Origin of the sequence: Cupriavidus sp. IDO, assembly GCF_000812465.1 — a bacterium.
Taxonomy (GTDB): Bacteria; Pseudomonadota; Gammaproteobacteria; order Burkholderiales; family Burkholderiaceae; genus Cupriavidus.
Map to the genome: position 1 here is coordinate 1 of NZ_JWMA01000002.1, position 55,683 is coordinate 55,683.

General features: G+C 64.1%; 55 protein-coding genes and 5 tRNA genes (1 of these 60 only partly in view). 44 read left to right on the plus strand and 16 right to left on the minus strand.

Annotation, left to right across the window (positions count from 1 at the left end):
* On the plus strand, positions 1-1,599 hold a 1,599-nt coding region (locus RM96_RS00540), incomplete at its 5' end, for a DUF4118 domain-containing protein (RefSeq protein ID WP_039006556.1).
* Between the two features lie 27 nt (positions 1,600-1,626).
* Complete coding sequence (gene kdpE, locus RM96_RS00545) at positions 1,627-2,322, plus strand: two-component system response regulator KdpE (protein WP_039006557.1); 696 nt, start codon at positions 1,627-1,629, stop codon at positions 2,320-2,322.
* A gap of 94 nt (positions 2,323-2,416) precedes the next feature.
* On the opposite strand, the gene RM96_RS00550 is transcribed toward kdpE, so the two are convergent.
* The 3 genes from RM96_RS00550 to fdxA all read right to left on the minus strand — a co-directional run bounded on the left by RM96_RS00550 (position 2,417) and on the right by fdxA (position 4,259).
* Positions 2,417-2,492, minus strand: a tRNA-Asn gene (locus RM96_RS00550).
* 250 nt (positions 2,493-2,742) lie between these two features.
* Entirely contained in the window at positions 2,743-3,852 is a 1,110-nt protein-coding gene (locus tag RM96_RS00555) for an NAD(P)/FAD-dependent oxidoreductase (RefSeq protein WP_039006559.1), read from the minus strand.
* An 83-nt stretch (positions 3,853-3,935) separates the two neighbouring features.
* Positions 3,936-4,259, minus strand: a complete 324-nt coding sequence (gene fdxA / locus RM96_RS00560; RefSeq protein ID WP_039006565.1) for a ferredoxin FdxA — start codon at positions 4,257-4,259, stop codon at positions 3,936-3,938.
* Positions 4,260-4,682: 423 nt separating this feature from the next.
* On the opposite strand from fdxA, the gene RM96_RS00565 reads away from it, so the two are divergent.
* The 6 genes from RM96_RS00565 to rmuC all read left to right on the plus strand — a co-directional run bounded on the left by RM96_RS00565 (position 4,683) and on the right by rmuC (position 11,246).
* On the plus strand, positions 4,683-5,093 hold the full coding sequence (locus RM96_RS00565; RefSeq protein ID WP_238587026.1) for a hypothetical protein: 411 nt from the start codon (positions 4,683-4,685) through the stop codon (positions 5,091-5,093).
* Positions 5,094-5,177: 84 nt separating this feature from the next.
* Positions 5,178-6,356 (plus strand): nicotinate phosphoribosyltransferase, encoded by a 1,179-nt coding sequence (gene pncB / locus RM96_RS00570; protein WP_039006568.1) that lies wholly within the window; start codon positions 5,178-5,180, stop codon positions 6,354-6,356.
* Positions 6,357-6,453: 97 nt separating this feature from the next.
* Positions 6,454-7,140 carry a LutC/YkgG family protein gene (locus RM96_RS00575; RefSeq protein ID WP_039006569.1) on the plus strand — a complete coding sequence of 229 codons (687 nt, stop codon included), beginning with the start codon at positions 6,454-6,456 and terminating at the stop codon, positions 7,138-7,140.
* A 178-nt stretch (positions 7,141-7,318) separates the two neighbouring features.
* Positions 7,319-8,743, plus strand: coding sequence for a sodium:proton antiporter (locus tag RM96_RS00580; protein ID WP_039006571.1), 1,425 nt, complete (start codon positions 7,319-7,321; stop codon positions 8,741-8,743).
* A 4-nt stretch (positions 8,744-8,747) separates the two neighbouring features.
* Complete coding sequence (locus RM96_RS00585; RefSeq protein ID WP_039006575.1) at positions 8,748-9,743, plus strand: 2-hydroxyacid dehydrogenase; 996 nt, start codon at positions 8,748-8,750, stop codon at positions 9,741-9,743.
* 36 nt (positions 9,744-9,779) lie between these two features.
* Entirely contained in the window at positions 9,780-11,246 is a 1,467-nt protein-coding gene (rmuC, locus tag RM96_RS00590) for a DNA recombination protein RmuC (protein ID WP_039006577.1), read from the plus strand.
* A 45-nt stretch (positions 11,247-11,291) separates the two neighbouring features.
* Here rmuC and RM96_RS00595 read toward each other — a convergent pair whose 3' ends face one another.
* From RM96_RS00595 to RM96_RS00615, 5 genes are all read right to left on the minus strand, one after another.
* Positions 11,292-11,573, minus strand: coding sequence for a hypothetical protein (locus RM96_RS00595; RefSeq protein ID WP_039006579.1), 282 nt, complete (start codon positions 11,571-11,573; stop codon positions 11,292-11,294).
* A 156-nt stretch (positions 11,574-11,729) separates the two neighbouring features.
* Positions 11,730-13,019 carry a molybdopterin molybdotransferase MoeA gene (gene moeA / locus RM96_RS00600; RefSeq protein ID WP_039006581.1) on the minus strand — a complete coding sequence of 430 codons (1,290 nt, stop codon included), beginning with the start codon at positions 13,017-13,019 and terminating at the stop codon, positions 11,730-11,732.
* A gap of 71 nt (positions 13,020-13,090) precedes the next feature.
* Positions 13,091-13,690: a molybdenum cofactor guanylyltransferase MobA gene (gene mobA, locus RM96_RS00605; protein ID WP_039006583.1), complete on the minus strand. Its 600-nt coding sequence runs from the start codon at positions 13,688-13,690 to the stop codon at positions 13,091-13,093.
* Between the two features lie 30 nt (positions 13,691-13,720).
* Entirely contained in the window at positions 13,721-14,845 is a 1,125-nt protein-coding gene (moaA, locus tag RM96_RS00610; protein ID WP_039006585.1) for a GTP 3',8-cyclase MoaA, read from the minus strand.
* 165 nt (positions 14,846-15,010) lie between these two features.
* On the minus strand, positions 15,011-18,064 hold the full coding sequence (locus RM96_RS00615) for an Rne/Rng family ribonuclease (protein ID WP_039006587.1): 3,054 nt from the start codon (positions 18,062-18,064) through the stop codon (positions 15,011-15,013).
* Positions 18,065-18,839: 775 nt separating this feature from the next.
* Here RM96_RS00615 and RM96_RS00620 point away from each other — a divergent pair.
* Genes RM96_RS00620 through RM96_RS00635 form a run of 4 tightly spaced genes read left to right on the plus strand, consistent with a single transcriptional unit; the run spans position 18,840 to position 22,200 of the window.
* Positions 18,840-19,844: an RluA family pseudouridine synthase gene (locus RM96_RS00620; protein WP_039006589.1), complete on the plus strand. Its 1,005-nt coding sequence runs from the start codon at positions 18,840-18,842 to the stop codon at positions 19,842-19,844.
* A 43-nt stretch (positions 19,845-19,887) separates the two neighbouring features.
* Complete coding sequence (locus tag RM96_RS00625; protein WP_039006591.1) at positions 19,888-20,547, plus strand: HAD-IA family hydrolase; 660 nt, start codon at positions 19,888-19,890, stop codon at positions 20,545-20,547.
* Entirely contained in the window at positions 20,540-20,944 is a 405-nt protein-coding gene (locus RM96_RS00630; RefSeq protein ID WP_039006592.1) for a Rieske (2Fe-2S) protein, read from the plus strand. The genes RM96_RS00625 and RM96_RS00630 overlap by 8 nt, the downstream gene beginning before the upstream one ends.
* Before the next feature lie 59 nt (positions 20,945-21,003).
* Entirely contained in the window at positions 21,004-22,200 is a 1,197-nt protein-coding gene (locus tag RM96_RS00635; RefSeq protein WP_039006594.1) for a S49 family peptidase, read from the plus strand.
* Positions 22,201-22,274: 74 nt separating this feature from the next.
* Here the strand turns inward: RM96_RS00635 and RM96_RS00640 are convergent, their stop codons facing one another.
* Both RM96_RS00640 and RM96_RS00645 read right to left on the minus strand, forming a co-directional pair.
* Positions 22,275-23,006, minus strand: a complete 732-nt coding sequence (locus RM96_RS00640) for an SAM-dependent methyltransferase (protein ID WP_039006764.1) — start codon at positions 23,004-23,006, stop codon at positions 22,275-22,277.
* Positions 23,007-23,011: 5 nt separating this feature from the next.
* Positions 23,012-23,611, minus strand: a complete 600-nt coding sequence (locus RM96_RS00645) for a Maf-like protein (protein ID WP_039006596.1) — start codon at positions 23,609-23,611, stop codon at positions 23,012-23,014.
* 181 nt (positions 23,612-23,792) lie between these two features.
* Here RM96_RS00645 and RM96_RS00650 point away from each other — a divergent pair, with 181 nt between their 5' ends.
* The 22 genes from RM96_RS00650 to nagZ all read left to right on the plus strand — a co-directional run bounded on the left by RM96_RS00650 (position 23,793) and on the right by nagZ (position 43,895).
* Positions 23,793-24,383 carry a DUF177 domain-containing protein gene (locus tag RM96_RS00650; RefSeq protein ID WP_039006766.1) on the plus strand — a complete coding sequence of 197 codons (591 nt, stop codon included), beginning with the start codon at positions 23,793-23,795 and terminating at the stop codon, positions 24,381-24,383.
* A gap of 119 nt (positions 24,384-24,502) precedes the next feature.
* Positions 24,503-24,682: a 50S ribosomal protein L32 gene (gene rpmF, locus RM96_RS00655; protein WP_017229329.1), complete on the plus strand. Its 180-nt coding sequence runs from the start codon at positions 24,503-24,505 to the stop codon at positions 24,680-24,682.
* A 150-nt stretch (positions 24,683-24,832) separates the two neighbouring features.
* On the plus strand, positions 24,833-25,912 hold the full coding sequence (plsX, locus tag RM96_RS00660) for a phosphate acyltransferase PlsX (RefSeq protein ID WP_039006599.1): 1,080 nt from the start codon (positions 24,833-24,835) through the stop codon (positions 25,910-25,912).
* Positions 25,913-25,966: 54 nt separating this feature from the next.
* A complete protein-coding gene (locus RM96_RS00665) occupies positions 25,967-26,947 on the plus strand; it encodes a beta-ketoacyl-ACP synthase III (protein ID WP_039006601.1) in 981 nt (326 codons plus the stop codon).
* A gap of 68 nt (positions 26,948-27,015) precedes the next feature.
* Entirely contained in the window at positions 27,016-27,945 is a 930-nt protein-coding gene (gene fabD, locus RM96_RS00670) for an ACP S-malonyltransferase (protein WP_039006603.1), read from the plus strand.
* Between the two features lie 19 nt (positions 27,946-27,964).
* A complete protein-coding gene (gene fabG / locus RM96_RS00675; RefSeq protein ID WP_039006605.1) occupies positions 27,965-28,714 on the plus strand; it encodes a 3-oxoacyl-ACP reductase FabG in 750 nt (249 codons plus the stop codon).
* A gap of 170 nt (positions 28,715-28,884) precedes the next feature.
* A complete protein-coding gene (gene acpP / locus RM96_RS00680; protein ID WP_008644813.1) occupies positions 28,885-29,124 on the plus strand; it encodes an acyl carrier protein in 240 nt (79 codons plus the stop codon).
* 199 nt (positions 29,125-29,323) lie between these two features.
* Positions 29,324-30,556, plus strand: a complete 1,233-nt coding sequence (gene fabF / locus RM96_RS00685) for a beta-ketoacyl-ACP synthase II (RefSeq protein WP_039006619.1) — start codon at positions 29,324-29,326, stop codon at positions 30,554-30,556.
* A gap of 640 nt (positions 30,557-31,196) precedes the next feature.
* Positions 31,197-31,796 carry an RNA polymerase sigma factor RpoE gene (rpoE, locus tag RM96_RS00690; RefSeq protein ID WP_039006621.1) on the plus strand — a complete coding sequence of 200 codons (600 nt, stop codon included), beginning with the start codon at positions 31,197-31,199 and terminating at the stop codon, positions 31,794-31,796.
* A gap of 103 nt (positions 31,797-31,899) precedes the next feature.
* On the plus strand, positions 31,900-32,532 hold the full coding sequence (locus RM96_RS00695) for a sigma-E factor negative regulatory protein (protein WP_039006622.1): 633 nt from the start codon (positions 31,900-31,902) through the stop codon (positions 32,530-32,532).
* Between the two features lie 8 nt (positions 32,533-32,540).
* Positions 32,541-33,620, plus strand: a complete 1,080-nt coding sequence (locus RM96_RS00700; RefSeq protein WP_039006768.1) for a MucB/RseB C-terminal domain-containing protein — start codon at positions 32,541-32,543, stop codon at positions 33,618-33,620.
* 124 nt (positions 33,621-33,744) lie between these two features.
* The gene (locus tag RM96_RS00705; protein ID WP_039006624.1) at positions 33,745-35,235 is read left to right on the plus strand and encodes a DegQ family serine endoprotease; all 1,491 of its coding nucleotides are present in this window, start codon (positions 33,745-33,747) and stop codon (positions 35,233-35,235) included.
* A gap of 9 nt (positions 35,236-35,244) precedes the next feature.
* Complete coding sequence (locus RM96_RS00710) at positions 35,245-35,529, plus strand: glutaredoxin family protein (protein ID WP_039006626.1); 285 nt, start codon at positions 35,245-35,247, stop codon at positions 35,527-35,529.
* Positions 35,530-35,720: 191 nt separating this feature from the next.
* A complete protein-coding gene (gene lepA, locus RM96_RS00715; RefSeq protein ID WP_039006628.1) occupies positions 35,721-37,514 on the plus strand; it encodes a translation elongation factor 4 in 1,794 nt (597 codons plus the stop codon).
* Positions 37,515-37,630: 116 nt separating this feature from the next.
* Positions 37,631-38,530: a signal peptidase I gene (gene lepB, locus RM96_RS00720; protein WP_039006630.1), complete on the plus strand. Its 900-nt coding sequence runs from the start codon at positions 37,631-37,633 to the stop codon at positions 38,528-38,530.
* A gap of 47 nt (positions 38,531-38,577) precedes the next feature.
* Positions 38,578-39,003 carry a DUF4845 domain-containing protein gene (locus RM96_RS00725; protein WP_443112232.1) on the plus strand — a complete coding sequence of 142 codons (426 nt, stop codon included), beginning with the start codon at positions 38,578-38,580 and terminating at the stop codon, positions 39,001-39,003.
* Position 39,004: 1 nt separating this feature from the next.
* Positions 39,005-39,775: a ribonuclease III gene (gene rnc, locus RM96_RS00730; protein WP_039006633.1), complete on the plus strand. Its 771-nt coding sequence runs from the start codon at positions 39,005-39,007 to the stop codon at positions 39,773-39,775.
* Entirely contained in the window at positions 39,772-40,719 is a 948-nt protein-coding gene (era, locus tag RM96_RS00735) for a GTPase Era (protein ID WP_039006634.1), read from the plus strand. The genes rnc and era overlap by 4 nt, the downstream gene beginning before the upstream one ends.
* A 5-nt stretch (positions 40,720-40,724) precedes the next feature.
* A complete protein-coding gene (gene recO, locus RM96_RS00740; RefSeq protein ID WP_039006636.1) occupies positions 40,725-41,603 on the plus strand; it encodes a DNA repair protein RecO in 879 nt (292 codons plus the stop codon).
* Between the two features lie 29 nt (positions 41,604-41,632).
* The gene (gene pdxJ, locus RM96_RS00745) at positions 41,633-42,415 is read left to right on the plus strand and encodes a pyridoxine 5'-phosphate synthase (protein ID WP_039006639.1); all 783 of its coding nucleotides are present in this window, start codon (positions 41,633-41,635) and stop codon (positions 42,413-42,415) included.
* On the plus strand, positions 42,412-42,834 hold the full coding sequence (gene acpS, locus RM96_RS00750) for a holo-ACP synthase (protein WP_039006641.1): 423 nt from the start codon (positions 42,412-42,414) through the stop codon (positions 42,832-42,834). Before pdxJ ends, acpS begins: the two co-directional genes overlap by 4 nt.
* Before the next feature lie 11 nt (positions 42,835-42,845).
* A complete protein-coding gene (gene nagZ, locus RM96_RS00755; protein ID WP_039006643.1) occupies positions 42,846-43,895 on the plus strand; it encodes a beta-N-acetylhexosaminidase in 1,050 nt (349 codons plus the stop codon).
* 92 nt (positions 43,896-43,987) lie between these two features.
* On the opposite strand, the gene efp is transcribed toward nagZ, so the two are convergent.
* Both efp and earP read right to left on the minus strand, forming a co-directional pair.
* The gene (efp, locus tag RM96_RS00760) at positions 43,988-44,548 is read right to left on the minus strand and encodes an elongation factor P (RefSeq protein WP_039006644.1); all 561 of its coding nucleotides are present in this window, start codon (positions 44,546-44,548) and stop codon (positions 43,988-43,990) included.
* A 216-nt stretch (positions 44,549-44,764) separates the two neighbouring features.
* Positions 44,765-45,934: an elongation factor P maturation arginine rhamnosyltransferase EarP gene (gene earP, locus RM96_RS00765; RefSeq protein ID WP_039006646.1), complete on the minus strand. Its 1,170-nt coding sequence runs from the start codon at positions 45,932-45,934 to the stop codon at positions 44,765-44,767.
* A 113-nt stretch (positions 45,935-46,047) separates the two neighbouring features.
* On the opposite strand from earP, the gene uvrC reads away from it, so the two are divergent.
* From uvrC to RM96_RS00795, 6 genes are all read left to right on the plus strand, one after another.
* The gene (gene uvrC, locus RM96_RS00770) at positions 46,048-48,060 is read left to right on the plus strand and encodes an excinuclease ABC subunit UvrC (RefSeq protein WP_039006648.1); all 2,013 of its coding nucleotides are present in this window, start codon (positions 46,048-46,050) and stop codon (positions 48,058-48,060) included.
* 136 nt (positions 48,061-48,196) lie between these two features.
* Positions 48,197-48,796, plus strand: a complete 600-nt coding sequence (gene pgsA / locus RM96_RS00775) for a CDP-diacylglycerol--glycerol-3-phosphate 3-phosphatidyltransferase (protein WP_039006650.1) — start codon at positions 48,197-48,199, stop codon at positions 48,794-48,796.
* A gap of 172 nt (positions 48,797-48,968) precedes the next feature.
* A tRNA-Gly gene (locus tag RM96_RS00780) sits at positions 48,969-49,044 on the plus strand.
* A gap of 60 nt (positions 49,045-49,104) precedes the next feature.
* Positions 49,105-49,180, plus strand: a tRNA-Gly gene (locus RM96_RS00785).
* A gap of 102 nt (positions 49,181-49,282) precedes the next feature.
* Positions 49,283-49,356 (plus strand) — tRNA-Cys (locus RM96_RS00790).
* 364 nt (positions 49,357-49,720) lie between these two features.
* Entirely contained in the window at positions 49,721-50,959 is a 1,239-nt protein-coding gene (locus RM96_RS00795; protein ID WP_082016374.1) for a cation:proton antiporter domain-containing protein, read from the plus strand.
* Between the two features lie 14 nt (positions 50,960-50,973).
* Here RM96_RS00795 and RM96_RS00800 read toward each other — a convergent pair whose 3' ends face one another.
* Positions 50,974-51,876, minus strand: a complete 903-nt coding sequence (locus RM96_RS00800) for a LysR family transcriptional regulator (protein ID WP_039006653.1) — start codon at positions 51,874-51,876, stop codon at positions 50,974-50,976.
* A 94-nt stretch (positions 51,877-51,970) separates the two neighbouring features.
* On the opposite strand from RM96_RS00800, the gene RM96_RS00805 reads away from it, so the two are divergent.
* Positions 51,971-53,059: a YeiH family protein gene (locus tag RM96_RS00805; protein ID WP_039006655.1), complete on the plus strand. Its 1,089-nt coding sequence runs from the start codon at positions 51,971-51,973 to the stop codon at positions 53,057-53,059.
* A gap of 57 nt (positions 53,060-53,116) precedes the next feature.
* Here RM96_RS00805 and RM96_RS00810 read toward each other — a convergent pair.
* Positions 53,117-53,203: transfer RNA gene (locus RM96_RS00810), tRNA-Leu, on the minus strand.
* 198 nt (positions 53,204-53,401) lie between these two features.
* Between RM96_RS00810 and RM96_RS36645 the strand changes: the two genes are divergently transcribed.
* The 3 genes from RM96_RS36645 (at position 53,402) to RM96_RS00820 (ending at position 54,812) form a co-directional block, all read left to right on the plus strand.
* Positions 53,402-53,713 (plus strand): hypothetical protein, encoded by a 312-nt coding sequence (locus RM96_RS36645; protein WP_082016375.1) that lies wholly within the window; start codon positions 53,402-53,404, stop codon positions 53,711-53,713.
* 272 nt (positions 53,714-53,985) lie between these two features.
* A complete protein-coding gene (locus tag RM96_RS00815) occupies positions 53,986-54,243 on the plus strand; it encodes a hypothetical protein (RefSeq protein WP_039006657.1) in 258 nt (85 codons plus the stop codon).
* A 161-nt stretch (positions 54,244-54,404) separates the two neighbouring features.
* Complete coding sequence (locus RM96_RS00820) at positions 54,405-54,812, plus strand: heme-binding protein (RefSeq protein WP_039006659.1); 408 nt, start codon at positions 54,405-54,407, stop codon at positions 54,810-54,812.
* Positions 54,813-55,056: 244 nt separating this feature from the next.
* Here the strand turns inward: RM96_RS00820 and RM96_RS00825 are convergent, their stop codons facing one another.
* Both RM96_RS00825 and RM96_RS00830 read right to left on the minus strand, forming a co-directional pair.
* Positions 55,057-55,380 (minus strand): hemin uptake protein HemP, encoded by a 324-nt coding sequence (locus RM96_RS00825; protein ID WP_039006661.1) that lies wholly within the window; start codon positions 55,378-55,380, stop codon positions 55,057-55,059.
* Positions 55,381-55,605: 225 nt separating this feature from the next.
* On the minus strand, positions 55,606-55,683 hold the final stretch of the coding sequence (locus RM96_RS00830; protein WP_039006664.1) for an ExbD/TolR family protein. It continues 336 nt past the right edge of the window; only the last 78 of its 414 coding nucleotides appear in the window; its start codon lies off the right edge, out of view; its stop codon occupies positions 55,606-55,608.

Sequence of the window (55,683 nt, forward strand, 5' to 3'; positions counted from 1 at the left end):
CCGGCCGGGATCGATGCGGCGGGCAGCGCCGATCAGGAGCCTGCCGCGCGCATTCGCTACGAGCCGTACCTGTGGGCGGCCGTCTGGTGCGCCGGGGCAACGGCGCTTTCGGCGCTGGCACACCCGTGGTTCGACCTGGTCAATATCGCGATGCTGTTCCTCGTCGCGGTCGTCGGGGTGGCCCTGCGGCACGGACGCGCCGCGGCGGCGGTGGCATCCGTGATCGCGGTGGGAGCGTTCGATTTCTTCTTTGTGCCGCCGCGGCTGTCGTTTGCGGTCAGCGACATGCAGTACCTGCTGACGTTCTTCGTGCTGCTTTCCGTCGGGCTTGTCATCGGCCAGCTGACGGCGGGACTGCGCGAGCAGGCTCAGGTGTCGGTACGGCGCGAGACCGATGCGCGCACGCTGTACGAGCTCGCGCGCGAACTGTCATCGGCGCTGACGACTGACCAGATCGTGTCGATCGGCAGCCGGTTCCTGCGCGCGGCTTTCGGGGCGCGATCGGCGTTCTTCCTGGTTTCGCCAGAGGGTCGATTGCTGTCGCCGGCGTTCGATACCGAAGGCGGTGGCGACGTGCGCAGCGACGCGATCGACCACGTGCTGGCGCAATGGGTGTTCGACCACGGCCAGCCGGCAGGCACCGGTACGAACACGCTGCCTGCCGGCACGGTGCTTTACCTCCCGCTCAAGGCGCCGATGCAGACACGCGGCGTGCTGGCGGTGGAGCCGCAGGTATGGCGAGCCTTTGCCCAGCCCTCGTTGCGGCGGCAGGTCGACGTCTTTGCGACGCTGATCGCGATTGCCATCGAACGCCTGCACTATGTCGATGTCGCGCAGCAGGCGCTGCTGTCGATGGAATCGGAGCGGCTGCGCAGTTCCCTGCTGGCGGCGGTATCGCATGACTTGCGCACGCCGCTGACGGCATTGATCGGCATGGCAGAGACCATGCAGCGCAGCGATCCGCCGCTGCCGCCGCACATGGCCGATATCGCATCAGCGATGCGCGAGCAGGCGAAGCGCATGAGTACGATGGTGGTCAACCTGCTGGACATGGCGCGCCTGCAGGGCCGTGACGTGCGCATGCAGAAGGAGTGGCAGTCGTTCGAAGAGTTGGTGGGGGCCGCGCTGGCGTCGCTGCGAGATGCGCTGGCGCATCATCGCGTCGTGGTGGCGGATTTGTCATCAGTACCCCTGGTCGAGTGCGATGCGGTACTGATGGAGCGGGTGTTATGCAACCTGCTGGAGAACGCGGCCAAGTACACGCCACCGGGCACGGAGATCCGCGTGCGGGCGGCGTTGACGGATGAAGAGGTGCGGCTGGTGATCGAGGACGATGGACCAGGGGTACCAGCGGGCAGGGAGCGCCAGATCTTCGAGAAATTTACGCGTGGCGAGCGCGAATCCGTCACGCCGGGCGTGGGCCTCGGCCTGGCCGTATGCGAGGCAATCGTGCAGGCGCATGGCGGCCACATCTGGGTCGAGCCGGCGCAGCGCCCGGACAGGCCCGAGGGCAGCGCCGGTGCACGCTTCGTGGTGGCCTTGCCGCGCGGCAATCCGCCGGTGATCCTGCCGGAGTCCGCAGACATACCGGCGCAATAGCCGCCAACAAGACGGGAGTGCTGACAGATGCCATTCGAGTTTTCGCCCACGGTGCTGCTGATCGAGGACGAACCGCATATCCGCCGGTTCGTGCGCGAGGCGCTGCAGTCCGAGGGCTGCAGCGTGCACGAAGCGGATTCGCTCAGGCGCGGGCTGATCGAGGCCGGTACGCGCCAGCCCGACCTGGTGATCCTCGATCTCGGGCTGCCCGATGGCGATGGCGTGACGCTGATCCGCGAGGTGCGCACCTGGACCGAAGTGCCGGTGCTGGTGCTGTCCGCGCGTAGTGGCGAGGCGGACAAGATCGAGGCGCTAGATGCCGGTGCCGACGATTACCTGACCAAGCCGTTCGGCGTGGGGGAACTGATTGCACGGCTACGTGTGCTGCTGCGTCGCCATGCGAAGTCCAACCCTCATGGTGCCGTGCAGATTGCGTTTGGCGACGTGCAGGTCGACCTGGCCAACCGCCTGGTCACGCGCGCGGGGGAGGCGGTGCATCTGACGCCGATCGAGTACCGGCTGCTGGCGGTACTGATCGCCCATCGCGGCAAGGTGATGACGCATCGCGAGCTGTTGCGGGAGGTCTGGGGGCCTTCGCACGCGGAAAGCAGCCAGTACCTGCGCGTCTATATGGGCCACCTCCGCCACAAGCTGGAAGCCGATCCGGCGCAGCCGGCGCATCTGCTGACAGAGGTCGGGTTGGGCTATCGCTTTGCGGGGTAGGGACGGGCGGCCGAGATCGGGCGGTCTGTCGGCAACGAGCGGCCAAAAGAAAAAAGGCCGATGCGATTGCATCGGCCTTTCCTCTTCTATCGGTTGGCTCCCCGACCTGGGCTCGAACCAGGGACCTACGGATTAACAGTCCGGCGCTCTACCGACTGAGCTATCGGGGAACAGCTGAGAAAAAAATTATAACCAGTTTCTCGTTGGTCCGTCAATACCTTCCAACATTTCATTCTTGTTGTCAGGCATGCCGAAGCTTCTGGTTGTGTTGTGCCGCCGCTTGCGAAGGGCATTTCTGCCGGCTTCGGGGCGCCGCGCGTCCAACAGCGAGGCCGCATTATAGCCGCGCTTTTCCGTTTGCGCCAGAAAAAACCGCCTTGCGGCGGCTTCTCCCTGCGAGCACGATTGTTGCGCTTGCAATCAGTCGAACACCGGCGAATCCACGCCGAGGATCTTGTGCAGCTTCGGCGAGGTGGTGGTGTACTGCATGTGGATCTTCTTCTCGGGGAAGATGTAGGGCGCAGCACCGAACGCGGCCAGCGCGGCCTCGTGGAAGCCTGACAGGATCAGCTTCTTCTTGCCGGGGTAGGTGTTGATGTCACCCACCGCGAAGATGCCCGGGATGTTGGTCTCGAACTTCTCGGTGTCCACCTTGATCTGCTTGCGCTCCAGGTCCAGGCCCCATTCGGCGATCGGGCCGAGCTTGGGCGACAGGCCGAAGAACACCAGCAGGTCGTCCACCGGCAGGCGGCGGGTCACGCCGTCGGCGCCGGTGACCTTGATCTCGTTCAGCACGCCGTCCTTCTCTTCGTAGCCGCCGATCTGGCCGACCAGGAACTGCATTTCCATCTGTTCGCACAGTTCCTTCATCTTGGCGACCGATGCGGGCGCGGCGCGGAAGCCGTCGCGGCGGTGGATCATCACCACCGACTCGGCCTTGCCGACCAGGTCCAGCGTCCAGTCGAGCGCCGAATCGCCGCCGCCGACGATCACCAGGTTGCGGCCATGGAAGCGGCTCGGATCCTTGACGCGGTAGAACAGCTGCTTGCCGTCGAACTTGTCGATGCCTTCGACCTTCAGCGTGCGCGGCTGGAACGAACCGACGCCGGCCGCGATGAAGATGGTCTTGGTGATGAAGCGGGTTCCGAGCGAGGTCTCGACGAAGAAGCGGCCGTCTTCGCGGCGCTCCACGACGGCGACTTCCTGGCCCAGGTGGAAGGTCGGCTCGAACGGCTCGATCTGCTTGAGCAGGTTGTCGGTCAGTTCCTGGCCGGTGCAGATGGGCACGGCCGGGATGTCATAGATGGGCTTGTCCGGATACAGTTCCACGCACTGGCCGCCGACCACTTTCAGGGAATCGATGACATGCGCCTTGATCTCGAGCAGGCCCAGTTCAAAGACCTGGAACAGCCCGACCGGGCCGGCACCGACGATCAGCGCGTCGATTTCGAGCGGCTGGCCGCCAGCGGTGTTGCCGCCGGCAACCTGCCTGGTCGTGTCGGCAACGGGATTTGGAATGCTCAAGTCCATATTCGTCCTGATTCGTGGTCGGGCACCTTGTGCCCGGTATTGCGGAAAGCGAGTGGGGACGGCTTTCTTCTTTCTTGTTACTGTCAGCGCTGCAGGTATTGCAGCTTGTCGGTGGCGTCCTTCCATTCCTCGGCTTCGGCCAGCGGGGCCTTGGTCTTGGTGATGGAGGGCCACGAACGCGCCAGTTCGGCGTTCAGGTCAATGAATTGCTGCTGGTCGCCCGGAACGTCTTCCTCGGCGTAAATGGCGTTCACCGGGCATTCGGCCACGCACACTGCACAGTCGATACACTCATCCGGGTCGATGGCCAGGAAGTTCGGGCCTTCACGGAAACAATCGACCGGACATACGTCAACGCAGTCTGTGTATCGGCAACGGATGCAGGATTCGGTGACAACGTGAGTCATTTCGGTTCCAGAAAAACGGGTCGGCTTTTGATGGGATACTGGTTCTGGCCGCTTCTTGCCGGCGGGCTGCCTGCATCCGCATGGTTGCGTTCTGCGGGGCGAGCGCCGGCCGTGGCCTTTCAGAAGCCGGTATTGTATCCGAGCCTTCTGGCAAGAATAGCGACTCTATATAGCGGGATCAGATAGTTTTCTTATTTCTTTATGTATATTTGATCGGGCGCAGGTGGCTGCCTGCAGCGCCATGCGTGGCAGGATGAAGATGTCGATGGCACGCCGCTCTTCCAGGAGATCAGGATGCTGCGTTCGAAACGTGATTCCGGATACGCATTTCGACCGGGATGGATGGCCGGCCTACTGAGTCTGTTTGTGTTGATTGCCGCACACGGCCCGGTTGCGAACGGACAAGCGCTCTCGCAGCCGGCCATGGCAGACAGCGTGGTTTCCCGGCTGGTGGCCTGGCGCGGGCGTACCGACCAGCCGGTGCGGCTGGCAACGCTGACCGCCTTTGACTGGGACAGCTTCAGCGTCACCAAGGGGCCCGCGGGCGATGCGATGGCGAATTGCGGCCGTGCTGGCCTGTTGCCATGCGGCCCGGAACTGCAGCCGCCGGCGGGGCAGCCGGTCCAGGTCTTGCGGTTCCGCCGGGGCAGCACGCAAGTCTACGAAGAGCGCATCATGGCGGAGAACGGCGTGTTCGCCGAGCCGCTGCCGGCCGGCGTGCCCCGTGCCGCAGCGACACTCGTGTCCTGCGTGGACGGGCAGGGGCGGCAACTCTGGTGCCTGCAGGACCGCGCGCAGTTGCGCAAGCCGGCACAGTTTCTCGACGGCGGCTGACGCGGAGCTACCCGCGCGAGGCGGCGGCCTGCAGCCGCTTCGGTTAGCATGTCGGCCTGACCCGGCATTGCCGTCTGGCTCGCTATGATCATTCCCTCTCTGCTCGACACCGACCTGTACAAATTCACGATGATGCAGGTGGTGTTGCATCATTTCCCGCAAGCGCAGGTCGAGTACCGCTTCAAGTGCCGTAACTCCGGCATCGACCTGGTGCCGTACATCGACGAAATCCGCGCCGAGGTGACCCAGCTCTGCCAGCTGCGTTTCACCGAGGATGAACTGGCATACCTGCGCGGCATGCGCTTCATCAAGAGCGATTTCGTCGACTTTCTCGCGCTGTTCCACCTGAACGAGAAGTACGTGACCATCACGCCCGCGCCGGCGGGCAATGGCGAGATCGAGATCTCGATCGTCGGGCCGTGGCTGCACACGATCCTGTTCGAGGTGCCGCTGTTGGCCATCGTCAATGAAGTCTATTTCCGCCGTACGCAACCGCGGCCAGACATGGAGGAGGGACGCAGGCGGCTGCGTGAAAAGCTTGCTCTCCTGAAGGCGCCGCAGTATGCCGACTGCGTGATCGCGGACTACGGCACCCGCCGGCGCTTTGCGCGCGACTGGCAGGAAGAGGTCCTGCTGGAGATGCGCCAGCTGCTGGGCCCGCAACTGGCCGGCACCAGCAATGTCCACTTTGCCCGGCTGCACAATATCGTGCCGCTCGGCACCATGGCGCACGAATACCTGCAGGCATGCCAGGCGCTGGGTCCGCGGCTGCGCGATTCGCAGGTCTTCGCACTGGAGAACTGGGCGCGCGAGTACCGCGGCGACCTTGGGATCGCGCTGTCCGATACGGTCGGCTTCGATGCCTTCCTGCGCGATTTCGACCTGTACTTCTGCAAGCTGTTCGACGGCGTGCGCCATGATTCCGGCGATCCGATCGTCTGGGGCGAGAAGATGCTGGCGCACTACACGGCCAACCGTGTCGATCCGCGCGGCAAGACGCTGATCTTCAGCGACAGCCTCGATATCCCGCGCGTGATCGAGTTGTACGAGCGCTTCCGCGGCCGCTGCCGCCTGGCCTTTGGCGTGGGCACCAACCTGACCAACGACCTTGGCTACACGCCGCTGCAGATTGTCATCAAGATGGTGCGATGCAACGGCCAGCCGGTGGCCAAGCTCTCGGACACGCCGGAAAAGACGATGTGCGACGACGCCGGCTACCTGGCCTACCTGAGGCAGGTGTTTGCCGTTCAACCGGCTGCGTAGCAAAATTCATGGCCCTCCGGGCAGGCTCGGGGCGCTGACGCAGAACTATAATCAGCCAGTTCGCCCCCGACCCGCCGGTCACCCTTCACAAGGCCATATGGAAACCAACGACGCCCGCGACCGCATCTTTGCCCGAATCCGTGCTGCCCAGGGGCGCGCGCCCAAGGTCAGCAGCGGCGAGCGCGCGGCAGTGGCCGACTACCTGGCGCGTCACCCGCAAGGGCCGCGCCCTGCGTCCGCGGGCGACCTGATCGAGGCCTTCGTGCTGCAGGCGCAGAAGATGGCCTCGACAGTCGACCGCGTGGCAACGCTGGTGGACGTCCCGGCCGCCGCGGCGCGCTTTCTCGATAGCCTGAGCCTAGTGCGCCGCGCGGTGGCATGGGATGCCCTGGGCGCATTGCCGTGGCAGGAGAGCGGCCTGGCAGTGGAATGCCGTCCGCCCATCCGCGACGTGCAGGGCGACCACGACCACGGCGATCTGGTGGGCATCACCGGCTGTTTCTGCGCCATTGCAGAGACCGGCTCGCTGATGCTGCTGTCGGGGCCGCAGACCTTCGCCTCGGCTGCACTGTTGCCCGAGACGCATATTGCCGTGGTGCCGGTATCGCGCATCGTCGCAGGCCTCGAAGACGCTTTCGCGCTGGTGCGCAGCGAGCGGGGCGAGCTGCCGCGTGCGACCAATATCATCAGCGGCCCGTCCCGCACCGGCGACATCGAGCAGACCATCGTGCTGGGCGCACATGGCCCGTATCGCGTCCATGTCATCCTGGTGAACGACGCCTGACGCTTGCATTGGCCGGTGCAATCGGCCGGGCGCAATGGTGCTTGATTTACACTTGCAGGTTCGCTGCGGGCCGGCCTGACAGGCCATTTCCGCGCAGCACGTTCCGCTTGCGCCGATGGCTGGCGCAAGGATTCCTCACCTGCATTCATTGCATTTCGAGCCAAGGAGAATCCGCCTGATGCGACGCGCCTCCGTGCTGATGCCGCTGCTGGCCATGCTGGCCGTTCTTCCCTCATTCGCCTGCGCTGCCGATCTCGACGGCGCGACACTGTCGGCGCTGTGGGGGCTGCCGTTCGCAGGCCTGCTGTTGTCGATCGCGCTGTTCCCGCTGGTGGCGCCCAGGCTCTGGCATCACCACTACGGCAAGATCGCCGCGGCCTGGGGCCTGCTGTTCCTGCTGCCGTTCGCGATGTCCTTCGGCGTGCACGCGGCTATTGCCAACACCATGCACGCGCTGCTGGGCGAGTACATCCCGTTCATTGCGCTGATCGCGGCGTTGTATATCGTGGCGGGCGGCATCTGCGTGCGCGGCAACCTGCACGGCACGCCGCGGCTGAACACCGGCATTCTCGCGCTGGGTACCTTGCTGGCCAGTTTCATGGGCACGACGGGTGCGGCCATGCTGCTAATCCGGCCGTTGCTGCGCGCCAACGACAACCGGCGCCACGTGGCGCACGTAGTGGTGTTCTTCATCTTCCTGGTTGCCAATGCCGGCGGTTCGCTGACGCCGCTGGGCGATCCGCCGCTGTTCCTCGGCTTCCTGCAGGGCGTGGACTTCTTCTGGACCATGCGCCACATCTTTCCGGAGACGGTGTTCATCTGCGTGGCATTGCTGGTGATTTTCTATCTGGTCGACCGGCACTACTACCACAACAGGGAAGAGGACCTTCCGCCTGCTCTCGATCCGACCCCTGACTCGCGTGGCATCCGCATCGAGGGCAACTTCAATTTCGTGCTGCTGCTGGCCATCATCGGCCTGGTACTGATGAGCGGCCTGTGGAAGCCGGGCATCGTCTTTGACGTGATGGGCACCGAGGTGCCGCTGCCGGCCGCGGTGCGCGATTTGCTGCTGGTGGTGGTCGCGGTGGTGTCGCTGATGGTAACGCCGCACTCGGCGCGGGCCGGCAACGAATTCAACTGGGAGCCGATCCTGGAAGTCGGCAAGCTCTTTGCCGGCATCTTCCTGACCATCATTCCGGTCATCGCCATGCTCAAGGCCGGCACCGACGGCGCCTTCGCCGGCGTCGTGCGCACGGTGAGCGACGCCAACGGCCAGCCGATCGACAGCATGTACTTCTGGGCGACCGGGATCCTGTCGTCGTTCCTGGACAATGCGCCGACCTACCTGGTGTTCTTCAATACCGCCGGCGGCGATCCGGCCACGCTGATGACGCGCGATGCCTCGACCCTGGCGGCCATTTCCGCAGGCGCTGTGTTCATGGGCGCCAATACCTATATCGGCAACGCGCCCAACCTGATGGTGAAGGCGATTGCGGAAAACCGCGGTGTGCGGATGCCCAGCTTCTTCGGCTATATGCTGTGGTCGGGCGGGGTCTTGGTGCCGTTGTTCCTGGTGATGACTTTCCTCTTCTTCCACGTTTGATGCCATGAAGCCGTCCATTCTCGTTACCCGTGCCATCTTCCCCGAGGTGATCGAGCGCCTCGCGCAGTATTTCGATGTCGACGACAACCAGCAGGACGCTGTGCTGGACGCCGCCGCGCTCAAAGCCCGGCTGGCCGGCAAGGCCGGCGTGCTGGCCAATGCCGCGGACCGGATCGACGCCGACCTGGTATCGGTATTGCCCGGCTTGCGCGCGGTCTGCAATATGGCCGTGGGCTACAACAATCTCGACGTGCCCGCGCTGACGGCGGCCGGCATCGTCGCGACCAATACACCAGACGTGCTGACCGAAACCACCGCGGACTTCGGCTGGGCGCTGCTGATGGCCACGGCGCGGCGCGTGACGGAAGCCGAGCACTATCTGCGGGCCGGCAAGTGGCAGCGCTGGAGCTACGACATGCTGGTGGGCGTGGACCTGTACGGCAGCACGCTGGGTATCCTGGGCATGGGCCGCATCGGCCAGGCGCTGGCCCGCCGCGCAGCCGGGTTTGGCATGACGGTGCTGTACCACAACCGCAGCCAGCTGCCTGAGGCCACCGAGCGCTCGCTCAATGCGCGCTACGTCAGCAAGGCCGAATTGCTGGAGCAGTCCGACCATCTGCTGCTGGTGCTGCCGTACGGCCCGGAAAGCCATCACGCCATCGGCGCGACGGAGCTGAGCCAGATGAAATCGACGGCCACGCTGGTGAACCTTGCGCGCGGCGGTATCGTCGACGATGCAGCGCTGGCGAAGGCACTGCGCGAGAAGCGCATTTTCGCGGCGGGGCTGGACGTATTCGAGGGCGAGCCCAGGGTGCATCCCGATCTGCTGACGGTGCCCAACGTCGTGCTGACGCCGCATATCGCCAGCGCCTCGGAAAAGACCCGCAAGGCGATGGCGATGCTGGCCGCCGACAACCTGATTGCCGCGCTCGATGCTGGCCCGCAGGCAGGACAACCGCCCTCCGTCATCAATCTTGAGGTAATGTCGCGTCGCCGCTGAGGCCGGCGTGCGCCATTACGATTTCCCGTTTCCTTCATGACGTTGATTCCCTTCCTGACGCTTGGATTTGCACTGCTCGCTGTCGTACTGCTGATTGTCTTGCTGCTGCGCCAGCAGGCGACACCGGCCGCAAACGGCGATCTCTTGCGCGCGCTTGCCGATATGCGGGCCGAGGGCGCGCGCGGCATGGAGCGCATGGAGCGCGAGTTGCGCACAGAGGTCGGGGAGAGCGCGCGGGGCAACCGCGCGGAGTCGGCGCAGCAGATGATGCGCTTCCAGCAGACGCTGTCGTCGCAGCTCACCAGCATCGCCACCCTGCAGAACAACCAGATCGATGCCTTTGCGCAGCAACTGGCCAAGCTGACCGAATCCAACGCACAGCAACTGGAACATGTCCGCCAGAACCTGCTGCTGCAGGGGCAACAGGCGCGCGACGAGCAGGCGATCTCGCTGCGCCGCTTCGGCGATGGGCTGCAGCAACAGCTGGCGCAGATGTCCGAGGCGAACGAGCGCCGGCTGGCCGAGGTGCGGGCCACGCTCGAGCAGAAGCTGCGTGACATCGAGGCCAACAACTCGGCCAAGCTCGAGGAGATGCGCCGCACCGTCGATGAGAAGCTGCACGCCACGCTCGAGCAACGGCTGGGCGAATCGTTCAAGCTGGTTTCGGACCGGCTCGAGCAGGTCCATCGCGGACTGGGCGAAATGCAGATGCTGGCCCAGGGCGTCGGGGACCTGAAGAAGGTGCTGACCAATGTGAAGTCGCGCGGCACCTGGGGGGAAGTTCAGCTCGAGATGCTGCTCGAGCAGATGCTGACGCCGGAGCAGTACGGCAAGAATATCGAGACCGTGCGCAATTCCGGCGCGCGGGTGGAATTCGCGATCCGGCTGCCGGGCAAGGCAGCCGACAATGCGCCGGTATGGCTGCCGATCGACGCCAAGTTTCCCAAGGAGCAGTACGAGCGGCTGCTGGATGCGCAGGAGCGGGGCGACGTCGATGGCGTGGCCGCCTACGGCCGGGAACTGGAAGTGGCGTTGCGGCGCGAAGCGCAGACCATTTCGGAGAAGTACCTGTCGCCGCCCGCCACCACCGACTTCGCCATTCTCTTCCTGCCGACCGAAGGGCTGTACGCCGAAGTACTACGCCGTCCGGGGCTCACCGATGTGATGCAGCGCGACTATCGCGTGACGGTGGCCGGGCCGACCACGCTGACGGCCCTGCTCAACAGCCTGCAGATGGGCTTCCGCACGCTGGCGCTGGAAAAGCGGTCGAGCGAAGTATGGGAAGTGCTGGGCGCGGTGAAGACCGAGTTCGGAAAGTTCGGCGAGGTACTGGCCAAGACCCGGGATACGCTGGAGCGTGCGGCGCGCAATATCGAGCAGGCCGAAGTGCGAACGCGCCAGATGGCGCGCAAGCTGCGTACGGTGGAAGCCTTGCCGGGCGACGCGGCTCAGCAACTGCTTGGAACGGATGCGCCGGAAGTCCCGGAGGACAGTGCCGGCTGATGGCGGGCAGAAGGAGGGCGCAGCCGTCAGGCCGCGCCGAAGTGCTCAGTGGCTGTCTTCGGGAGCCAGTTCACGCACGTGAACCTCAATGCCGCCAAAGCGCGCGGCCACCCAGTTGTAGGCCTTGCACGCCAGCCAGAGCAGGCCGAAGCCGATCAGTGCGTTCAGGATCAGCGCCGTGAAAACGGTGATGCCAGGCAGGTCGCCGTAGCGGATGAACGCGACGAACAGGCCCAGCGAAACGATCGGCACCGAAAAGCAGAGATAGACCAGCACCAGGGCGCGAGCGGTCTTGACGGGGTGGAGGTAGGCGATCTCCTGATTCATGGCGGGGGATAACTCAAATAGATGGCAGAATCGTGCGGCAAGTGTATCGAACGGCTGAATCCGCGCATAGCCCGGCGTCCGCGGGGCTTGCATTTCCCGCGGCTGACGCTTGCCGTGACGCCAAATGTGCGGCACAAAAACGACACACCGCTGCCGTCAGACCAGCCCGTCGAACAGCATGACCTCGACGAGGTCGCCGGTCTTGACCGAGTCCTGATCGTGGCCGAGGACGATGAAGCAGTTCGCCTCGCTCATCGAGCGCAACACCCCCGATCCCTGCTGGCCGGTGACACGGACCTCCCAGTTGCCGTCGGCAACCTGCGCCAGCACGCCGCGCTGGTATTCGGTCCGGCCCGGCTTCTTGCGAATCGCCTGCGCGCTGCGCACGCGCATCAGCGGCAGCGGCGGCACGCTGGCCCCCATCTGGCGGTGCAGGGCGGCGCGCACGAAGTGGTAGAAGGTGACCATCACTGCCACAGGATTGCCCGGCAGCCCGAACAGCAGGGCGTCGTGCCCGTTTGAAGCGATGCGGCCGAACGCCATCGGGCGGCCCGGACGCATGGCGATCTTCCAGAACGTGACATCGCCCAGCCGGGCCATGATCTGCTTGGTGTAGTCGGCTTCGCCGACCGAGACGCCGCCCGAGGTGATCACGGCATCGGCGGTCTCGCAGGCGGTGCGGAAGGCTTCTTCCAGCGCGGCCGGGTCGTCGCGCACCACACCCATGTCGATCAGGTCGACGTTCAGGCGCCGCAGCATGCCGTGCAGGGTATAGCGGTTCGAGTCATAGACGCAGCCGGCATCGAGCGGCTCGCCGATCGAGCGCAGTTCGTCGCCAGTGGAGAAGAACGCCACGCGCAGGCGGCGCCGGACCCGGACCTCGGCGACGCCCAGCGAAGCCAGCAGGCCCAGGTCGGCGGGCTGAAGGATGCGCCCGGCCGACAGCGCGGCCTGCCCGCGCGCCAGGTCCTCGCCGCGCAGGCGGCGGTTGTCGCCCACTCGCACGGCATCGGACGCGAAGCGAATGCGGGCACCGTCGGCCAGCACTTCCACGAATTCCTGCGGCACCACCGTATCGCAGCCGGCCGGCATGACGGCGCCGGTCATGATGCGCACGGCCTGGCTGGCGCCCGGCCGGCTGTCGCTGGCGGCGCCCGCGTACGCGGTGCCGATGACTTCCAGTTCGATCTCGCCGGTCTGCGTGGCCTGCAGTGCCGCGCCGGAAAACGCATAGCCGTCCATCGCCGAGTTGTCATGCGCGGGCACGTCGATCGGCGACACGATGTCTTCGGCCAGCACCCGGTCCAGTGCGCTGCGAATGGCAAGCTGCTCGACGCCGCGCACCGGTTCCACGACCTCGCCGATGATGCGGTTGGCCTGCGCCACCGGCAGCGCGGTGGGATCGTAGTCGGACAGGCAGGAGATGACGGATTGCAGGGAAGGCATGGAGGTGGCTACGAGGCAGTCGTGTCGGTATGCGGGATCTCGCCGGGCCGGGGTGTGGCTATCAGTGGCCATCAGCGGGCTTCGTGCGTGCGCAGTTCGTCCAGGGTGTTGATATTGGCGAAGGCGGCGGCGTCATCGAACAGGACTTCCGCCAGCTGGTGACTGGCCGCCCAGGTTTCAATCTTGCGCCCGCCGCCGTTAATGTAGGCCAGCAGGCTGTCAAGGGCACTGACCGGCATCAGGCAGAAGACAGGCTGCGTCTGGCGCCGCCCGTCTTCATCGATGGTGACCGGGATCGCCATCTCGGCGCCTTCCGCCTCGATCGCCTCGGCCAGCCGCTGCACCAGGTCGGTGGGCAGGAACGGCGAGTCGCATGGCGCGGTCACCATCCAGCCGGTCTGGCACTGTTCCAGTCCGGCCAGCATGCCGGCCAGCGGTCCGGCAAAGTCGGGGATGGAATCCGTGACCACCGGCACGCCGAAGGACTCGTAGGCGGACAGGTTGCGGTTGGCGTTGATCAGCAGCGAGCCAGTCTGGGGCGATAGCCGCATCATGGTGTGCATCGCCATCGGCGTGCCGTGCAGCGGCTGCAGTCCCTTGTCGGTGCCGCCCATGCGGCTGCCCCTGCCGCCGGCCAGGATCAGGCCGGTAATGTCGTCGCGTGCAATCATGAAGGAGGAAGGTGGCGCGGTGGCCGGAGATCAGCCGCCGATATATGACATTTCGATCTTGCGCTCGGCGCGGGCCTGCCTGACCGCCGGGTTGCCGCGCTGTTCGGAGTAGTTGTCGGTGCGGCCTTGCCATACCTGGGCGATGGCGTTGGAGATTTCCAGGTCGCTGTAGCCGCCGCGCAGCAGCGCGCGCAGGTCGTAGCCTTCAGTGGCAAACAGGCAGAGGTAGAGCCGGCCTTCGGTCGAGAGGCGGATGCGGCTGCAGTCGCCGCAGAAGGCGTGGGTCACGCTCGAAATCACGCCAATCTCGCCTCCGCCATCGCGATAGCGCCAGCGCTCGGCGGTTTCGCCCGCGTAGTTGGCGTGGACCGGCTCCAGCGGGAAGGCCTCGTTGATGCGGCTGACCACTTCGGCCGACGGCAGTACCTCGTCCATCTGCCAGTGGTTGCTGGCGCCGACATCCATGAATTCGATAAAGCGCACGATGATCCCGCTGCCGCGGAAGTGGCGCGCCATCGGCACGATCTCGGCGTCGTTGGTGCCGCGCTTGACCACCATGTTGACCTTGATCGGGGCCAGGCCGACGGCCTGTGCCGTCTCGATTCCGTGCAGCACATCGGCGACCGCGAAGTCCACGTCGTTCATGCGCCGGAAGGTGGCGTCGTCCATCGCGTCGAGGCTGACGCTCACGCGCGTCAGGCCGGCATCCCGCAGCGGGCGTGCCTTGCGGGCCAGCAACGAGGCATTGGTGGTCAACGTCAGGTCCAGCGGCTTGCCCGAGACGGTCTCGATCCGCGCCAGCATTTCCACCAGGTGCTCGATATTCTTGCGCAGCAAGGGCTCGCCGCCCGTTAGCCGGATCTTCTCCACGCCGTGTGCCACGAACAGGCGCGCCGTGCGCTCGATCTCTTCGAAACTGAGCAGCTCGGAATGCGGCAGGAACGTGTAGTCCTTGTCGAAGACTTCCTTCGGCATGCAGTACACACAGCGGAAATTGCAGCGGTCCGTCACCGAGATGCGCAGGTCATGCAGCGGCCGTCCCCGGGTATCGGCTGCCAGGCCGGACGGCTCGGCGAGCTTGCCGGGAATGCTGGGCGTCATCGAGCGGTAGCGATGATCGCGCAGATCGAAGATCGGAATGACGGATTCGGTCATGGCCTGTGGGTGGGCGTCGCATCCGGCAGCGCCCTTGGGGACGCGGGGGAGCCGGATGCCGTTGTACTGTCATTCTATCCGAGGCGGGACACACATATCCCGAATCCCCGTGCATGAAAAAGGGACGGCATGGCCGTCCCTTTTTTTACCTGCGTGGCGTGCTGCTTACTGCTGCTGCGCCATTTCCTTCTGCTGGCCGCCGGTCTCGACCAGGACCATCGGGCCTTCGGGCAGCGGCGGCAGCGGCTTGCGCTCGCGCGGGACGCGCGGTGCGGCCACGACGCTGGCGGCGGCAGCCTGGGCTGCACGGAGCTTCTCGCTGTCGGTATGGACCCATTCCAGGCCAACGCTGGAAAGCATCGGCTCGAGGCTTTCGATTGCCACTGGCGCGGTGGCCACTACCGGCGCGGGAGCGCTGACCACAGCGGCGGGTGCCGGTGCCGGCACTTCGACAGGCGCTGCAACCGGCTCCACGGCAACCGGTGCCGGGGCCGGTTCGGCCGCCGGCGTCTGGGTCACGACGGGCTCGACCACCGGTGCGGCGGGTTGCACGGCGGCGGCTTCAGCGACGATGGCTTCCGTCACGGCTTCGGCCACGACAGCCGGCTCCGAGGTCGCGGCTACCACCGGCTGAACCGGCTCGGCAACGGCCGGAACGGCCTGCGCGGCTTCAACCGGCTCAGCGGCAGGCGCAACGGGTTGCGCGACAGCAGCTTCGACGACGTTCACGACCTGGACGGCTTGCACGGCCTCGGCGGTTGCCGGGGCGGCTTCAGCGGCTTGTTCGGACTCGCCTTCGCCATGTGCCGTCTGCACACCATCGTCGCGCTCGCGGCGATAGCGGTTACGGCCACGACGGTTGCGGCGGCGGCGTTCTTCGCCTTCGGCGCTTTCCGCGGCGGTTTCCGCCGTCTCTGGCAGGTCGGTCCGAGCCGCCTTGTCTTCGTCGAAGGCAGCTTGCGGCAGGGCAGCCACTGCCTGCACGGCGGCTACGGCCTCGACAGTTTCGCCGGCTTCCGCTTCGCGGGCCTCGCCACGTTCACGCTGGCGATCGCGCTGGCGTTCACGGCGCTCCTGGTTGCGGTCGCGACGGCCCTCCTGGCGGCCTTCACCACGATCGGCGCGCTCGCCCTGGGCAGCTTCAGCCTGGCGTGCGACTGCCGGCACGGCCTGGCCTTCGCCTTGCTGGCGAGGCTGGCGGCCCTGGCGTTCGCCGCGCGGTTCGCGTTGCTCGCCGCGTTCGCCGGCCTGGCGCTCGCCACGCTCACCGCGCTGGCCACGGCCCTGGCGTTCGCCGCGTTCACCGCGCTCGGCACGATCTCCGCGCTCGCCGCGTTCAGCACGTTCGCCGCGCTGGCCTTGTCCACGGCCTTCGCCGCGCTGGCCGCGTTCGCGGCGGCCATCGGCACTGCGGGCCTCGCCGGCGGCTGCCGGCTTGGCGGGCTCCGCGGCAACCGGGGCTGCCGGCTTGGCGCCGAACAGGCCCTTCAGCCAGGCGATGAAGCCGCCGCTACCCACGGGCTGCGTAGCCGGCACAGGTGCGGCAACCGGAGTTTCCGGCCGCGGGGCGCGTTCAGGACGCGGCACCGAGACAGGCGCCGGCTGTTCCGGCGTGATGCCCTTGACCGCGGCTTCCTGGCGCGGTTTGGCGTCTTCCTTCTTGCGGCTGCTGTAGCTGGTGTCGGCTTCCAGTTCCTTGGCGGCGGCCTCGGCCATCCTGTAGCTGGCGGTGCTGTCCTCCAGGCGCGGGTCGTCGTGGCGCAGGCGCTCCAGCTTGTAGTGCGGCGTTTCCAGGTGCTTGTTGGGGATCAGCAGCACGTTGACCTTGAAGCGCAGTTCGATCAGGTTGATTTCCTGACGCTTCTCGTTCAGCAGGAAGGCGGCCACCTCCACCGGCACCTGGCAGTGGATGGCGGCGGTGTTTTCCTTCATCGCCTCTTCCTGGATGATGCGGAGCACCTGCAGGGCAGAGGATTCGGTATCGCGGATATGGCCGGTGCCGTTGCAGCGCGGGCAAGTGATGTGCGAGCCCTCCGACAGCGACGGACGCAGGCGCTGGCGCGACAGCTCCATCAGGCCGAAGCGGCTGATCTTGCCCATCTGCACGCGGGCACGGTCATGGCGCAGCGCGTCCTTCAGGCGCGTTTCCACATCCTTCTGGGCCTTGCTGGACTCCATGTCGATGAAGTCGATCACGATCAGGCCGCCCAGGTCGCGCAGGCGCAGCTGGCGGGCGATTTCGTCGGCGGCCTCGACGTTGGTGCGCAGCGCGGTTTCCTCGATGTCGGCGCCCTTGGTGGCGCGGGCCGAGTTCACGTCCACGGAGACCAGCGCCTCGGTGTGGTCGATCACGATGGCGCCGCCCGAGGGCAGCATCACCATGCGCGAATAGGCCGACTCGATCTGGTGCTCGATCTGGAAGCGCGAGAAGAGGGGCACGTCGTCCCGGTACTTCTTCACGCGGTTCATGTTGTCAGGCATCACCACGCTCATGAAGGCGCGGGCCTGTTCGTAGATCTCGTCGGTGTCGATCAGGATCTCGCCGATATCCGGCTGGAAGTAGTCGCGGATGGCGCGGATGACCAGGCTGGATTCCAGGTAGATCAGCAGCGGGGCCTTGTTGTCGCCGGCGGCGCCGTCGATGGCCTTCCACAGTTGCAGCAGGTAGTTCAGGTCCCACTGCAGCTCTTCTGCCGAGCGGCCGATGCCGGCGGTGCGGGCGATGATGCTCATGCCGTCCGGCACGGCCAGCTGGCCCATGGTCTCGCGCAGTTCCTGGCGGTCCTCGCCCTCGATGCGGCGCGACACGCCGCCGCCGCGCGGGTTGTTGGGCATCAGCACCAGGTAGCGGCCGGCCAGTGAGATGAAGGTGGTCAGGGCGGCGCCCTTGTTGCCACGTTCTTCCTTCTCGACCTGGACGATCAGTTCCTGTCCTTCATGCAGGGCATCCTGGATGCGCGCGTTGCGCACGTCGATGCCTTCCTTGAAGTAGGCGCGGGCGACTTCCTTGAAGGGCAGGAAACCGTGGCGCTCTTCGCCGTAGTTGACGAAGCAGGCTTCCAGCGACGGTTCGATGCGGGTGATGACACCCTTGTAGATGTTGCCCTTGCGCTGTTCGCGCCCGGCAGTCTCGATGTCGATGTCGATCAGTTTCTGACCATCGACGATGGCGACGCGCAATTCTTCCTGTTGCGTCGCGTTGAACAGCATGCGTTTCATCGCAATACCTCACTCCAGTGTCGCGGATGGCACCGTCTGGCGGTGTCCGCGGCGATCTATGAAGCACGCAAGGGAGCGAGTGAGGCGCGAGAATTGCCGAGAAGCGCCGATGCGCGCGTAGGCGCGACCGGCTGGGCGCGGGTGAAAGAGAGGCAATGACGTCGGGGTAACGTCCGCAGGGGCAGGAGAGAACGCCGGCCACTGCTCTGTGCAGCAGTCCGGCGGGTTTCCTGTGCCGGAGGCGATGCGTAAGACCCGGCGCAACTGGCGCCGGAGGCATCGCGGCCGGCCCCGCGGAAGGCCTAGACGCGTCAAAGAGCAAATTTTTCGGACACGGCAGAGACAGCCGTTGCCAACCTGACATCTCCTGGCGGGCGCACCTACTACTTCTTGGAGTTCTGCGACCGGGCGCCGGTATTTCTAGTCAGGTGGCAGGCACGCCTGCCGGCCGGCACCGATTCCCGGTGCGGGCGGACTTCTCTCACCGAAGCGGATGCCGATGGGCATCCGCCTTCAAATTCTGTTTTACCTGAACACTCTGTTCCCACGTGATTGCCGTTTTCGCCGAAGCCGCCTTTGGGAGATTTCCTGCGTGCCGGCAATACCGTGCGTGCTGCTTTTACTGCCATTTGCCTGTCTGGCGCTTGCGGGTTACGCAAAGTTGCGGGAGACGGGCCGGGCTGGCGGCAACCCGAAGTGTAAAATGCGATAAATCGCCTACACAGATCTAACGCTGCCGGTCTTTGGCCGGAACAGCGAGGAAATTATATTGAAAATGAATGAGTTACGCCATCAAATTGAAAAAGAGGCGCAGGCCACGCCGGCAGGGCCTCAGGTGGCGTATGTCACAATTGACGAAGGCTCCGAAGGGCAGCGAATCGATAACTTCCTGCTGAAGATATCGAAAGGCGTCCCAAAAAGTCACATTTACAGGGTTCTCCGCTCGGGCGAAGTGCGGGTCAACAAAGGCCGGATCGACGCGACTTACCGCCTGCAGCGCGGAGATGTGGTCCGGATTCCTCCTATGCGTGTGGCGGTGGCACCGCTTTCTGCCAGCCAGACCTTCGTGCCGGCGGCCGATTTCCCGGTCGTGCTTGAAGACAGCCACCTGCTTGTGATCAACAAGCCGGCGGGCGTTGCAGTGCACGGCGGCTCCGGCGTGGCGTTCGGGGTGATCGAGCAGCTTCGCCGCGCGCGGCCCGAGGCAAAGTTCCTGGAGCTGGTGCACCGGCTGGATCGCGAGACCTCCGGCATCCTGGTTTTGGCGAAGAAGCGCTCGGCGCTGGTTCATCTGCACGAGCAGATTCGCGAAAACGCGATGGACAAGCGCTATTACGCCTGTGTGGCGGGAGAGTTCCTCAACGCGCGGCAGCACGTGAAGCTCGCGCTATATAAATACAGCACGCCCGACGGCGAGCGCCGGGTCCGGGTGCAGGCCGACGGCCTGGCATCGCACACGGTCTTCAACCGGATCGAGGCCTTCCCGGGCTTCACCCTGCTCGAGGCTGAACTGAAGACCGGGCGCACCCACCAGATCCGCGTGCATCTGGCGCATTCGGGCTTTCCCATCGTCGGGGATGAGAAATACGGCGATTTCGCACTGAACAAGCGGCTTGCCCGCGCCGGGGCGAAGCCAGGCCTCAAGCGCATGTTCCTGCACGCGCACCGGCTGACCTTTGTCCACCCGGCCACAGGGGAGCCGGTCACCGTCGAGGCGCCGTTGCCAGACGAGTGCGTCGGATTCCTGCAACAATTACGAAATCAGCGTGTCACTGAATAAAGGGCGCGCGATTCTGCCAAACAAGCTGCCAACAAGGAATTCAATGGCCAGGCAACAATTTGACCTGATCGTCTTCGACTGGGACGGAACCCTGATGGATTCCACCCCGACCATCGCGAAGTGCATCCAGCTGGCCAGCCGTGACCTCGGCCTGCCGGTGCCCGACGACAGCGCCGCCAGCCACGTGATCGGGCTTGGCCTGAAGGACGCCTTGTCTTATGCCGTGCCGACGCTGGACCCGGCCGACTACCCGCGGCTGGCCGAGCGTTACCGCTATCACTTCCTCACCCGGGACGCTGACCTGGTGCTGTTCGACGGTGTGCCCGAAATGCTGGAGGCGCTACGCGCCGAGCACTATTTCCTGGGTGTGGCCACCGGCAAGACCCGCGTGGGCCTGCAACGCGCACTGGCCACCAGCGGCCTGACCCGCATGTTCGACGCCACCCGTTGTGCCGACGAGTCCTTCTCCAAGCCGCACCCGGCCATGCTGCACGAACTGACCCGCGAACTGGGCCAGGATATCGCCCGCACCGTGATGATCGGCGACACCACGCACGACCTGCAGATGGCCGCCAACGCCGGTGCGTCCGGCATCGGCGTCTGCTACGGCGCGCATCCGGTCGATTCGCTGCGGGCGATGTCGCCGGTGCACTGCGCGGGCTCGATCCGGGAACTCAGGGACTGGCTGCTGACCAATGCCTGATTCGCAGCACATCAGCGCCGACGCACCCCAACGCCTGTGCGCGATGGACGACCTGGCCGAAGGGGGCATCGGCGTGCGTTTTACCGTCGCGGTCAACAACCGGCAGGTCGGCGCATTCGTGGTGCGTTTTGACGGCGCGGCGCACGGCTATCTGAACCAGTGCGCCCATGTGCCGATGGAGCTGGACTGGCAGGAGGGGCGGTTTTTCGAGTCCTCGGGCCTATACTTGATGTGCGCGACACATGGCGCGATGTATGCGCCTGAGAGTGGACTTTGCGTCGGCGGCCCTTGCCGGGGTGCATCGCTCCTCAAGTTGCGTATTGAAGAGCGCGATGGCGATGTGTATTGGGTGCCGGAAGCGCCGTTCCAGGTGGCCACCCACACGACAGACGCCTAAACCGAAGGCGCCGGGGGCGGCCACAAGTCTTTCCACGAGCCTTTTCACGAGCCAATTGCATGACAGAACAGCAAAAGCCGCCCTCTGGCGAATCGGGTCAACCGGACGAACACGGTGCAAACAGCCCGGGCGAGCAGGGCGGAACTGGTAATGCCGGCCAGGGCGGCAAGGAGCCGGAGCGCCTGGAAACGGCCCGGCACGCCGACTATCCGTTGGAGAATGAACTGCGTGCCGGCGACGATGCCGCGAAGCGCGAGGCCGGCGAGCGCAAGGCGCGGATAGAAGGCGGCAGGCCCGGCGCACCGGTCGGCGGCGGTGCCGGCTGGGAGCGCGATGTTCTGGAGCGGGTGCTGATGGCCACGCTGCGCGAGCAGCGCGCGGCGCGCCGGTGGCGGATCTTCTTCCGCTTCGTCGGAGTGGCCATTCTGGCACTGATCTTCCTGGCGATTTTCGACTTCAAGGGCGACGGTGCGATCAGCACGTCAGGACGGCACACGGCCATGGTCACCCTCGAAGGCGAGATTGCCGCGGGCACGCCCGCCAGCGCCGAGTCGATCAATGCATCGCTGCAGGCTGCCTTTGCCGACAGCAATGCGGCCGGCATCATCCTGAAGATCAACTCGCCGGGCGGCTCGCCGGTGCAGGCAGGCATCATCAATGACGAGATCCACCGGCTGCGCGCGCTGTATCCGTCCAAGCCGTTCTATGTAGTGGTGGAGGAAATCTGCGCCTCTGGCGGCTACTATGTGGCCGCTGCCGCCGACAAGATCTATGTCGACAAGGCCAGCATCGTCGGTTCTATCGGCGTGCTGATGGACGGTTTCGGCTTCACGGGGCTGATGGACAAGCTGGGAGTGGAGCGCCGCCTCTATACCTCGGGCGCCAACAAGGGCATGCTCGACCCGTTCTCGCCGCAGGTGCCCAGGCAGAAGGCGTACGCCGAATCCATGCTCAAGCAGATCCACCAGCAGTTCATCGACGTGGTCAAGGAAGGGCGCGGCGACCGGCTGAAGGACGATCCGGAACTTTTCTCCGGCCTGTTCTGGTCCGGCGAGCGCAGCGTCGAGCTTGGCCTGGCCGACGGCCTTGGCAGCGCCGATTACGTGGCGCGTGACTTGTTCAAGGCTGAGGATATCGTTGATTACACGGTCAAGGAAAACATTGCCGAGCGTGTCGCCAAACGCTTTGGCGCAGCCGTGGGCAGCGCCGCGATGAAGACCATGCTCTGGAGCACGCGCTTCCAGGCCATGCACTGACAGAAGAGCAGTTGCCGATGTGAACAGCGGGGCGCCTGGCGCCCCGTCTTCGTTTCGGTGGCTGGGCCGCGGCCTCAGACCGCCAGCAGCGAGAAAATCGCCGGGCGCTTGTGCAGGTCGAGCCGGTCCGGACGCCAGTCGGACAGCGGTAACGTGACGATGGTCTCGGTTGGCAGCGTCAGGTCGACCGCGACCGAAAGCAGCGTCGTGCCCGCACAATTCTGGCGCAGGGCTTCCAGTAGCGCGGCATTGCGGTAAGGCGTTTCGATCCAGACCTGGGTTTGCTTCGCTTTGCGCGAACGCTGCTCCAGTTCCCGTAGCCGCTGAGCGCGCTCGGTCAGGTCGACGGGGAGATAGCCATTGAAGGCGAAGCTCTGGCCGTTCAGGCCGGATCCCATCACTGCCAGCAGGATAGAACTGGGGCCGACGAGCGGGCGGACGCGGATATTCCGGGTGTGCGCCAGCCGGACCAGGTCGGCGCCGGGATCGGCCACGGCGGGCACGCCGGCTTCGGACAGCAGGCCACCGTCGCGTCCTTCGGCCAGCGGCGCGAGCAGGGCGGCAAGCGCATCTGGCTTGGTATTGACATTGAGCTCGCGGATTTCGATCTGCTGGATGGGCCGGGCCAGCGGGCAGGTCTCGCTCAGCTTCTTCAGGAAAGCGCGCGCCGTCTTGGCGTTTTCGGCCACGAGGTAGTCCAGGCTGGCCGCGATCTGCTGGACGCCCACGGGAATGACGTCAGGCAGCGGATCGGCCTCGTCGCGCTTGCCGAGCGTGTTGGGTATCAGGTAGAGAGTGCCGCTCATGGTGGTCATGCCGTAAAGAGGGGGTATCCGGTCTTGCGCAGCATGGTGGTCAGCGCGATCAGGGGCAGGCCGACCAATGCCGTCGGGTCGTCGGATTCAACGCGGGACAGCAGGGCAATGCCAAGCCCCTCCGACTTGGCGCTGCCGGCGACATCGTACGGGCGTTCGAGATGCAGGTAAGCGTCGATTTCGGCATCCGTCAGATCGCGCATCGTCACGCGGGTCTGGACGTCGGCCAGTTGCGATTCGCCGGTCCGGCTGTCCAGGAGGCACAGTGCCGAATGGAAAGTGGCGGTGCGTCCGCGCATCAGCTGCAGCTGCGCCAGCGCTTTTTCATGCGAGCCGGGTTTGCCCATCTGCCGGCCCTCGAGCGTCAGCACCTGGTCCGAACCGATCACCAGCGCGCCAGGGTGGCGTTGCGCGATGGCCTCGGCCTTGCGCAGGGACAGGCGCAGGGCGGTGGCGTCCGGGTTTTCGTTCTCAAGCGGCGTTTCGTCGATATCCGGCACGGCCACCTCGAAGGGGATGCGCAGGCGTTCCAGCAACTCGCGGCGATACGGCGAACTGGAGCCAAGGATCAAAGGTGGACGTGGGTGTGAGGACATAAGTGATTGAAGCGGAACAGGAAAGGGATTGGCTTGCGCAGGCAAAGCCTTTGACCTCGGAGCGATTTTCGTCGTACAATCGCGCGTTTAGCCGCATCCGTATCTAGGCACCGTGCAGCCAGCAATGCTGTCCGAATGCCTCTCTCGCGGGAAATGTGGCGAACCAAGCATGATCTGCGACATGACTCAGCCGATTGACCTGCGCGAGCTTGATCTCTTCGCTTTCTGCCGGAAGGGCGAAAGCGCGGCCGGCGAAGTGGCGACGCGGGATTTGCCGCGCATCTTAGCCGAGACGGCCGCAGATGCGCCAGCCTCGGCGCCCGGCGAGATGTTTGCCTATAAGGCCAGCGGCTTTATGCGCGAGGAGGCGGCAGAGCCGGGCGCTCCGGTGACGCAGCGCCTGTTCCTGGATCTGGATGTGGACGGGCGCGTGTGGCTCGACTGCCAGCGTTGCCTGCAGGTCTACGCCGAGCCCATCGGCACATCGATGCGATTCGAGGTCATGGCGAGCGAAGAAACGGCCGACGCCGCGCCAATGGACGATGACGAAATCGACGTGATCGTCGGCTCGAAGCGCTTTTCGCTGCTGGAACTGATTGAAGACGAGGTGCTGCTGGCATTGCCTGTGGCACCCAAGCACGCCGTCTGCCCGGCGGTTCACGAAAGCCTCGTGACCGGTGCGGATGGCGAGGTGGAGCCCAAGGCGCCGCCAGAGGAAGAAAAGCGGCCGTCGCCCTTTGCGGCGCTGGCCGGCCTGAAGACGAAGCACTGAAGCCGACTGGCGGCTGACGGCAGCGTTTTGCAGGTGTGGTTCAAGCATCCGGCCGGGCCCCGGCTACGCCTTGCGCGGGATGCGTGTGTTAATATTGAAAAATTCTCGAAGGAGTCATCATGGCTGTTCAACAGAACAAGAAGTCGCCGTCCAAGCGCGGCATGCACCGTTCGCACGATCATCTGTCGGCTGCACCGCTGGCCGTTGAGCCGACCACGGGCGAAGCCCACCTGCGTCACCACGTGAGCCCCAACGGCTACTACCGTGGTCGCAAGGTCATCAAGACCAAGAACGACTGACAGCTTCGTTCGGCGTGACTTTGCGTCTCGCTCGCGCATGCTTGTAGGTCAGACACAAAAAAGCGGCAAAATCGTTGCCGCTTTTTTGTTGGGCGCTCGGGCCTTACACCGGGTGCAGCTTGCGCGGATGCGTTATCCGTATCAGGAACAATGACGATCAAACTCGCTATCGACTGCATGGGTGGCGATCACGGCGTGTCCGTGACGGTGCCCGCGGCGATCAGTTTTCTTTCCCGCAATGACGACGCCGAGATGGTGCTGGTAGGTCTGCCAGACGCCATCCGGGCGCAGCTCAAGAAGCTGCATGCGCTGGACCATCCGCGCGTGAGTATTGTCGAGGCAACCGAGGTCATCACCATGGATGACCCGGTCGAAGTGGCGCTTCGCAAGAAGAAGGACTCCTCGATGCGGGTGGCTGTCACCCAGGTCAAGGAAGGCCTGGCGGGCGCCTGTATTTCGGCGGGCAATACCGGTGCGCTGATGGCGGTCTCGCGCTATGTGCTGAAGACCCTCGAAGGCATCGAGCGGCCGGCGATCGCCACTACCATTCCCAACCAGCAAGGCTGGGGCACCACGGTGCTCGATCTCGGCGCCAATGCCGACTGCGAGCCGGAGCATCTGCTGCAGTTCGCCCGCATGGCTGAAGCCATGGTGGCCGTGGTGGATCACAAGGATCACCCGACGGTGGGTCTGCTGAACATCGGCGAAGAGGTCATCAAGGGCAACGAAGTGGTCAAGCGTGCTGGCGAGCTGCTGCGTGCCTCGGAGCTGAATTTCTACGGCAACGTGGAAGGCAACGACATCTTCAAGGGCACGACAGATATCGTGGTCTGCGACGGTTTTGTCGGCAATGTGGCGCTTAAGAGCACAGAGGGCCTCGCCAAGATGATCGGCAGCATGATCAAGGAAGAGTTCACGCGGTCCTGGTTCACCAAGCTGCTCGCGGCGGTTGCGATGCCGGTGCTGTCGCGCCTGGCCAAGCGCCTGGATCCCGCGCGCTACAACGGTGCTTCGCTGCTGGGGTTGCGCGGACTGGTGATCAAGAGCCACGGTTCGGCCGATGCTCACTCTTTTGAGTGGGCGATCAAACGCGGGTATGATGCCGCCAAGAATGGCGTCATCGCACGCATAACAAGGGCATTTGCCGACAAGTCCAGCGCCGCCGGCGCTGTGCAGGCTGGCCCGGAGACAGATGCGCCGGACCCGCATCCCAGCACCCATGCCGCCTGACCGCCGGGCGCGAGCCTGAAGCGGGCGCCCACGGGCAACACGATCCGACATTACATGACCAAGTTCGCAAAAATCATCGGTACCGGGAGCTACCTGCCCCCGAGGCGTGTCACCAATCACGATCTGGCGGCGCAGCTGGCCGAGAAGGGGATCGAGACCAGTGACGAGTGGATTGTCTCGCGCAGCGGCATTTCGGCGCGCCATTGGGCCGAGCCGGATGTGACCAGCAGCGACCTGGCAGTCAAGGCGGCCGAGCAGGCCATCGAGGCCGCCGGCATCGACCGTCAGAGCATCGACCTCATTATCGTTGCCACGTCCACGCCCGACTTCGTGTTCCCCAGCGCGGCGTGCATCGTCCAGCAGAAGCTTGGCATCACCAACCAGTGCGCGGCGTTCGACCTGCAGGCGGTGTGCTCGGGCTTCGTCTATGCGCTGGCCACGGCGGACAAGTTCATCCGCAGCGGTTCGCATCGCAATGTGCTGGTGATTGGCGCCGAAGTGTTTTCGCGCATCCTCGACTTCAATGACCGCACCACCTGCGTGCTGTTCGGCGACGGTGCCGGCGCGGTCGTGCTGTCGGCCTCGGACGAGCCCGGCATCCTGTCGACGGCCATGCATTCGGATGGCAGCCACGTCGATATCCTGTGCGTGCCGGGCAATGTGTCGGGCGGCAACATTACCGGCAATCCCTTCCTGCACATGGATGGCCAGGCTGTCTTCAAGCTGGCCGTGAACGTGCTCGACAAGGTCGCGCGCGAAGCAATGACTGCCGCCGAAGTATCGGCCGAGAACATCGACTGGCTGATTCCTCACCAGGCCAATATCCGCATCATGCAAGGCACGGCCCGCAAGCTCGGCCTGCCGTCGGAGCGCATGGTGGCGACCGTGCACGAGCACGGCAATACCTCGGCCGCGTCGATTCCGCTGGCGCTGGATGTGGCGGTTCGCGACGGGCGCATCCGCCCGGGCCAGACCGTGCTGATGGAAGGCGTTGGCGGCGGCTTCACCTGGGGTGCAGTCCTGCTCCGCATGTAAGATCCAGCCGGCGTTGCGCTGGAGTTGCCGCGCCGGCGTCCGGTATTCATATCTAGGATTCCATCTCGATGAAATTCGCTTTCGTATTTCCCGGCCAGGGCTCGCAGTCGGTCGGCATGCTCAACGCATTCGCCGACAATGCCGTCGTGCGCGCCACCGTGGAAGAAGCCTCGGCCGCGCTTGGCCAGGATCTTGGCCGCCTGATCGCGGAAGGTCCGGCTGAAGAACTGAACCTCACCACCAATACCCAGCCTGTCATGCTGACGGCCGCCGTCGCGATCTATCGCGCCTGGCTGGACGCAGGCGGCCCGGCCCCCGCGCTGGTGGCCGGCCATAGCCTGGGCGAGTACTCGGCGCTGGTCGCCGCCGGCGTGATTCCGTTCGCCGAGGCCGTGCCGCTGGTGCGCTTCCGCGCGCAGGCCATGCAAGAGGCGGTGCCGGTGGGCGAGGGCGCCATGGCCGCCATCCTCGGCCTGTCCGACGATGACGTGCGCGCTGCCTGCGCCGAGGCTTCGGCTGTTGGCGTCGTCGAGGCCGTCAATTTCAACGCGCCGTCGCAGGTCGTGATCGCTGGCCAGAAGGCCGCGGTCGAGAAAGCCTGCGAAGTGGCCAAGGCAAAGGGCGCCAAGCGTGCGTTGCCGCTGCCGGTGTCGGCGCCGTTCCATTCGTCGCTGCTGAAGCCGGCTTCGGACCGCCTGCGCGAGCGCATGGCCAGCCTGGCTTTCGTGGCGCCTTCGATTCCGCTGGTCAACAACGTCGACGTTGCCATCGTCAACGATCCGGCTGCGATCAAGGATGCCCTGGTGCGCCAGGCCGCGGCGCCGGTGCGCTGGGTCGAGTGCGTGCAGAAGATGGCTGCCGAGGGCGTGACCCACGTCATCGAATGCGGTCCGGGCAAAGTGCTCGCAGGCATGACCAAGCGCATTGACGGCAATCTGACCGGTGGTGCAATCTTCGATCCGGCTTCGCTGCAGGAAACCCTGGCGCTGCTGAAGTAAGGAAGGACGGACACTCGCAATGACTAAACTTCTGGAAAACCAGATCGCGCTCGTCACCGGTGCCTCGCGCGGCATCGGTCGTGCCATTGCGCTGGAACTGGCCCGCCAGGGTGCCCTGGTGGTCGGCACGGCGACCAGTGAATCCGGCGCGGCAGCGATCAGCGAATACCTTGCTGCCGAGGGCCTGAAAGGTAACGGCGCAGTGCTCAACGTCAACGATCCGGCGCGCTGCGACGCGCTGGTGGACGAGATCGTGAAGACGCACGGAAGCATCGGCGTGCTGGTGAACAATGCCGGTATCACGCAAGACCAGCTCGCCATGCGCATGAAGGATGACGACTGGGGTGCTGTCATCGAGACCAACCTGACCGCGGTGTTCCGTCTGTCGCGCGCCGTGCTGCGTCCGATGATGAAGGCCCGTGGCGGTCGTATCATCAATATCACGTCAGTGGTTGGTTCCGCGGGCAACCCGGGCCAGATGAATTATTCGGCGGCGAAGGCGGGCGTGGCGGGCATGAGCCGTTCGCTGGCGGCCGAGATCGGCAGCCGCAATGTCACCGTGAACTGCGTCGCGCCCGGTTTCATCGATACTGACATGACGAAGGCATTGTCCGAAGAGCAGCATGCGTCGCTCAAGTCGCAGATCCCGCTCGGACGACTGGGCCAGCCGGAAGATATCGCGCATGCGGTGGCGTTCCTCGCCGGCCCGCAGGCGGCGTACATCACTGGCACGACGTTGCATGTCAACGGCGGCATGTACATGAATTAATTGTCTTTCCGACGGGCTGGTTTCGATGGAGAAGCCAGCAGAAGCCGTCTGAAGCTGTAGTTTTTTAAACCAATCGGGCGCGGTTCTTGCAATGGATGGCCGGCGGCATTTTTAAGCCCCAAACCTGCTAAAATGCGCCCACTTTTTGTCGAACTTCCCTGGAGGGTTACATGGACAATATCGAACAACGCGTCAAGAAAATCGTGGCAGAACAGCTTGGCGTGGCCGAGGCAGACATCAAGAACGAATCCTCGTTCGTGAACGATCTCGGCGCGGACTCGCTGGACACGGTGGAACTCGTGATGGCGTTGGAAGATGAATTCGGCATGGAAATTCCCGATGAGGAAGCCGAAAAGATCACGACCGTGCAGCAGGCAATCGACTACGCCACCGCGCACGTCAAGGCCTAAGCCTGTCGTTTCTGAATTCCGAGCCACAGAAGGCAGGTGGGCGGGCCGTTTGGCCGCGCCTTGCTGTTTTCTGTGGCTTTCGTCTGTTCGAAGAAGCAGAATTGGATGGATCCCCCCGGGGCAAGCGCGAGCGTCGCGATTCCGGTGGCGGGATAGCTGTTCTTTCCGATCCTGCATCACGCACCCGTAGGAAATCATAGTGAGCCGTCGTCGCGTCGTCGTCACTGGGCTTGGCCTTGTGTCTCCGGTCGGAAACACGGTTGCCGAAGGCTGGGCCAACCTGGTTGCCGGCAAGTCCGGCATTGCCACCATCACCAAATTCGACCACTCCGCGCTTTCCGTGCACTTCGCCGGTGAAGTGAAGGGCTTCAATGCCGAGGACTACATCCCCGCCAAGGAAGCCCGCAATATGGATACCTTTATCCATTTCGGCATCGCGGCCGGTACGCAGGCCCTGAAGGACAGCGGGCTGGACGTGACCGAAGCCAATGCCGAGCGCATCGGCGTGCTGGTCGGCTCGGGCATCGGCGGCCTGCCGATGATCGAAGACACCCATGCCGTGCTGACCGAACGCGGTCCGCGCCGCATTTCGCCGTTCTTCGTGCCGGGCTCGATCATCAACATGATTGCCGGACATCTGTCGATCATCCACGGCATCAAGGGCCCGAACCTGGCTGCCGTGACGGCCTGCACCACCGGCCTGCACAGCATCGGTTTGGCCGCCCGCCTGATCCAGGCCGGCGATGCCGACGCCATGCTTGCCGGCGGCGCCGAATCGACCGTTTCCCCGCTGGGAATCGGCGGTTTCGCTGCCGCACGTGCGCTGTCGACCCGCAATGACGATCCGGCTGCGGCCTCGCGTCCGTGGGACAAGGACCGCGACGGCTTCGTGCTGGGCGAGGGCGCCGGCGTGATGATGCTCGAGGAGTATGAGTCGGCCAAGGCTCGCGGCGCGCGCATCTACGCCGAGCTAATCGGCTTTGGCATGAGCGGTGATGCCTACCATATGACCGCGCCGAACATGGACGGCCCGCGCCGCTGCATGGTCAACGCGCTCAAGGATGCCGGCATCAGCGCGGACCAGGTTCACTACCTGAACGCCCATGGCACGTCCACGCCGCTGGGCGACAAGAATGAAACCGATGCGATCAAGGCCGCATTCGGCGACCAGGCCTACAAGATGGTGGTGAACTCGACCAAGTCGATGACCGGCCACCTGCTGGGCGGTGCCGGCGGCCTGGAATCGGTCTTCACGGTGCTGGCGCTGCACAACCAGGTGTCTCCGCCGACCATCAACATCGACAACCAGGATCCCGAATGCGACCTGGATTACGTGGCCAACACGGCGCGTGAAATGAAGATCGATGTGGCAGTGAAGAACAACTTCGGCTTCGGCGGCACGAACGGCACACTTGTCTTCCGTCGCGTCTGATCCGTTGTTACGGCGAGCCCTTTGCGGGCTCCGCCGGAGCAGGGTCCATCCGTTGCGGAGGGCCCTGCTTGTGTTCTGTGCCTGCGAAATCGCGGCTTTCGTCTTGCTGGCGCGGGAATGGATGGATGCCGGGCTGCGTCATCCGCAAGGCTCTTCGCCGACGTATGCGGGACCGGCTGGGCTGCTTGTCGTGCTTGCCCTTGCCGTGCTGGGTGCCTGGCCGGCCGTGTGGCGGGCCAGCGGCAGCTTCTGTTCCGGACTGTTGCCGGTTTCTGATTTGCATGGCCGTCCGCGAATCACGGTCACTCTGCCAGGTGGGCAAGACTCCGTGGCTACCGTCATGGCCTGCTGGGAACTTGGGGCGCTCACGATCGTTGCGCTTACCGGTGGCGGCAGGAAAAAGATTCCGAGGCTTCTGATTCTTCCCGTGCAAGCTGCGACGCCGGAAATGCTTCCGGGGTTGCGCCGTGCCGTCAGGGTTGCACAACGGGTGCAACCAGAAGCTTGATTCAGGGAACGTTATTGTTAACTAGCGGTCACAGAATGCGCTTTACCGCACCGGGTGAAGCGCGATTCGTAGGTAAAATACAACGTTCGTCGTGACGACCAAACCAAGAGATACACTGCAGGTGAGCCATACGTGAGCGAACGCGAAGCCGATCAGCTCCTAGTTGAACGCGTCCAGCAGGGCGACAAGCGGGCCTTTGAATTGCTGGTGGCGAAGTACCACCGCAAGATCATTCGCCTGATTTCGCGCCTGGTGAGGGACCCCGCCGAAGTCGAGGATGTGGCGCAGGATGCCTTTATCAAGGCCTATCGCGCCTTGCCCCAGTTCCGCGGGGAGTCGGCCTTCTACACGTGGCTGTACCGGATCGCCGTCAATACGGCCAAGAATTACCTCGCCACCCAGGGCCGCCGGCCTGAAGCGTCAAGCGACATCGATGCGGAAGAGGCTGAAACTTTTGCGGACGGTGAGCAACTAAGGGATATCAATACGCCGGAGTCCATGCTCCACACGCGCCAGGTTGCCGAAACCGTCAACCGCGCCATGGAGGCACTTCCGGAGGAACTACGCACCGCCATTACCCTGCGCGAGATCGAAGGCCTCAGCTATGAGGAGATCGCGGAGGCAATGGGGTGCCCCATCGGTACGGTTCGCTCGCGGATCTTTCGTGCGCGCGAGGCGATTGCCGAGAAGTTGCGCCCGCTGCTGGGAACAGCAGAGGGCAAGCGGTGGTAGTTGATGAATGTCGTATGGCCAGCGTTGCAGCCAATTCCTGCATCGATAAACGACAGGTAGTGACGGGATTGTCGATGTTCAATGGAATTTCTTGGGGTGGGAAATGGGTCAGGCTCATAAGCAGTCGGTTCATGTAGTGGAAGCAGCGGAGCAGATCTCCGTTTTGATGGATGGCGAGCTGGCGCCACAGGAAGTCAACGCAGTGCTGGAGCTCGCGAAGAGCGACGCGGGCATGACGAACTGGACCGCGTTCCAGTTGATCGGCGACACCCTGCGTTCGGAAGAACTGACGCACGCAGGTTCGACGGCCGATTTCCTTTCCCGCTTCTCCGCGCGCCTTGAAAGCGAACCACATGTACTCGTACCTGCCGTGGCGCAGGCCTCCGGTGGCCGCCAGCGTATGCTGCTGAAGCCCTCGTGGGTGCGCCGCGTGATGCCGGGCACGGCCATTGCCGCCGCGGTGGCTGCGGTCAGCTGGGTCGTCGTGCCGCAGATGCGCGGTCCTGCCGATCTCGGTACACCGGACGCCGTAGTGGCGCGTGCCGAACAACCTGCGGCGGCCAAGCCCGGTGGCATTGTTACCGTAGCAGCCGACAACGCGCAGATGATTCGTGATCCCCGTCTCGACGAATACCTGCGTGCGCATCGCACGTCGGTGGCAACGGATGCATTTGTGCCCACGATGCGTACTGTCGCCAACGGCGCAAACTTCTCTCAGGACAATTCGCAGGAATAATGCCGGACATGCATAAAGGATGGTCGCCCGCCTATGTAGCGGGCGCCCAGAGAATTGGGGCCCTTCGCAGGTCCTTTTTTCTGGCCTTGTGTCTGACTGCTGCCGCGGCGACCGCGCAGCCCTCGGACAGTACGCTGAACCGACGTGATGCCACTGCCTGGCTGAACAAGATTCATCGTGCCGCGCAGCGCGAGAATTATGTCGGCACGCTGATCTACCAGCGCGGCAGCGTGATGCATGCCTCGCGAATCCAGCATTACAGCGATCTGGTGCAAAACGAATACGAGCGCCTTGAGACGCTCGACGGCAAGCCGCGCGAAGTCCTGCGCCAGAACGATGTTGTTCACAGCCTGATTCCGGAAGCCAAGCTTGTTGTGGTGGAGAAGCAGGAAGCCAAGGACCGCTTCCCGGCGCTGCTTGCTACCAGCAAGAGCGATGTGCTGGATCTCTACGACATGCGCAAGCTGCCTGGCGAACGAATTGCCGGCGTGGAGTGTGAAGTCTTTGCACTGGAGCCGCACGACGCGGCACGCTATGCCGTGCGCCTGTGGGCGGAGAAGCATTCCGGCCTGCTGATGCGCGCGCAGACCATCGGCGAGGGTGGCAAGGTGCTGGAGCAGGTCGCATTCTCGCAAGTCGAGATTGGCGTGCCTTCGGAAAAGCAGCGCATTCTCGGTGCGATCAAGAACTCGAGTTCCTGGAACCACTACGAGGTTACCTACCAGCCGACCAATATTGCCGACGAAGGCTGGTCGATTGTGGTGCCGCTCAAGGGCTTCCAGAAGATCCGCGAAGTCCGCCGCCCGCTCGGCGAATTGCGCGCGCCGTCACAAGGCAATGCGCGCGGACAGGTCTTTGAAGTCCTGCAGGTTGTCTACAGCGACGGACTGACTGGCCTCTCGATCTTCATTGAGCCCGTTTCCGAGCAGCGCACGCGCCGCGAAGGCGTGGCGGCGCTCGGCGCCACCCAGGTTGTGGTCCGTCGGATTGCCGATTACTGGATTACCGTCGTCGGTGAGGTGCCGGCGAGCACGGTCAGGCAGTTCGCGACGGCCGTGGAATACCGCCCTCCCAAGGCGGTACACTGAGCACGACGCAAGTGCCGGGAGCGGGGCTTAACGCCCTGCTTGCCCGATGAGCCGTGCGCACAGAATCCGCAGGATTATTCCCCAGTCGGTTTTCCCTTCATTCGCTGAACCCCGGGAGTTGTCGATGACTTCTAGATCTCCAGCCCTGGCGCGCGCCCTGGTCATGGCTGCCATATTGGTACTCGGCCCGACCGTAGCCGAACTGGGCCACGCCCAGGCTGCCGCCTCGACTTACAACCTGCCGGATTTCACCGATCTGGTGGAAAAAGCCAGTCCCGCCGTGGTCAATATCCGCACCACCGAACGCGTGCGTTCGCGCGGCAATGGCACCCCCGACGATGATGATATGGCCGAGTTCTTCCGGCGCTTCTTCGGCGTGCCGATGCCCGGCGCCCCGGCGCCCGGCGCGCCGCGCCGCGGCCAGCCGCCGCAAGGGGAAGAGCAGAGCCGCGGCGTTGGCTCCGGCTTCATCATCAGCCAGGACGGCTATGTGATGACCAACGCCCATGTGGTGGCGGACGCCGAGACCATCTACGTGACTTTGCCGGACAAGCGCGAGTTCAAGGCCAAGCTGATCGGCTCGGACAAGCGGACCGACGTGGCGCTGATCAAGATCGAAGCGACCGGGCTGCCGAGGCTGCCGCTGGGTGACTCTGACAAGGTCCGCGCCGGCGAATGGGTGCTGGCGATCGGCTCGCCGTTCGGGCTCGACAACAGCGTCACGGCCGGCATCGTATCGGCCAAGGGGCGTGATACCGGCGACTACCTGCCGTTCATCCAAACCGATGTGGCGGTCAACCCGGGCAATTCGGGCGGGCCGCTGATCAACCTGCGCGGCGAAGTAATCGGCATCAACTCGCAGATCTACAGCCGCAATGGTGGCTACATGGGGATCTCGTTCGCAATTCCGATCGACGAAGCCATGCGGGTGACCGAGCAGCTCAAGACCAGCGGCAAGGTCACGCGCGGCCGCATCGCCGTGGCAATCGGCGACGTCACCAAAGAAGTGGCGGACTCGCTGGGCCTGGGCAGGGCGCGCGGGGCGCTGGTCGGCAGCGTGGAACCGGGAGGTCCGGCCGAGAAGGCGGGCATCGAGCCGGGTGACATCATCCTGAAGTTCAACGGCCGGGATATCGAGAAAGCGTCGGATCTGCCGCGCATGGTCGGCGACACCAAGCCGGGCGCACGCGTGCCGCTGCAACTGTGGCGCAAGGGGGCGACCCGCGATGTGTCGATCACGGTTGCCGAGCTCGAGCCCGATGGCAAGGTCAAGGCGGCGCGCGGCAGCGGCACGCCGAAGGACGACAATGCGGCCCCGGCAGCCAAGCCCAACGCATTGGGCCTGATCGTCACCGATCTTGGCGAGGCGCGCCTGAAGGAGCTGAAGGTCAGGTCCGGCGTTGAAGTGGAAGTGGCCGACGGTCCCGCGCTGAAAGCGGGCATCCGCCCCGGCGACATCATTTTGCGGCTGGGTGATACCGACGTGACCAGCGCCCGCCAGTTCAACGACCTGGTCAAGGGCCTGGACAAGAGCCGCATCGCTGCCGTGTTCGTGCGACGTGGCGATGCCACCCAGGTACTGACACTGCGCCCGGGCGCCACCGCCAGCCGCTGATGCCCTGACATGAGCGAACTCACACTGTATGGCAGAAGCTACTGCCATCTGTGCGAGGACATGAAAGTCGCGCTGGAGCCGCTCCGGCGCGACTTTTCTTTTGTCCTGCACGAGGTCGACGTCGATGCTGATCCGGCGACCGAAGCCCGCTTCGGCGAGCTGGTCCCGGTGCTGATGCCGGGTTCGCCGGGAGCGTCGGAAGATGCGGGCGAAGCGCTTTGCCACTACTTCCTGGACGAAAGCGCGGTCCGGGTCTGGCTTCGGGCACATCAGGATGTCGGCGGGCAAGCCTGACAAGGCCTGCGGCAGCCTATTTCATGACACGGAAGTCATTGAAAATCCGGTAAAATTGCGGATTGGCGCAAAAATCGCGCCACCAACCTTCGACCTGCAGGCGCGCACCCGGAAGGGGCGGCGATCCAGGGTCGTTCACGAATTGCTTGTTGCTGCCCGGGCCAATACGCCGGCGCCTCCCTGAACACTAGATGGACCATATCCGTAATTTCTCGATCATTGCCCACATCGACCATGGGAAGTCCACCCTGGCCGACCGGATCATTCAGCTTTGCGGGGGCCTTTCCGATCGCGAGATGGAAGCGCAGGTCCTCGATTCGATGGACATCGAAAAGGAGCGCGGCATCACCATCAAGGCCCAGACCGCCGCGCTCAGCTACAAGGCGCGCGACGGCCAGGTCTACAACCTGAACCTGATCGACACGCCGGGGCACGTCGATTTCAGCTACGAAGTGAGCCGCTCGCTGTCCGCGTGCGAAGGCGCGCTGCTGGTGGTGGATGCCTCGCAGGGTGTCGAGGCGCAGACCGTCGCCAATTGCTATACGGCGATCGAACTGGGCGTCGAAGTGGTACCGGTGCTCAACAAGATCGACCTGCCGCAGGCCGATCCGGCTAACGCCATCCAGGAAATCGAAGACGTCATCGGCATCGATGCCCAGGATGCAACGCCGTGCTCGGCCAAGACCGGCCAGGGCGTGCAGGACGTGATCGAGGCGATGATTGCCAAGGTGCCGCCGCCCAAGGGCGATGCCGATGCCCCGCTGCAGGCACTGATCATCGACTCGTGGTTCGACAACTACGTGGGTGTGGTGATGCTGGTGCGCGTGGTCAACGGCACGCTCCGACCGAAGGACAAGGTCCTGCTGATGGCCACTGGTGCGCAGCACCTGGTGGAGCAGGTCGGCGTGTTCTCGCCGAAATCGATCCCGCGAGAGTCGCTGTCGGCCGGGCAGGTGGGCTTTGTCATTGCCGGGATCAAGGAACTGAAGGCGGCCAAGGTCGGTGACACGATTACCACCATGGCACGCAAGGCCGAGTCGCCGCTGCCGGGCTTCAAGGAAGTCAAGCCGCAGGTGTTCGCCGGCCTGTATCCGGTCGAAGCCAACCAGTACGAGGCGCTGCGCGAGTCGCTGGATAAGCTTCGGCTGAACGATGCCTCGCTGCAGTTCGAGCCGGAAGTGTCGCAGGCGCTCGGCTTCGGCTTCCGCTGCGGCTTCCTGGGCCTGCTGCACATGGAAATTGTGCAGGAGCGTCTGGAGCGCGAGTTCGACATGGACCTGATCACCACCGCGCCGACGGTGGTTTATCAGGTGCAGATGCGCGACGGCAGTGTGGTCACGGTGGAAAACCCGGCCAAGATGCCCGATCCGAGCAGGATCGAGGCGATCCTGGAACCGATCGTCACGGTCAACCTGTACATGCCACAGGAATATGTCGGCTCGGTGATCACGCTGTGCACGCAGAAGCGGGGTTCGCAGATCAACATGAGCTACCACGGCAAGCAGGTGCAGCTGACCTACGAAATCCCGATGGCAGAAATCGTGCTCGATTTCTTCGATCGCCTGAAGTCGGTGTCGCGCGGTTATGCATCGATGGACTACGAGTTCAAGGAGTATCGCCCGTCTGACGTGGTGAAGGTCGATATCCTGATCAACAGCGACAAGGTCGATGCGCTGTCGGTAATCGTGCACCGGTCCAATTCGCAATACCGCGGCCGCGAGGTGGCGGCCAAGATGCGCGAAATCATTCCACGTCAGATGTACGACGTGGCGATCCAGGCGGCCATCGGCTCTAACGTCATCGCGCGCGAGAACGTGAAGGCGCTGCGCAAGAACGTGCTGGCCAAGTGCTACGGCGGCGATATTTCGCGCAAGAAGAAGCTGCTGGAAAAGCAGAAGGCCGGCAAGAAGCGGATGAAACAGGTCGGTACGGTCGAAATTCCGCAGGAGGCATTCCTTGCCATCCTGCAGGTGGGCGACAAGTAAGCAGCTTAGGCAGCTTGGCTTAGGCAGGATAAGCAGGAGCGGGGCCATGCGCGGCGGAATCGCCGCGGTGGCAGGCAAACAGGCTGTACCAGGATTTCCAAGAACCAAAAGCCGTCATGAATTTTGCACTGATCCTTTTTGTGCTGGTGGTTATCACGGGCATCGCGTGGATCGCGGACAAGCTCGTATTCGAGCGGCAACGCCGCAGTTCCGCGCAGCTCGCGCTAGCTGAGTTCGATTCGCGCCAGTCAGACCTTCAAGGGCGTTTCGGCACCGCGGATATCGATTCGACCCGCAAGCGCCTGGCCGAAGAGAAGCTTCGTCAGCCGTGGTGGCTGGAGTATTCAGCCAGCTTCTTCCCGGTGATCCTGGCAGTGTTCGTACTGCGTTCGTTCGTGGTCGAGCCGTTCAAGATCCCGTCTGGCTCGATGATCCCGACGCTGCTGATCGGCGACTTCATCCTGGTCAACAAGTACGACTACGGTATTCGCCTGCCGGTGGTGAACAAGAAGATCATCGATGTCGGCGAACCGCAGCGCGGTGACGTGATGGTCTTCCGCTACCCGAAGGATCAGTCGCTCGACTACATCAAGCGCGTGATCGGGGTTCCCGGCGATGTGGTGCAGTATTCGAACAAGCGGCTGACCGTCAATGGCAAGCCGGCAGACTACAGCGCCTTGCCGGATTACCTCGACGAGGAGCGCCTGGCATATTCCAAGCATTTCCGCGAAAAGCTGCCCGGCGGCGTCGAGCATGGCATCCTGAACGATGCCGACCGCCCGGCCTTTGTCGCCGGTGCCGACCCGGATTTTCCGTTCCGGGAAAACTGCACTTACAATCAGCAGGGTGTGACCTGCAAGGTACCGCCAGGTCACTATTTTGTAATGGGTGATAACCGGGATAACAGCCTGGATTCCCGTTACTGGGGCTTCGTGCCAGATCAGAATGTGGTCGGAAAGGCATTTTTGATCTGGATGAACCTCGGCAATTTCGGACGCGTGGGATCATTTAAGTAAGCCCGCGCGGCGCAAGAACACTCCACAAGAAAGAGGGGAAGCGCAATATGGGTCAATTGAGGCAATCGGGAAAAGCGGGGAAGCCGGGTCGTGACAGTAGGGCCGCCGGCGCGCGTATTGGCATGCGCGGGCGGACACGAGGTTTTTCCCTCTGGACCTTGCTGGTGATCGTGGTGTTTGTCATTGGCGTGGCATTGCCGGCATTGCGGGCGATACCGAGCCTGACGGAATACTTCTCGGTCAAGCGCGCGGCGAGCTATGCCAAGCAGCGCGCCACCAACAAGCGTGAAGTGGTCGAGTATTTTGACAAACAGGCAGTCATCGACCGGATTGCCGCAGTAAAGGGCGAAGACCTCCAGATCCGGGAGGACGAGAACGGCACGATTCAGTCGGTCGATTTCTCGTACCGGACCGAGGTCCCCGTCTACGGCCCATTGAGTCTTCTGATTACCTATTCGGGAACGCAGCATTGATATGAACCTCGACGCCTTGCAGCAACGTCTCGGCTACCGATTCAGCAAGCCCGAATTGCTGCAGCAGGCGCTGACGCACCGCAGCCACAGCGCCCAGCACAACGAACGCCTCGAATTCCTGGGCGACTCGGTGCTCAACTGCGCCGTGGCGGACATGCTGTACGGCATGTTCGGCAAGCTGGACGAAGGCGACCTGTCCCGCGTGCGTGCCAATCTGGTCAAGCAGCAGGCGTTGTACGAGATCGCCCAGATGCTGCAGTTGTCCGATGTGCTGCGCCTGGGCGAGGGTGAACTCAAGAGCGGCGGATTCCGCCGCCCGTCGATCCTGGCTGACGCACTGGAAGCCATTGTAGGCGCCGTCTTCCTGGATGCAGGATTTGAGGCGGCCCGCACGCTGATCCGCAAGCTCTATATCCCGATCCTGGAGCAGGTCGATCCGCGCACGCTGGGCAAGGATGCCAAGACCTTGCTGCAGGAGTACCTGCAGGGGCACAAGATTGCCCTGCCGCAATATAACGTAATCGCCACTCACGGCGCCGCGCACAGCCAGCAGTTTGAAGTCGAATGCACGGTGCCTAAACTGGAAGTCCGGGTATTCGGCACCGGAGCCTCGCGCCGTGCGGCCGAACAGGCAGCGGCCAAGCTGGCCCTGGAGGAAGTCCAGAAGCTGGTGCCGCAACTGCTCAAGCGCAGCCGCGCCGAGCGCACGGGCAAGACCCGCAAGCAGCCGGTACCGCCGGACCCACAGTTGTCTCTCAGGTTGAAGGAATGACCGATTCGAACCATCCGCAGCAACCCGCGGCGGATACCCCAAGTACTACTGATGCAGCCTTTCGCTGCGGCACCGTGGCCATCGTCGGCCGTCCCAACGTTGGCAAGTCCACGCTGATGAACGCGCTGGTCGGCCAGAAGATCAGCATCACCTCGCGCAAGGCGCAGACCACGCGCCACCGGATCGTCGGCATCCAGACGACTGACGATGCGCAGTACGTCTTTGTCGATACGCCCGGCTTCCAGACCCGCCATGCGAGCGCGCTGAACCGCTCGCTGAACCGCGCTGTCACGTCGACGCTGTCGTCGGTGGACCTGGTGCTGTTCGTGGTCGAGGCCGGCTACTACGGCGCCGACGACGAGAAGGTGCTGTCGCTGCTGCCGAAGAACACGCCGGTGCTGCTGATCGCCAACAAGCTTGACCGGCTGACGGGCGAGAACCGCTCCGAAGTGATGATGCCCTTCCTGGAAAAGATGGGGCAGCTGTTCCCGTTCCGCGAAGTGGTGCCGATGGCAGCCAAGACGCGTGACCATATTGCGCGCCTGTTCGAGATCATCCGGCCGTACCTGCCGGAGGGCGAGCCGATGTACGACGCCGATGCGATGACCGATCGCAGCGAGCGCTTCCTGGCCTCGGAGATCATCCGCGAGAAGGTCTTCCGCTGGACCGGCGACGAATTGCCATACACCAGCACCGTCATCATCGACAAGTTCGAGACGGAAGGGCGCCTGCGCCGCGTGTTTGCCACCATCCTGGTCGAGCGCGACGCGCACAAGGCCATGATCATCGGCAACAAGGGCAGCAAGCTCAAGCAGATCTCGACCGAAGCCCGCCTCGACATGGAGAAGCTGTTCGACGGCAAGGTCTACCTTGAGATGTGGATCAAGGTGAAGAGCGGCTGGGCCGACAACGAAGCCGGACTGCGCGCCTACGGCTACGAGTGAGCAAGATGCCTGACATCGCGCGCGCGGCGGCTCCCAAGGCCCGCCGTGCCGACCCGGTGGTCGACGAGGCCGCCGAACTGCTCGACAGCCAGGCCTTGCCTGGCATGGCCGAGGCAGCCGGCCGCGCGATGATGGACCGGGCGCTGCGCATTGTCCCTGCACGCAGCGAAGTCCGGGTAGCCGACCAGCCGGGATTCGTCCTCCATGCCTGGCCGTATCGCGAAACCAGCCTGATCCTCGACGTCTTCACGCGCGACTACGGCCGCATGTCAATGGTGGCCAAGGGCGCCAAGCGCCCGCATTCGGCGCTGCGCGCGGTCCTGCAGCATTTCCACCCAATTTCCCTGTCCTGGAGCGGCCGCGGCGAGGTCAAGACGCTGACTCGCGCCGAGTGGGTTGGCGGCATGCTGCCGCTGTCGGGTGATGCGCTGCTGTCGGCGTTCTACCTGAACGAGCTGGTGATGCGCTTCTGTCCGCGCGAGGATGCGCACGAAACGCTGTTCCGGCACTACATGGCAACCGTGACGCGCTTGGCGCACGGCGAGCCGGCCGGACTGGTGCTGCGCAGCTTCGAGCGCGTGCTGCTGCAGGAAACGGGCTTCGCGGTGGCATTCGATCATTGCCTCAGTACCGGCGAGCGGGTCCTGCCGGGCCTCGACTACGTCTACCAGCCGGAGCGTGGCGTGCGCCGCGCGCATGCCAGCGATCCGTCGTCGTGGCCGGTGGTGTCCGGCCAGACGTTGCTGGACATGTCGCAGGACGACTACAGCCGCGCCCAGACCGCAGTGCAAAGCCGCGCCCTGATGCGGTTCCTGCTGCATTATTATCTGCAGGGTGCGCCGCTCAAGACGCGGCAGATCCTGATCGATCTGCACTACCTCTGATTCACCCATTCACTCCTGATCCTGCCGGCATGATCTTTCACGCAAATCCGGGCGTCATCGACCTTGGCGTCAATATCGACCACGTGGCGACCCTGCGCAACGCGCGCGGCACCGTCTACCCCGATCCTATCCAGGCCGCGCTGCAGGCAGAGCAGGCCGGCGCCGACCTGATCACGCTGCACCTGCGCGAAGACCGTCGCCATATCCGCGACGCCGATGTGCGCGCGCTGCGTCCGCAGCTGACCACGCGCATGAACCTGGAGTGCGCCATCACGCAGGAGATGCTCGACATCGCCTGCGAAATCCGTCCGCAGGACGTCTGCCTGGTGCCCGAGCGACGCGAAGAGGTCACGACGGAAGGCGGGCTGGACGTGGCAGGGCGCTTCGAGCAGGTTAGCGCGGCCTGCAGGCAGCTCGCAGATGCCGGCATCAGGGTGTCGCTGTTTATCGATGCCCAGGCCGATCAGATCGCGGCAGCTGCCGCGTGCGGGGCGCCGGTGATCGAACTGCATACCGGCCGCTACGCCGATGCGCACACGCCCGATGAGCAGGCCGTGGAGTTCCGCCGCATTGCCGATGGCGTCGATGCCGGCCTGAAGCACGGCCTGGTGGTGAATGCCGGTCATGGCCTGCACTACACCAACGTACAGCCGATCGCGGCGCTGCCGGGCATCAAGGAACTGAACATCGGCCATGCAATCGTCGCCCATGCGATCTTTGCCGGCTGGGAAAATGCCGTGCGCGAAATGAAGGCCATCATGGTGGCTGCGCGCCTTGGCACGCGCTATCCCGCAGCAGGCAAGCCGGCGTGATCTACGGCGTCGGCACCGACATCATCCAGATCGAGCGCGTGCAGGGCGTGATGGAGCGCACGCGCGGCCGTTTCGCGGAGAAGGTGCTGGGGCCGCAGGAGCTGGCAAAGTACCACGCCCGCAAGGCGCGCTCGGAGAAGCGCGGCCTTGCCTTCCTGGCGACTCGCTTTGCTGCCAAGGAAGCGTTCTCCAAGGCGATCGGCCTGGGTATGCGCTGGCCGATGACCTGGCGCGCCATGGAGTTGATGAACCTGCCGTCGGGCGAGCCGACGCCGGTCTGCCATGGCGAACTTGAGCAGTGGCTTCGGGAACGCGGCGTGACCGTGCGGGTCAGTGTCAGTGACGAGCATGACTATGCGGTTGCGTTTGCAATCGCCGAGCGGACCGGCGCCCCAGCCGGGCTGCAAAACCAAGCCTAATTTCAAAATCCATGACCAAGAAACTTTCCGGCAAGCGACCGGGGCCGGTGGTACTCGATGTCGTCGGCAAGCAGCTCGACGCCGAGGATGCGCGTCGCATCGCCCATCCCCTGACCGGCGGCGTGATCCTGTTCGCGCGCAACTTCGAATCGCGCGCGCAACTGCTGGCGCTGACCCGTGCCATCCGCGCCGTGCGCGAGGACGTGCTGATCTGCATCGACCATGAAGGCGGCCGCGTGCAGCGCTGCAAGACTGACGGCTTTACGCACCTGCCGGCCATGAGCCGCCTGGGCGAGCTGTGGGACCATGACGTGCTGGCCGCCACCAAGGCGGCGGTGAGCTGCGGCTACGTACTGGCGGCGGAATTGCGCGCCTGCGATATCGACCTGAGCTTCACGCCGGTGCTGGACCTGGACTACGGCCGCAGCGCCGTGATCGGCGACCGGGCATTCCACGCCGATCCGCGTGTGGTGACCATGCTGGCCGGCCATCTGAACCACGGCCTGCTGCTGGCCGGCATGAGCAACTGCGGCAAGCACTTCCCGGGGCACGGTTACGTCGAGGCCGATTCGCACGTGGCGATTCCTGTCGACGAGCGCACGCTGGACGAGATCCTGGCGCAGGACGCGCGGCCGTATGACTGGATGGGCGTCTCGCTGTCCTCGGTCATGCCGGCGCACGTGATCTACCCGAAGGTGGACCCGAACCCGGCGGGGTTCTCCCGGTTCTGGCTGCAGGACGTGCTGCGCGCCCAGCTCGGCTTCGAGGGCGTCATCTTCAGCGACGACCTGAGCATGGAGGGCGCCAGCGTGGCCGGCAACGTGACCCAGGCCGCGCGCGCGGCGCTGTCCGCCGGTTGCGACATGGTGCTGATCTGCAACCATCCCGAGCGCGCCGACCAGCTGCTGGCCGAGCTCGATACGGGCATCGACAAGGCTTCGCAGCGCCGCATCCGCAAGCTGTTCGCGCGCCGCAAGCCGCTGGACTGGAACAAGCTGCACCAGGAAGGCCAGTATCGCGCCGCGTTGCGCGTGCTGAAGGATCACGAACTGATCGCCTGAGGCGATAAGTATCGCGCAGCAATGCAAAAGGGCAGCCGAGGCTGCCCTTTCTTGTACCGGCCCCGCTGCGGGAGCGGGGCGGATGACGCGCTTTAGTTCGCGCGGCTGCGGTATTCGCCGGTGCGAGTGTCGATTTCGATCTTGTCGCCGATGTTGCAGAACAGCGGCACTTGCAGTTCGAAGCCGGTGTTGATCTTGGCGCCCTTGAGCACCTTGCCCGACGAGGTGTCGCCCTTGACGGCGGGCTCAGTGTAGACGATCTCGCGGACCAGCGTGGTCGGCATTTCCACCGAGATGGCCTTGTCGTTGTAGAACACCACTTCCACGGTCATGCCGTCTTCGAGGTAGTTCAGCGAGTCGCCCATGCTGTCCTGCTCGACTTCGTACTGGTTGAAGTCGGCGTCCATGAACACGTACATCGGGTCAGCGAAGTACGAGTAGGTGCATTCGCGGCGCTCGAGCATGACCACTTCGAACTTGTCGTCGGCCTTGAACACCGACTCGCCCGGGGCTTCGGTCAGCAGGTTCTTGTACTTCATCTTGACCACGGCGGCATTGCGGCCCGACTTGTTGTACTCGGCCTTCTGCACAACCATTGCGTCGGTGCCGATCATGAATACGTTGCCGACGCGGAGTTCCTGTGCGGTTTTCATCTGAACTGATTTCCTGAAAAAGAAGTCTCGGAATTAGGTATGGCGAAGGCGCGCTGCCGGCACTGTCTCTCTACGATTGACGATTGCGCCTGAGTGAGCCAGTGCCCACGCGCTCGCGACCCCGTGCTCAGCTTGCATTCAGTTGCTGCTCTCGTACCGGATGGTACTGGAGAGAGGCACCTGGTTCTCCGGCCCGGTCGCCACTAAATCAACCGACTATTTTACCTGATTTTCGCAAAACGCCACGAGATTTGCCGCCAGGTCGCCCGGATGCTGCAGGCGTCGCTCCCAGCGCACCGCCATGTCGGTGAGTTGGGGCAGGCTTGCGCGCAGGCTGGCCCAGTCGAGTGGCGTGCCATACCCGTTCCATGCGTGCCAGAACGCGGCGAGTGACTGTGCCGCCGCAGTGTCGACGCCGCTCTGTCGGAACAGGTCCAGCCAGGCGTCCAGTTTGACGCGATGCGCGTCCTCGTCCTGCGGATAGATATGCCAGACCAGGGGGCGCGCCGCCCACTGCGCGCGGACGAAGGAATCCTCGCCGCGGACAAAATTCAGGTCGCAGGCCCACAGAAGCTCGTCATAGTGTTCCTGGCGGACGAAGGGAATGATGTGCACCGAGAGGTTGCCGCTGAAATAGTCGGCGCCGACCTGCGCCGGCACGCCGAACCACTCGGCGACCTGCTGCGCGGCCAGACCTTGCGGAACCAGGCACTGGACCGCCTCGCCGCCATCGCGCCATTGTTCCAGCAGGGCGGGCAGTGCGATGTTGCGGTAGGCGAAGAGGCTGACCTTGAGGGCGCCGGTTCGCGGCGCGACGCCAAGCCGGTGCCAGAGCGCAGCCTGCGCGGCCGGTCCGGACAGAAAGGTGTCACGCTGTGCACCGAGCATGGATTCACGCAGCAATCCGCCGGTGCCCGGCTCGAAGCCCGGAAAGAAGAAGTGCTTGACCAGTGGCAGGCGCGGATGCGGCGAGGGCATGGCGTGATGCTCGCGCACCCACGGCTCGGCGCTGAGATATTCAAGGTTGATCCACACCGGCTTCTGCGCACGCCTTGCCATGCGGGCAAGAAACGTTTCCGGGAGGTTGCAGGCGAATGCCTCGATGACCACATCGTGCGGCTCGGCGTCGGCGGCGGGCGTGAAATGCTCGTCGGCGCCGGTAGCATCCGGCCGCCATGGCCGGATTTCGACGCCGGCCAGCCGCTGGGAGGGCGCTTCAATGTCGACTTCAGGAGCCAGCCGTGCAAAGCTCGAAAGATCGTCAACCCATAGCCGCACCGCGTGGCCGTGTTCCTGTGCGAGCTGGCGCGCGAGGCGCCAGCAGACGCCAATGTCGCCGAAATTGTCGATGACGGTGCAGAAGATGTCCCAGGAGCGGATAGGCATGGTGGCTGGCGTGCGGTCCGGACGGGGTGGGCCGGGAATGCTCTAAACTTGCGATTTTAGAGCCAGCCCGCGTCCCCGGCGTGCCGGCAGTCTCGAATTGGTCACCGTCCCCAATGTCCGACCAGCCTTCCGATTCCCCAGTCACTCCTCCAGTCGAGCCATCCATCGAGCCGCCCGTCGAGGTGCCGGCCGAGCCGTTCGACGCCAAGCCGGTCATCGCGCAGCTGCCCGGCTTGCCGGGCGTGTACCGCTATTTCGATGCCGCCGGCAATGTGCTTTACGTCGGCAAGGCACGCGATCTGAAGAAGCGCGTCTCGAGCTATTTCAACAAGACGCAGCTGTCGCCGCGCATCGCCATGATGGTGGCAAAGATTGTGCGCATCGATACCACGGTGGTGCGGACCGAGGCGGAAGCGCTGCTGCTGGAGAACAATCTCATCAAGGCGCTGGCGCCGCGGTACAACATTCTGTTCCGCGACGACAAGTCCTATCCGTTCCTGAAGCTCACCGGTCATCGCTTCCCGCGCATGGCTTACTACCGCGGGGCGACGGACCGCAAGCACCAATACTTCGGACCATTCCCCAGCGCCTATGCGGTGCGCGAAAGCATGCAGATCCTGCAAAAGGTCTTCCAGCTGCGCACCTGCGAGGACACTGTCTTCAACAACCGCACGCGGCCGTGCCTGCTCCATCAGATCCATCGCTGCACCGGCCCGTGTGTCGGCGCGATCAGCGAGGAGGATTACGCGCGCGACGTTGGCAATGCCGCGCGCTTCCTGCAGGGGCGCCAGAGTGAGGTGCTGGAAGGCCTGCAGGCGAAGATGGAAGAACACGCAGTGAAGCTGGAGTTCGAGCAGGCGGCGGCGGTGCGTGACCAGATTGCCGCGCTGTCGACCGTACTCAAGCGCCAGGCGGTGGAGGAGGTCGGCCAGGCTCGGGACATCGACGTGCTTGCCGTGGCAGTGGAGGGCGGGCGCGCCTGCGTCAACCTCGCCATGGTGCGCGGCGGCCGGCACCTCGGTGACAAGGCGTACTTTCCGGCTCATGCCGAAGAGGCCGCCATGATCGTTGACGATGCTGCCGACGAGCTGTCTGCGGAAGATGGCGCCCTGCCGGCTGCGCCCTTGTCGATGGAGCGGATCGCCGCACGAGTGTTGTCTGCCTTCATGGTGCAGCACTACCTGGAGCAGCCCGCACCGCCCATCGTGGTGGTCAGCCACATGCCCGATGACGAGGCGCTGCCTGAGGCGCTGGCGCTGCATGCCGGACGCAAGGTCACGCTGGTCCGCCAGCCGCAGGGGCAGCGCAAGGTCTGGCTGGAAATGGCGCAGCAGGGGGCGGCCCTCGCGCTGTCGCGGCGGCTGGCCGAGCAGGGCAGCCAGGAGGCTCGCACGCGCGCGCTGGCAGAGACCATCGGCCTGGATCTGGAAGACCTGGCCCTGCTGCGCGTGGAATGCTTCGACATCAGCCACACCGCCGGCGAAGCCACGCAGGCGTCGTGCGTTGTCTTCCATCATCACGATATGCAGAACGGCGAATACCGCCGGTACAACATCCAGGACATCACGCCCGGCGACGACTACGCGGCCATGCGGCAGGTGCTGACGCGCCGCTACCAGAAGCTGGTCGAGCAGTTGCAGGAGGAAGGCGGGGTCGATGCGGGCGCCGATGCCGCGCCGCTTACGCCGCAGATTGTGCTGATCGACGGGGGCAAGGGTCAGGTCGAGGTCGCGCGGCAGGTGTTCGAGGAACTGGGGCTGGATATCGGACTGCTGGTCGGCGTCGCCAAGGGCGAGGGCCGCAAGGTGGGGCTCGAGACGCTGGTCTTTGCCGATGGCCGTCCGTCGCTCGAACTGGGGCAGGGCAGTGCCGCGCTGATGCTGGTGGCACAGATCCGGGACGAGGCCCACCGCTTTGCCATCACCGGCATGCGCGCGCGGCGGGCCAAGGCGCGCACCACTTCGCGCCTGGAAGAGATCGAAGGCGTGGGCGCCCGCCGCCGGCAGAAGCTGCTGACGCGCTTCGGCGGCCTGCGCGGCGTGATGGCGGCCAGCATCGATGAACTGGCGAGCGTCGACGGCATTTCCCGCAGTCTGGCCGAGGAGATCTATCGCCAGCTGCACTAAGAAACCCATTTCATTGTGAAATGGTTCCTAGGGCCAGGAAAGCCTCTTCGGCCCATAAATGCTCAGTTATTCCGAAATCGGCGACAATCGCGAGGTCTGCGATGTTCGCTAACGCCCCCGCCGGTATCCAAGCTCCATGCCCATCAATATTCCGATCCTGCTGACCTGGCTACGCGTCGCCATGATTCCTCTTGTGGTGGGGGTGTTCTACCTGCCCGAGGCATGGCTGCCGATGCACACCAAGAACATGACCGCGGCGGCCTTTTTCATTATCGCGGCCGTCACGGACTGGCTGGACGGTTTCCTGGCGCGGCGCTGGAACCAGACATCGTCATTTGGCGCTTTCCTGGATCCGGTAGCGGACAAGCTGATGGTGACGGCGGCGTTGCTCTCGCTGCTGGCGCTGGGTCGGGTTGCCGACCTGATTGCACTGGTCATCATCGGCCGCGAGATCACTATCTCGGCGCTGCGTGAATGGATGGCGCAGATCGGGGCGTCAAAGAGCGTGGCCGTGAATTTCCTCGGCAAGCTGAAGACGACCGTCCAGATGGTCGCGATTCCGCTGCTGCTGTACGCCGACAATCTGTTCGGCATGGACGCATCGCTGCTTGGTACGTGGATGATTTACCTGGCCGCAGTGCTGACGCTGTGGTCGATGTTCTATTACATGAAGCTTGCGTGGCCCCAAATCCGCGAGCGCAGCGGAGTGGTAGCGGAGGCTCGCGCGCAGAAATGAGGAAAGATGCAAAAAGGTGTTGACGAGCGCAAACGTTCTTTGCAATAATCTCTTTCTCGTTGCTGACGACGCAAACGAAAGCGGCGAGATAAGGCGGGTTTGGCGCAAGATGCTGTGTAATAGCGGCAAGTTGCGAGATTAAATTGCCTTAGTAGATGTTCAGCAGGATCCTGCGGGAGTAGCTCAGTTGGTAGAGCGCAACCTTGCCAAGGTTGAGGTCGCGAGTTCGAGACTCGTCTCCCGCTCCAGGTTAAATACGGTTCGATGGTGTTTGCAGAACACGGTCGGGCGGGCAGTAAAAGTTGTACGCGGGAGTAGCTCAGTTGGTAGAGCGCAACCTTGCCAAGGTTGAGGTCGCGAGTTCGAGACTCGTCTCCCGCTCCATCCCTAAGGGAAGCGCCGCTTCCCTTTTTGTTTGGATTGGCAGCCGCCGGCGATTCAGGTAACGCCGGCCGATTGCGGATACAATCCAGCAGCACGTCACCTGGCGGGGTGGCAGAGTGGTTATGCAGCGGCCTGCAAAGCCGTGTACGCCGGTTCGATTCCGACCTCCGCCTCCAGTCATAGCAAGACGGCGCCCAAGTGGCGCCGTTTTTGTTTTCCCTGCGTGGATTCGGCCTGTTTCCGGCCTTTGACCACGTGGCGGCCATGTTACATTACGTCATGCCGTACGCTTTTCGGGGTGCCCGGAGCAGTTTCCGCCGGGCAGCATGTCATCGCCATTCCCGATTCCGTGATGCGCCAACGCGCGCATGCGGGGCCGCTGCGGCACTTCCCGCTTTCTCAGATTCGTCGCTGACCATCGTCACCCTGCGCTGCTTGCAAGCATGATGCCGCGGGAGCCTCGTGGCCGCTGCGGCCGACCGGGCAGGGCGGGACTCAGCGATCGCCGTTTCAGCTCCAGATACGAGGAATCCAGCCCGCATGCATCACGCCACCCCGCTCATCAGCACAATCGTCGGCGGTATCGTTCTGGCGTTCATTCTTGGCGCGATCGCCAGCAAGCTGCGGCTGCCACCGCTGATCGGCTATCTCTGTGCCGGGATCGTGGTCGGCCCCCATACGCCGGGATATACGGCAGACCAGGCCCTGGCGCCGGAGCTGGCCGAACTGGGCGTGATCCTGCTGATGTTCGGTGTCGGGCTGCACTTCTCGATCAAGGACCTGATGGCGGTGAAGAAGATTGCCATTCCTGGTGCCGTCGTGCAGATCGGGATTGCGACGTTTCTCGGCATGCTGGTCGCCTGGGGGTTCGGCTGGTCGTGGGGGCAGGGCTTCGTGTACGGGCTGGCGCTCTCGGTGGCCAGTACGGTGGTGCTGCTCAAGGCGTTGCAGGACCGGGACCTGGTGGAGTCGCCGCAAGGGCGTATCGCGGTCGGCTGGCTGATCGTGGAAGACCTCGCGATGGTGCTGGCGTTGGTGCTGCTGCCGGCGCTGGCCGGGTTGCTGATGGATCCGGATGACGCTGCAGCCGTGACCGGTGAGGCACTGAGTACCGGCGATGTCCTGATCGCCGTGCTGGCGACGCTGGGCAAGGTGGCGGCATTCGTCGCAGTCATGCTGCTGATCGGCCGCCGCTTTATCCCCTGGATGCTCGAGCGCATCGTCTGGACCGGCAATCGTGAGATGTTCCGGCTTGGCGTGCTGGCGACGGCGTTGGGCGTTGCCTACGGCGCGTATGCGTTGTTCGGCGTGTCGTTCGCGCTGGGCGCGTTCTTTGCCGGGATGGTGCTGGCCGAATCGGAATTCAGCCATCGCGCTGCTGAAGAATCGCTACCGCTGCGCGATGCATTTGCGGTGCTGTTCTTCGTCTCGGTGGGGATGCTGTTCGATCCGATGGTGCTGGTCAACGATCCGTGGGGCGTGCTGTCGACCTTGTTCATCATCGTCGTGGGCAAGTCGCTCGCAGCCATGGGCATCGTGCGCGTCTTCGGGTACTCAGGCAAGACCAGCATGACCATTGCGGTGAGCCTGGCGCAGATCGGCGAGTTCTCCTTCATTCTCGCCAGTCTCGGTGTCTATCTGAAGATCCTGCCGGAGCGCGGCCAGGCCTTGATACTGGCCGGCGCCTTGCTGTCGATCATGCTGAATCCGGTCCTCTTCCATTTGCTGGACCTCTACAGCGCAAAGGCCGACCGCAACGAGGACCCGCAGCCTGCATGAGGGAGGCTGGTGTCCTAGGCGCCGATCTGCGGCGCCATGCCGCGCAAATACTCGGTAAAGGCCAGCAAGCCCTGCGTCGGAAATTTGTCCTGATGCACGACCAGGTACAGCGGACGCACGATGCGTGGCAGACCTTTCCTGACCGCCACCAGTGTGCCCCGCTCCAGTTCATCTCGCACGACGTGAAGTGACAGGCAACTGACGCCAAAGCCGCTCATCACGGCGCGCTTGATAGCCTCTGCGTTGCCGAGCTCCAGCGCAAAGCGCAGCTCGCCCAGCAGCGGCACCAGCCGTTCCTCGATGATCTCGCGCGTGCCGGAGCCGGGTTCGCGCACGATCCATTCGGCTGCGCGCAACGCATCGGCATCCGCAGACGCCGCGAGTGGATGCGAGGGGCCTACGATCACCACCATCTCGTCATCGCACCAGTGCATGCTGCGCAGGTCGCGTTCGTGGCTGCTTCCTTCAATCAGGCCGATATCCGCTTCGAACTGCAACAAGGCTTGCAGGACATCCCGGGTATTGCCAATGCGCAGATCGAGCGAACACGGGCCGCTGCGGCTGTTGCGGAATCCCGCCAGCAGGGTAGGCAGGATGTAGCTGCCGATGGTGTTGCTGGCAGCGATCTGCAACTGCACGCCGGTCTGGGTCGCAAACCGTTCGAGTTCGTGGGCCTGGTCGAGCAGCGACAGTGCCCGAGGGAAAAACTGGCGCCCGGTTTCATTGATGCTCAGGCGACGGGCGATGCGGTCGAACAACGGCCCGTTAAGCGCACGTTCCAACTCGGCCAGTGATGCACTGACGGCCGATTGGGACATGGAAAGCGCTTCGGCGGCGGCCACGGTGCTGCCATGCTGCGCCACCGTCACAAACACGGAGAGCTGGCGCAGGGTAAGTCGGAGCGGGCGTTGGTCCATATCGATCAGCCAGGTAAGTCATAGCGATATTACCCGTTTTTCAGATTAACTGGCCAAAGGTACGCTTGGTGCATCCTTTCTAACAGCTGCCGCCATGTCCTCCGTCCCTGTTACTGCACCTCCCACTGTTGCCGCGGCCAGCGGTCCGGCCCTGTGGCGCCAGCGGCTGCTGACGCTGGTTCCGCTGGGTGGCATTGCGTGGCTGGCGCTTGTGCTGGCCGATCACCCGGCGGTTTCGCGATACGGCCTGAGCGCCCTGACGCTGGCGATGTGCGCGGGCATGGTCGCGGCGAATACGCTGCCGCGCCACTGGCTGACGCCGCTGGCCCCCGGCATGCAGTTGGCGCGCCACCATCTGCTGCGCCTCGGCGTTGCGCTCTACGGCTTGCGGCTGACCTTCGCTTCAATCGCTGCCCTTGGCCTGCCAGGCATTGTGGTACCGCTGGTCATGCTGGTGGCCACGCTGCTGTTTGGCACCTGGGTCGGCTCGTCCTGGTTCGGTCTGAGCCGCCGCGAGGCCATCCTGGTCAGTGCAGGCAGCGCGGTCTGCGGCGCTGCCGCCGCGATTGCGGTGTCCTCGGTCGTGCGCACCGATGACCGTCAGACGGCAGTAGCGGTGGCCACTGTCGTGCTGTTCGGCACCGTGGGCATGCTGCTCTATCCCTATCTGTTCGAGCTGGCCACGTCGCACTGGCACTGGCCGGTCAGCGAGCGGATGTTCGGTATCTTCACCGGTGCCACGCTGCATGAAGTCGCCCAGGTGATCGCGGCCGGCAAGATGATCAGTGAGCCGACCGCAGATGCGGCGGTGGTTGCCAAGATGGTGCGCGTGCTGGCGCTGGGGCCGCTCTTGCTGGTGATGGCGCTGTGGCCCCGCGCTGGCGCGGCAGAGGCTCAGCCCGGAAACAGCCGCGTGCGCGGCATCCTGAAGTCGGTCCCGTGGTTTGCCGTCGGCTTCGTCGCGGTCATGGCGGTCAATTCGGCGGGCGTGGTGCCGTCGGCCTGGAAGGGCGGACTGGTGGCGCTGGACAACTGGCTGCTCGCCTGCGCGATGCTGGCAATCGGCCTGCATACACGCATCGGCGACTTGCTGCGAGCCGGCCGCAAGCCGCTGGCGCTGGCCGCAGTGCTGTTCGTTTTCCTGATGTCTGTGGGCGCGCTGATGTGCTACGCGATGGCGTAGCCGGAGGAAGGTTGGCTGGTCGGCTGTTTCTCAGGTGCTGGCCAGTAAATATTGCCGTGGTGCGGCCGACGGGACTCGAACCCGTAAGCCCGGAAAGGCGGCAGATTTTAAGTCTGCTGAGTCTACCAATTTCTCCACGGCCGCACGGCAAGCCCGGTATTGTGGTGGCTTAACATCGGGGACGCAAGTTTGTCACACCTGCGCAACGATCGGCGGTCGCTCCGGGGCCAAAAGTGACGTCCTTGTTACGGATCGTAACAATGTAGGGTCGGCCGTTGCACCTGGAAATTTCCTAGCCACTAAAATAGTAGCTAAGAGGAATCTCAAACAGAGAGGCAGGATATGAAACGTTCGTTGCTCGCAGCATTCGGTATCGCGGCCGTTCTTGCGTCGGGTGCGGCAATGGCCCATGTGAGCGTCGGCGTGGCAATTGGTGTGCCAGGCGTAGTGATTGGTGCACCGGCTTATTACCCTCCGGCCCCGGTTTACTACGCGCCGCCCCCGGTTGTCGTGGCGCCAGCTCCGGTCTACTACGGCCCGGCCCCGGTCTATTACGGCCCGCGCTACTATGGCGGCCCTCGCTACTATGGTTATGGTCCGCGCCACTACTACGGTCCGCGGGGATACCACGGCCATGGCCGCTGGCGTGACTGAGTAAGCCGGCAGCCTGCAAGGTTTTTGAAAGAAAGAGCCCCATGTGGGCTCTTTCTCTTTGGTGTTGCCTCGCGAGGCGATTGTCTCAGGCAGCATCCCGGCAGTTCCCTCTACTTTGGTGGTCATCAAATAATTTGAACTGACTGCTCAAAGCGTCACGTCTACATATCAGGGTTTTCCCCTAAACTGGCTCTGTGACGCGGTGATGAAGGCAAGCACACCCTGCCTGGACGCCACGCCTGCACCCAACCGATAAGTAAGGGGAATCTCACATGAATATCAAACTCAGCGTAGCGGCACTGGCCGCCCTGGCAGCGCTTTCCGCAGTTTCCGTGTCGGCGTCTGCCGGCGTTCGCAAGGTCGATCCGTACCTCGATGGCGCCAAGATTGGCAAGGTAGATACATTCACTGATGGCGCTCGCGTGGGAAAGACCGATGCCTATACCGACGGCGCCAGGATGGGCAAGGCTGACCCGTTCACGGACGGCGCGAGGCTCGACAAGCGGGACCAGTTTACCGACGGCGCCTGACGCATCAAGGCTCTCTGTATGACGAATGACCCGCACCTGGCTGCGGGTCATTTCATTCATGACTATTCCGCATGCCTCTGTTGCCGGCATGCGCCATGACGATGGCATTGCCACGGCGCTATACTTCCGCCTCAAACTGTATTGATCATCAGGAGAGTGGTATGCAGCAAAAGACTGTGCTGACGGCGGAAGACGTGAAGAAGGTAATGGCCGCAGCAGAAACCGAGGCAAAGAATCACCACTGGGCAGTCTCGATTGTCATCGTGGATGATGGCGGCCACCAACTGGCCCTGCAGCGCCTGGACGGCGCGGCACCGATCTCGGCCTACATCGCCACTGAAAAAGCTCGCACGTCCGCCCTGGGTCGTCGTGAGTCGAAGATCTACGAAGACATGATCAACAACGGCCGTCATTCGTTCATGACCGCGCCGGTGCTGCAAGGCATGCTGGAGGGCGGCGTGCCCATCGTCTGCAACGATCAGGTTGTTGGCGCTGTTGGGGTGTCGGGCGTGAAGTCTACTGAAGACGCGCAGATCGCGCGCGCCGGCATCGCCGCGCTGGGTCTCTGATCCGTTCCCAATGAAAAACCCCGCAGGCATGGCCTGCGGGGCGCAATAAAAAGGCGGCATGGCTGGAGGCCGATGCAGCCGGGTCAATCCCGCCGGTCACATCGTCCCTGGCTACTGCCCAACACCTCTGTCAGAGGTGGTCCCCACAAAGTCCTGACTGCCCCTTTCGAGGCAGGCCTGCCCGGAGCCCGGGCTCCAGGCCTGTATCAGCGCGTCGACAGGGCTGTGCTCGCAGCCGTATCTCTCATTTCGTCAGAATCAGCTTCCCGTACCGCGTAATGCGCAGGGTGTAGACCTCGCCGTTGTGCAGGATCGGCAGTGTCGTGGCGCCGTGCATGATGCTCTCCAGTGCCACCGGCTGGCCGGCAGGCGCGCCGCCGGGCAGGCTGTCGCGCATCAGGGCTTCGAGCCGGGCGGGCAGGGCGGCCACGGCCGATTTCATGGATTCGATGGCGGATGCGGCGGGCTTCTCGCGTCGGGCCTGCGGGGCAACCTCGACCCGGCGCAGCGACAGGCGGCGGCGGGTGATTTCACGCGGTTGCGACAGCGGCAGGGAAAGTGTGCTCATCATCATGCTCCGGTCGGAATGGGTTGCGCCTGGGTCGGGAGTCCGACCCGGTGGCAAAGCGTTCGGGTTGGGAATATATTAAATGAGAATTGTTATCATTACAATAGAGAAATTCAATGTCTGCTCGTTGCGGTGCGACAGGGCGGCAGAGTAGTCAGGCCAAACAAAAAGGACATCCCGCGGGATGTCCTTTCTTTCATGGCGACAAGGCCTGAGGCCCAGACGCTATTGCTTGGGTTCCGTGATAAACCCGATCTTGCCGAGGCCCCCATGCTGGGCTGCGGCCATGACTTCCGCCACGCG

What these genes read in the sequence shown, in the direction of transcription:
- RM96_RS00580 (WP_039006571.1), top strand. Translation starts at nt 7,319, where the DNA reads ATGCGACGCGCCTCCGTGCTGATGCCGCTGCTGGCCATGCTGGCCGTT.
- RM96_RS00635 (WP_039006594.1), top strand. Translation starts at nt 21,004, where the DNA reads ATGACAGAACAGCAAAAGCCGCCCTCTGGCGAATCGGGTCAACCGGAC.
- rmuC (WP_039006577.1), top strand. Translation starts at nt 9,780, where the DNA reads ATGACGTTGATTCCCTTCCTGACGCTTGGATTTGCACTGCTCGCTGTC.
- RM96_RS00625 (WP_039006591.1), top strand. Translation starts at nt 19,888, where the DNA reads ATGGCCAGGCAACAATTTGACCTGATCGTCTTCGACTGGGACGGAACC.
- moaA (WP_039006585.1), bottom strand. Translation starts at nt 14,845, where the DNA reads ATGACCGAATCCGTCATTCCGATCTTCGATCTGCGCGATCATCGCTAC.
- uvrC (WP_039006648.1), top strand. Translation starts at nt 46,048, where the DNA reads ATGTCCGACCAGCCTTCCGATTCCCCAGTCACTCCTCCAGTCGAGCCA.
- RM96_RS00575 (WP_039006569.1), top strand. Translation starts at nt 6,454, where the DNA reads ATGGAAACCAACGACGCCCGCGACCGCATCTTTGCCCGAATCCGTGCT.
- pgsA (WP_039006650.1), top strand. Translation starts at nt 48,197, where the DNA reads ATGCCCATCAATATTCCGATCCTGCTGACCTGGCTACGCGTCGCCATG.
- pdxJ (WP_039006639.1), top strand. Translation starts at nt 41,633, where the DNA reads ATGATCTTTCACGCAAATCCGGGCGTCATCGACCTTGGCGTCAATATC.
- RM96_RS00805 (WP_039006655.1), top strand. Translation starts at nt 51,971, where the DNA reads ATGTCCTCCGTCCCTGTTACTGCACCTCCCACTGTTGCCGCGGCCAGC.
- RM96_RS00555 (WP_039006559.1), bottom strand. Translation starts at nt 3,852, where the DNA reads ATGGACTTGAGCATTCCAAATCCCGTTGCCGACACGACCAGGCAGGTT.
- plsX (WP_039006599.1), top strand. Translation starts at nt 24,833, where the DNA reads ATGACGATCAAACTCGCTATCGACTGCATGGGTGGCGATCACGGCGTG.
- acpP (WP_008644813.1), top strand. Translation starts at nt 28,885, where the DNA reads ATGGACAATATCGAACAACGCGTCAAGAAAATCGTGGCAGAACAGCTT.
- RM96_RS00825 (WP_039006661.1), bottom strand. Translation starts at nt 55,380, where the DNA reads ATGAGCACACTTTCCCTGCCGCTGTCGCAACCGCGTGAAATCACCCGC.
- RM96_RS00800 (WP_039006653.1), bottom strand. Translation starts at nt 51,876, where the DNA reads ATGGACCAACGCCCGCTCCGACTTACCCTGCGCCAGCTCTCCGTGTTT.
- pncB (WP_039006568.1), top strand. Translation starts at nt 5,178, where the DNA reads ATGATCATTCCCTCTCTGCTCGACACCGACCTGTACAAATTCACGATG.
- moeA (WP_039006581.1), bottom strand. Translation starts at nt 13,019, where the DNA reads ATGCCTTCCCTGCAATCCGTCATCTCCTGCCTGTCCGACTACGATCCC.
- RM96_RS00815 (WP_039006657.1), top strand. Translation starts at nt 53,986, where the DNA reads ATGAATATCAAACTCAGCGTAGCGGCACTGGCCGCCCTGGCAGCGCTT.
- RM96_RS00585 (WP_039006575.1), top strand. Translation starts at nt 8,748, where the DNA reads ATGAAGCCGTCCATTCTCGTTACCCGTGCCATCTTCCCCGAGGTGATC.
- RM96_RS00565 (WP_238587026.1), top strand. Translation starts at nt 4,683, where the DNA reads ATGGCAGACAGCGTGGTTTCCCGGCTGGTGGCCTGGCGCGGGCGTACC.
- rnc (WP_039006633.1), top strand. Translation starts at nt 39,005, where the DNA reads ATGAACCTCGACGCCTTGCAGCAACGTCTCGGCTACCGATTCAGCAAG.
- nagZ (WP_039006643.1), top strand. Translation starts at nt 42,846, where the DNA reads ATGACCAAGAAACTTTCCGGCAAGCGACCGGGGCCGGTGGTACTCGAT.
- RM96_RS00620 (WP_039006589.1), top strand. Translation starts at nt 18,840, where the DNA reads ATGAATGAGTTACGCCATCAAATTGAAAAAGAGGCGCAGGCCACGCCG.
- fabD (WP_039006603.1), top strand. Translation starts at nt 27,016, where the DNA reads ATGAAATTCGCTTTCGTATTTCCCGGCCAGGGCTCGCAGTCGGTCGGC.
- era (WP_039006634.1), top strand. Translation starts at nt 39,772, where the DNA reads ATGACCGATTCGAACCATCCGCAGCAACCCGCGGCGGATACCCCAAGT.
- RM96_RS00710 (WP_039006626.1), top strand. Translation starts at nt 35,245, where the DNA reads ATGAGCGAACTCACACTGTATGGCAGAAGCTACTGCCATCTGTGCGAG.
- RM96_RS00665 (WP_039006601.1), top strand. Translation starts at nt 25,967, where the DNA reads ATGACCAAGTTCGCAAAAATCATCGGTACCGGGAGCTACCTGCCCCCG.
- lepA (WP_039006628.1), top strand. Translation starts at nt 35,721, where the DNA reads ATGGACCATATCCGTAATTTCTCGATCATTGCCCACATCGACCATGGG.
- RM96_RS00645 (WP_039006596.1), bottom strand. Translation starts at nt 23,611, where the DNA reads ATGTCCTCACACCCACGTCCACCTTTGATCCTTGGCTCCAGTTCGCCG.
- RM96_RS00795 (WP_082016374.1), top strand. Translation starts at nt 49,721, where the DNA reads ATGCATCACGCCACCCCGCTCATCAGCACAATCGTCGGCGGTATCGTT.
- RM96_RS00725 (WP_443112232.1), top strand. Translation starts at nt 38,578, where the DNA reads ATGGGTCAATTGAGGCAATCGGGAAAAGCGGGGAAGCCGGGTCGTGAC.
- RM96_RS00700 (WP_039006768.1), top strand. Translation starts at nt 32,541, where the DNA reads ATGCATAAAGGATGGTCGCCCGCCTATGTAGCGGGCGCCCAGAGAATT.
- RM96_RS00650 (WP_039006766.1), top strand. Translation starts at nt 23,793, where the DNA reads ATGACTCAGCCGATTGACCTGCGCGAGCTTGATCTCTTCGCTTTCTGC.
- fabG (WP_039006605.1), top strand. Translation starts at nt 27,965, where the DNA reads ATGACTAAACTTCTGGAAAACCAGATCGCGCTCGTCACCGGTGCCTCG.
- recO (WP_039006636.1), top strand. Translation starts at nt 40,725, where the DNA reads ATGCCTGACATCGCGCGCGCGGCGGCTCCCAAGGCCCGCCGTGCCGAC.
- RM96_RS00695 (WP_039006622.1), top strand. Translation starts at nt 31,900, where the DNA reads ATGGGTCAGGCTCATAAGCAGTCGGTTCATGTAGTGGAAGCAGCGGAG.
- RM96_RS00595 (WP_039006579.1), bottom strand. Translation starts at nt 11,573, where the DNA reads ATGAATCAGGAGATCGCCTACCTCCACCCCGTCAAGACCGCTCGCGCC.
- RM96_RS00820 (WP_039006659.1), top strand. Translation starts at nt 54,405, where the DNA reads ATGCAGCAAAAGACTGTGCTGACGGCGGAAGACGTGAAGAAGGTAATG.
- mobA (WP_039006583.1), bottom strand. Translation starts at nt 13,690, where the DNA reads ATGATTGCACGCGACGACATTACCGGCCTGATCCTGGCCGGCGGCAGG.
- RM96_RS00615 (WP_039006587.1), bottom strand. Translation starts at nt 18,064, where the DNA reads ATGAAACGCATGCTGTTCAACGCGACGCAACAGGAAGAATTGCGCGTC.
- kdpE (WP_039006557.1), top strand. Translation starts at nt 1,627, where the DNA reads ATGCCATTCGAGTTTTCGCCCACGGTGCTGCTGATCGAGGACGAACCG.
- lepB (WP_039006630.1), top strand. Translation starts at nt 37,631, where the DNA reads ATGAATTTTGCACTGATCCTTTTTGTGCTGGTGGTTATCACGGGCATC.
- RM96_RS00640 (WP_039006764.1), bottom strand. Translation starts at nt 23,006, where the DNA reads ATGAGCGGCACTCTCTACCTGATACCCAACACGCTCGGCAAGCGCGAC.
- RM96_RS00630 (WP_039006592.1), top strand. Translation starts at nt 20,540, where the DNA reads ATGCCTGATTCGCAGCACATCAGCGCCGACGCACCCCAACGCCTGTGC.
- rpmF (WP_017229329.1), top strand. Translation starts at nt 24,503, where the DNA reads ATGGCTGTTCAACAGAACAAGAAGTCGCCGTCCAAGCGCGGCATGCAC.
- RM96_RS00705 (WP_039006624.1), top strand. Translation starts at nt 33,745, where the DNA reads ATGACTTCTAGATCTCCAGCCCTGGCGCGCGCCCTGGTCATGGCTGCC.
- fdxA (WP_039006565.1), bottom strand. Translation starts at nt 4,259, where the DNA reads ATGACTCACGTTGTCACCGAATCCTGCATCCGTTGCCGATACACAGAC.
- earP (WP_039006646.1), bottom strand. Translation starts at nt 45,934, where the DNA reads ATGCCTATCCGCTCCTGGGACATCTTCTGCACCGTCATCGACAATTTC.
- efp (WP_039006644.1), bottom strand. Translation starts at nt 44,548, where the DNA reads ATGAAAACCGCACAGGAACTCCGCGTCGGCAACGTATTCATGATCGGC.
- RM96_RS36645 (WP_082016375.1), top strand. Translation starts at nt 53,402, where the DNA reads ATGAAACGTTCGTTGCTCGCAGCATTCGGTATCGCGGCCGTTCTTGCG.